49 protein-coding genes and 1 pseudogene (1 of these 50 only partly in view) are annotated in these 49,668 nt (G+C 63.5%); 21 read left to right on the top strand and 29 right to left on the bottom strand.

Annotation, left to right across the window (positions count from 1 at the left end):
* Positions 1-225 precede the first annotated feature (225 nt).
* Positions 226-561 carry an antibiotic biosynthesis monooxygenase gene (locus tag X757_RS141350; RefSeq protein ID WP_023685667.1) on the top strand — a complete coding sequence of 112 codons (336 nt, stop codon included), beginning with the start codon at positions 226-228 and terminating at the stop codon, positions 559-561.
* Here the strand turns inward: X757_RS141350 and X757_RS141355 are convergent.
* Complete coding sequence (locus X757_RS141355) at positions 540-1,430, bottom strand: SMP-30/gluconolactonase/LRE family protein (RefSeq protein WP_031251543.1); 891 nt, start codon at positions 1,428-1,430, stop codon at positions 540-542. The genes X757_RS141350 and X757_RS141355 overlap by 22 nt on opposite strands.
* 223 nt (positions 1,431-1,653) lie before the next feature.
* On the opposite strand from X757_RS141355, the gene X757_RS141360 reads away from it, so the two are divergent.
* Entirely contained in the window at positions 1,654-2,895 is a 1,242-nt protein-coding gene (locus X757_RS141360; RefSeq protein WP_023727364.1) for a DUF4375 domain-containing protein, read from the top strand.
* Positions 2,896-2,906: 11 nt separating this feature from the next.
* Here X757_RS141360 and X757_RS141365 read toward each other — a convergent pair whose 3' ends face one another.
* Entirely contained in the window at positions 2,907-3,584 is a 678-nt protein-coding gene (locus X757_RS141365; protein ID WP_198024428.1) for a lysozyme inhibitor LprI family protein, read from the bottom strand.
* 104 nt (positions 3,585-3,688) lie between these two features.
* Here X757_RS141365 and X757_RS141370 point away from each other — a divergent pair, with 104 nt between their 5' ends.
* The gene (locus tag X757_RS141370) at positions 3,689-4,549 is read left to right on the top strand and encodes a phosphatidylserine decarboxylase (RefSeq protein ID WP_306413637.1); all 861 of its coding nucleotides are present in this window, start codon (positions 3,689-3,691) and stop codon (positions 4,547-4,549) included.
* 3 nt (positions 4,550-4,552) lie between these two features.
* A complete protein-coding gene (gene pssA / locus X757_RS141375) occupies positions 4,553-5,368 on the top strand; it encodes a CDP-diacylglycerol--serine O-phosphatidyltransferase (protein WP_023672701.1) in 816 nt (271 codons plus the stop codon).
* A 160-nt stretch (positions 5,369-5,528) separates the two neighbouring features.
* Here pssA and X757_RS141380 read toward each other — a convergent pair whose 3' ends face one another.
* The gene (locus X757_RS141380) at positions 5,529-7,751 is read right to left on the bottom strand and encodes an AMP-binding protein (protein WP_023727361.1); all 2,223 of its coding nucleotides are present in this window, start codon (positions 7,749-7,751) and stop codon (positions 5,529-5,531) included.
* A gap of 200 nt (positions 7,752-7,951) precedes the next feature.
* On the opposite strand from X757_RS141380, the gene X757_RS141385 reads away from it, so the two are divergent.
* Both X757_RS141385 and X757_RS141390 read left to right on the top strand, forming a co-directional pair.
* Entirely contained in the window at positions 7,952-8,440 is a 489-nt protein-coding gene (locus X757_RS141385) for an antitoxin Xre/MbcA/ParS toxin-binding domain-containing protein (protein ID WP_023727360.1), read from the top strand.
* Entirely contained in the window at positions 8,437-8,943 is a 507-nt protein-coding gene (locus X757_RS141390; RefSeq protein WP_023689127.1) for an RES family NAD+ phosphorylase, read from the top strand. Before X757_RS141385 ends, X757_RS141390 begins: the two co-directional genes overlap by 4 nt.
* A 3-nt stretch (positions 8,944-8,946) precedes the next feature.
* On the opposite strand, the gene X757_RS141395 is transcribed toward X757_RS141390, so the two are convergent.
* The gene (locus X757_RS141395; protein WP_023693979.1) at positions 8,947-9,357 is read right to left on the bottom strand and encodes a 4-oxalocrotonate tautomerase family protein; all 411 of its coding nucleotides are present in this window, start codon (positions 9,355-9,357) and stop codon (positions 8,947-8,949) included.
* A 112-nt stretch (positions 9,358-9,469) separates the two neighbouring features.
* Between X757_RS141395 and X757_RS141400 the strand changes: the two genes are divergently transcribed.
* The gene (locus tag X757_RS141400) at positions 9,470-10,333 is read left to right on the top strand and encodes a LysR substrate-binding domain-containing protein (RefSeq protein WP_023727359.1); all 864 of its coding nucleotides are present in this window, start codon (positions 9,470-9,472) and stop codon (positions 10,331-10,333) included.
* A gap of 135 nt (positions 10,334-10,468) precedes the next feature.
* Here the strand turns inward: X757_RS141400 and X757_RS141405 are convergent, their stop codons facing one another.
* The 3 genes and pseudogenes from X757_RS141405 to X757_RS0134830 form a co-directional block, all read right to left on the bottom strand.
* Positions 10,469-11,377, bottom strand: coding sequence for a DMT family transporter (locus tag X757_RS141405; protein WP_023727358.1), 909 nt, complete (start codon positions 11,375-11,377; stop codon positions 10,469-10,471).
* A 51-nt stretch (positions 11,378-11,428) separates the two neighbouring features.
* Entirely contained in the window at positions 11,429-12,316 is an 888-nt protein-coding gene (locus X757_RS141410; protein WP_023689123.1) for a DMT family transporter, read from the bottom strand.
* A gap of 149 nt (positions 12,317-12,465) precedes the next feature.
* A pseudogene (locus X757_RS0134830) lies at positions 12,466-13,846 on the bottom strand (S10 family peptidase).
* Between the two features lie 289 nt (positions 13,847-14,135).
* On the opposite strand from X757_RS0134830, the gene X757_RS141415 reads away from it, so the two are divergent.
* The gene (locus X757_RS141415) at positions 14,136-14,642 is read left to right on the top strand and encodes an OsmC family protein (RefSeq protein WP_023727357.1); all 507 of its coding nucleotides are present in this window, start codon (positions 14,136-14,138) and stop codon (positions 14,640-14,642) included.
* Between the two features lie 164 nt (positions 14,643-14,806).
* Here X757_RS141415 and X757_RS141420 read toward each other — a convergent pair whose 3' ends face one another.
* The 13 genes from X757_RS141420 to X757_RS141480 all read right to left on the bottom strand — a co-directional run bounded on the left by X757_RS141420 (position 14,807) and on the right by X757_RS141480 (position 28,826).
* The gene (locus X757_RS141420) at positions 14,807-15,028 is read right to left on the bottom strand and encodes a hypothetical protein (protein ID WP_023689120.1); all 222 of its coding nucleotides are present in this window, start codon (positions 15,026-15,028) and stop codon (positions 14,807-14,809) included.
* A gap of 138 nt (positions 15,029-15,166) precedes the next feature.
* Entirely contained in the window at positions 15,167-15,796 is a 630-nt protein-coding gene (locus tag X757_RS141425) for a hypothetical protein (protein ID WP_023727356.1), read from the bottom strand.
* 65 nt (positions 15,797-15,861) lie between these two features.
* The gene (locus X757_RS141430) at positions 15,862-16,629 is read right to left on the bottom strand and encodes an SDR family NAD(P)-dependent oxidoreductase (protein ID WP_023727355.1); all 768 of its coding nucleotides are present in this window, start codon (positions 16,627-16,629) and stop codon (positions 15,862-15,864) included.
* A gap of 30 nt (positions 16,630-16,659) precedes the next feature.
* Positions 16,660-18,141, bottom strand: a complete 1,482-nt coding sequence (gene purF / locus X757_RS141435; RefSeq protein ID WP_023672714.1) for an amidophosphoribosyltransferase — start codon at positions 18,139-18,141, stop codon at positions 16,660-16,662.
* A gap of 107 nt (positions 18,142-18,248) precedes the next feature.
* A complete protein-coding gene (locus tag X757_RS141440; protein WP_023711951.1) occupies positions 18,249-18,914 on the bottom strand; it encodes a CvpA family protein in 666 nt (221 codons plus the stop codon).
* Positions 18,915-18,962: 48 nt separating this feature from the next.
* Positions 18,963-20,366: a DNA repair protein RadA gene (gene radA, locus X757_RS141445; RefSeq protein ID WP_023672716.1), complete on the bottom strand. Its 1,404-nt coding sequence runs from the start codon at positions 20,364-20,366 to the stop codon at positions 18,963-18,965.
* 230 nt (positions 20,367-20,596) lie between these two features.
* On the bottom strand, positions 20,597-22,090 hold the full coding sequence (locus X757_RS141450) for a replicative DNA helicase (protein ID WP_023672717.1): 1,494 nt from the start codon (positions 22,088-22,090) through the stop codon (positions 20,597-20,599).
* A gap of 220 nt (positions 22,091-22,310) precedes the next feature.
* The gene (locus tag X757_RS141455) at positions 22,311-23,288 is read right to left on the bottom strand and encodes a small ribosomal subunit Rsm22 family protein (protein WP_023727354.1); all 978 of its coding nucleotides are present in this window, start codon (positions 23,286-23,288) and stop codon (positions 22,311-22,313) included.
* A gap of 157 nt (positions 23,289-23,445) precedes the next feature.
* Complete coding sequence (locus X757_RS141460; RefSeq protein WP_023727353.1) at positions 23,446-24,795, bottom strand: cyclopropane-fatty-acyl-phospholipid synthase family protein; 1,350 nt, start codon at positions 24,793-24,795, stop codon at positions 23,446-23,448.
* 186 nt (positions 24,796-24,981) lie between these two features.
* On the bottom strand, positions 24,982-25,569 hold the full coding sequence (gene rplI / locus X757_RS141465) for a 50S ribosomal protein L9 (protein ID WP_023727352.1): 588 nt from the start codon (positions 25,567-25,569) through the stop codon (positions 24,982-24,984).
* A 267-nt stretch (positions 25,570-25,836) separates the two neighbouring features.
* The gene (gene rpsR / locus X757_RS141470; protein WP_006203718.1) at positions 25,837-26,085 is read right to left on the bottom strand and encodes a 30S ribosomal protein S18; all 249 of its coding nucleotides are present in this window, start codon (positions 26,083-26,085) and stop codon (positions 25,837-25,839) included.
* Complete coding sequence (gene rpsF / locus X757_RS141475) at positions 26,085-26,585, bottom strand: 30S ribosomal protein S6 (protein WP_023672722.1); 501 nt, start codon at positions 26,583-26,585, stop codon at positions 26,085-26,087. Before rpsF ends, rpsR begins: the two co-directional genes overlap by 1 nt.
* Positions 26,586-26,897: 312 nt before the next feature.
* The gene (locus X757_RS141480) at positions 26,898-28,826 is read right to left on the bottom strand and encodes an LTA synthase family protein (RefSeq protein WP_023695600.1); all 1,929 of its coding nucleotides are present in this window, start codon (positions 28,824-28,826) and stop codon (positions 26,898-26,900) included.
* Between the two features lie 277 nt (positions 28,827-29,103).
* Between X757_RS141480 and fabD the strand changes: the two genes are divergently transcribed.
* The 7 genes from fabD to gmk all read left to right on the top strand — a co-directional run bounded on the left by fabD (position 29,104) and on the right by gmk (position 36,005).
* Complete coding sequence (fabD, locus tag X757_RS141485; RefSeq protein WP_023695599.1) at positions 29,104-30,051, top strand: ACP S-malonyltransferase; 948 nt, start codon at positions 29,104-29,106, stop codon at positions 30,049-30,051.
* A gap of 60 nt (positions 30,052-30,111) precedes the next feature.
* Positions 30,112-30,849 carry a 3-oxoacyl-[acyl-carrier-protein] reductase gene (gene fabG / locus X757_RS141490; RefSeq protein WP_023685686.1) on the top strand — a complete coding sequence of 246 codons (738 nt, stop codon included), beginning with the start codon at positions 30,112-30,114 and terminating at the stop codon, positions 30,847-30,849.
* 221 nt (positions 30,850-31,070) lie between these two features.
* The gene (locus tag X757_RS141495; RefSeq protein ID WP_006203723.1) at positions 31,071-31,307 is read left to right on the top strand and encodes an acyl carrier protein; all 237 of its coding nucleotides are present in this window, start codon (positions 31,071-31,073) and stop codon (positions 31,305-31,307) included.
* A gap of 34 nt (positions 31,308-31,341) precedes the next feature.
* Entirely contained in the window at positions 31,342-32,604 is a 1,263-nt protein-coding gene (gene fabF / locus X757_RS141500) for a beta-ketoacyl-ACP synthase II (protein WP_023702951.1), read from the top strand.
* Positions 32,605-32,806: 202 nt separating this feature from the next.
* Positions 32,807-34,063 (top strand): endolytic transglycosylase MltG, encoded by a 1,257-nt coding sequence (gene mltG / locus X757_RS141505; RefSeq protein ID WP_023715070.1) that lies wholly within the window; start codon positions 32,807-32,809, stop codon positions 34,061-34,063.
* A gap of 262 nt (positions 34,064-34,325) precedes the next feature.
* Positions 34,326-35,324 carry a YicC/YloC family endoribonuclease gene (locus tag X757_RS141510; protein ID WP_023727351.1) on the top strand — a complete coding sequence of 333 codons (999 nt, stop codon included), beginning with the start codon at positions 34,326-34,328 and terminating at the stop codon, positions 35,322-35,324.
* A 24-nt stretch (positions 35,325-35,348) separates the two neighbouring features.
* Complete coding sequence (gene gmk / locus X757_RS141515; protein WP_023689111.1) at positions 35,349-36,005, top strand: guanylate kinase; 657 nt, start codon at positions 35,349-35,351, stop codon at positions 36,003-36,005.
* 33 nt (positions 36,006-36,038) lie between these two features.
* On the opposite strand, the gene X757_RS141520 is transcribed toward gmk, so the two are convergent.
* The 8 genes from X757_RS141520 to lptF all read right to left on the bottom strand — a co-directional run bounded on the left by X757_RS141520 (position 36,039) and on the right by lptF (position 44,355).
* Positions 36,039-36,332 carry a type II toxin-antitoxin system RelE/ParE family toxin gene (locus X757_RS141520; RefSeq protein WP_023672730.1) on the bottom strand — a complete coding sequence of 98 codons (294 nt, stop codon included), beginning with the start codon at positions 36,330-36,332 and terminating at the stop codon, positions 36,039-36,041.
* A complete protein-coding gene (locus tag X757_RS141525) occupies positions 36,329-36,634 on the bottom strand; it encodes a type II toxin-antitoxin system RelB/DinJ family antitoxin (RefSeq protein WP_023672731.1) in 306 nt (101 codons plus the stop codon). Before X757_RS141525 ends, X757_RS141520 begins: the two co-directional genes overlap by 4 nt.
* A 68-nt stretch (positions 36,635-36,702) precedes the next feature.
* Positions 36,703-37,539, bottom strand: a complete 837-nt coding sequence (gene rsmA / locus X757_RS141530; protein ID WP_023727350.1) for a 16S rRNA (adenine(1518)-N(6)/adenine(1519)-N(6))-dimethyltransferase RsmA — start codon at positions 37,537-37,539, stop codon at positions 36,703-36,705.
* 38 nt (positions 37,540-37,577) lie between these two features.
* The gene (pdxA, locus tag X757_RS141535; protein WP_031251538.1) at positions 37,578-38,606 is read right to left on the bottom strand and encodes a 4-hydroxythreonine-4-phosphate dehydrogenase PdxA; all 1,029 of its coding nucleotides are present in this window, start codon (positions 38,604-38,606) and stop codon (positions 37,578-37,580) included.
* A gap of 12 nt (positions 38,607-38,618) precedes the next feature.
* Positions 38,619-39,548, bottom strand: coding sequence for a peptidylprolyl isomerase (locus tag X757_RS141540; protein ID WP_023695593.1), 930 nt, complete (start codon positions 39,546-39,548; stop codon positions 38,619-38,621).
* A 90-nt stretch (positions 39,549-39,638) separates the two neighbouring features.
* Positions 39,639-42,071: an LPS-assembly protein LptD gene (locus X757_RS141545; protein ID WP_023727348.1), complete on the bottom strand. Its 2,433-nt coding sequence runs from the start codon at positions 42,069-42,071 to the stop codon at positions 39,639-39,641.
* Entirely contained in the window at positions 42,071-43,153 is a 1,083-nt protein-coding gene (gene lptG / locus X757_RS141550) for an LPS export ABC transporter permease LptG (protein WP_023695591.1), read from the bottom strand. The genes X757_RS141545 and lptG overlap by 1 nt, the downstream gene beginning before the upstream one ends.
* A 2-nt stretch (positions 43,154-43,155) precedes the next feature.
* Positions 43,156-44,355 (bottom strand): LPS export ABC transporter permease LptF, encoded by a 1,200-nt coding sequence (gene lptF / locus X757_RS141555; protein WP_023672737.1) that lies wholly within the window; start codon positions 44,353-44,355, stop codon positions 43,156-43,158.
* Between the two features lie 32 nt (positions 44,356-44,387).
* Here lptF and X757_RS1000000168175 point away from each other — a divergent pair, with 32 nt between their 5' ends.
* The 3 genes from X757_RS1000000168175 to X757_RS141565 are packed head-to-tail and all read left to right on the top strand — an operon-like array spanning position 44,388 to position 46,679.
* Complete coding sequence (locus X757_RS1000000168175) at positions 44,388-44,681, top strand: hypothetical protein (RefSeq protein WP_155923279.1); 294 nt, start codon at positions 44,388-44,390, stop codon at positions 44,679-44,681.
* A gap of 49 nt (positions 44,682-44,730) precedes the next feature.
* Positions 44,731-46,221, top strand: coding sequence for a leucyl aminopeptidase (locus X757_RS141560; protein ID WP_023727347.1), 1,491 nt, complete (start codon positions 44,731-44,733; stop codon positions 46,219-46,221).
* Positions 46,222-46,229: 8 nt separating this feature from the next.
* Complete coding sequence (locus tag X757_RS141565) at positions 46,230-46,679, top strand: DNA polymerase III subunit chi (RefSeq protein ID WP_023672739.1); 450 nt, start codon at positions 46,230-46,232, stop codon at positions 46,677-46,679.
* Between the two features lie 6 nt (positions 46,680-46,685).
* Here the strand turns inward: X757_RS141565 and X757_RS141570 are convergent, their stop codons facing one another.
* Positions 46,686-47,282 carry a T6SS immunity protein Tdi1 domain-containing protein gene (locus tag X757_RS141570; protein WP_023693959.1) on the bottom strand — a complete coding sequence of 199 codons (597 nt, stop codon included), beginning with the start codon at positions 47,280-47,282 and terminating at the stop codon, positions 46,686-46,688.
* A 201-nt stretch (positions 47,283-47,483) separates the two neighbouring features.
* On the opposite strand from X757_RS141570, the gene X757_RS141575 reads away from it, so the two are divergent.
* The 3 genes in view from X757_RS141575 to X757_RS06145 are tightly spaced (each overlapping or abutting the next) and all read left to right on the top strand, a layout consistent with a single transcriptional unit that may run on beyond the window.
* Positions 47,484-48,425 (top strand): 3-oxoacyl-[acyl-carrier-protein] synthase III C-terminal domain-containing protein, encoded by a 942-nt coding sequence (locus X757_RS141575; protein WP_245275105.1) that lies wholly within the window; start codon positions 47,484-47,486, stop codon positions 48,423-48,425.
* The gene (locus X757_RS141580; RefSeq protein ID WP_031251537.1) at positions 48,422-49,426 is read left to right on the top strand and encodes an NAD(P)-dependent oxidoreductase; all 1,005 of its coding nucleotides are present in this window, start codon (positions 48,422-48,424) and stop codon (positions 49,424-49,426) included. The genes X757_RS141575 and X757_RS141580 overlap by 4 nt, the downstream gene beginning before the upstream one ends.
* Positions 49,423-49,668, top strand: partial view of an MBL fold metallo-hydrolase gene (locus X757_RS06145; protein ID WP_023727343.1) — the 5' end (the start) only. Its footprint extends 579 nt past the window's final position; only the first 246 of its 825 coding nucleotides appear in the window; it begins with the start codon at positions 49,423-49,425; its stop codon lies off the right edge, out of view. The genes X757_RS141580 and X757_RS06145 overlap by 4 nt, the downstream gene beginning before the upstream one ends.

The following is a 49,668-nucleotide window of genomic DNA, read 5'->3' as shown; positions in this document are numbered from 1 at the left end:
GGTCCTCCGGCGGACAAGAAAACTGTCACCCATGCTATCGGTCCATTCTGTTACCTATCTATCCGGTTCGGACACCGGCACCTTCTCCCCTCAAGGGGGGAGATATGCATCGTCGTCGCCATCATCACCACCGAAAATTTCCCCTTGACCTCAACCTAAGTTGAGATCGCAAACCCGTTCCTGAGCCACCGAACCCAAGTCGTTCAAGAACGGAGACAGATTCAAATGGATAAACTTGCCGAGGCAGCCGTGTTCAGGGTCGACAAATTCGTCGTTCCTGCCGAGGCCCGTGAAGAAATCCTTCGCAAGGTCAGGGCAACGCATGAACTGCTGCGCCTGCAGCAAGGCTTCGTCCAGGATTTCGTGCTCGAGCAATTTTCGGGTCCGGGTGAGTTCAACCTGGTCACCATTGTCGAATGGGAAAACCAGGCGGCCGTCGACAATGTCGTGCCGATCGTCAAGGCGGCCCACGAGCGGGCGGGCTTCAACCCGCAGGAGACCATTGCCCGGCTGGGTGTGAAGGCCGATATCGCCAACTATCAGCGTCTGCCTGAGATGTAGGAGGGCCAGCCCGTGCCAGGTGCTGGCGCCTCGACGCTCAGCACCTGGCCGGTGCGGGCATCGCTGATCATGTTCTCGAAACCACGCCATTCGGCGGCGACGATGAACAGTGTCGTGCCATCCGGCCCGCCCAGCATGCAGGCAAAGCAGCCGCGATCGGCATCGACTGTCTGCAACACCTCGCCACCTTCGCGCACCCGCACACAGCGTTTGTTGGGAACATCCGCATACCAGGCAGTTCCTTCGGCATCGAGGCAGACGCCGTCGGGAAAGCCATCGAGATCGGCCCAGACCCGGCGGTTGGAAAGCCCGCCATCCTCCGCGATATCGAAGGCGGTCAGCCGGTTGGCATGCGACTCCGCCACGATCAGTGTCCTGTTGTCCGGCGTCACCGCCATGCCGTTGGCGAAAGCGATGTTCTCGGCCACTTGTCGAACCGAGCCGTCCGGCGTGATCAGCACGATGGTGCCGGGCCCGAAATGCTCGCCCGGTGCAGGCGCCGACCCGCCGCCATTGACATAGATGTTGCCGCGCCCGTCGACGACGATCTCGTTCCACGGGCTGTTTGACAGCGACCGAAGATCGGCATGGGTGGCCAGCGTTCCATCCGCCTCCTGCCGCAGCAACAAGCCATCCCGACCCGAGACGATCAGCAATCGGCCATCCGGCAACCAGTCGATCGAATAGGGCAGGATGGCCGGCACGGTGAGCATCACCTGGTTCCCGCCGTCCTCATCCACCGCGACGATCTCTCCGGTTCCCCAGTTGCAGAGCCACAGGCGTCCGTCGTGCCAGCGGGGAGACTCTCCGAAAGCGAGGCCTTCTGTAATGACCTTGGCGTTCAGGGCGACTGATTTCGAGGATGGCATCTCTGACCCTGGTTTGTCGACTCGCCGCAATTCGGCATTGTCGCGAAGCGCTTTCCTGCCAAGGACGTATGAATCTGTGGCGCCCCGACACCGTCGACAATTTCGGCAAACCATCGTGCGGATGCCTCTGGATCAGAGTGCCTTTAATCCTTGAGGGCAGCTGATATTGTCGCGTCGGAAATAACCCGTTCGCGCAAGTTTTGCGACCAAGAGAGTATTTTCGATGTTCGGTTTCTTTTCCCGCAAATCCAAGAAAACGCCCGAGAAGTCGGCATCAGATTCTGGAAAGCAGTTGGAATTCGGCCTGCCGTTGCCGGTCGTCGTACTGCGTTCGAACGTCGAGGATCCTGATGAAGAGCCGTTTTTTCTCGTCTTCGCTGTCATGCAATTCGTCACAGCGATGGTTTCCAAAGGACTCTATCGTTATCCCGAAATCGACACCAAGGCGATGCAGGTCCTTCATGCCGACTCGTACTCTTCGGAGGTAAAGAACGGCGGCCATAGTCAATTCATCCACAATGCCGGGCAGGAAATCGGCGCCATGATTGCCAACGCAAGAGCTGGACTCACTGCTTGTGGCGCAAAGGGCCAGCTTGCGACTTTGGAAAAGATGTCCAGCTGGATTGCAGACCATCCCAACGAAGCCGCCCAGCAGACGGGCTTCGAGGGCGGGCGGGATGATTTTCTCGATACACTTGATCATGCGTTCTACGTTGCGGATGAGGCCGCGCCCATGGAAAACCTTTTGGCGCGCTGGATCGCGTCATGGCCTGATCTGCAAGTTGTCGATAGTGACGATTACGACGACGTCATACACCGGCTGGTGATGGCCAATCCGAAGCGCGAAGGCAGGCTTCTTCATAAGTCCGTTGGCAACTTGGCAGGCCAGATGATCTTCAGCTGGCGCGATGTCGGGGCCGGCCTTGCCTGCGCCAAGATCGCGCCGCCCGAGATCAAAATCGCGTTCGGCATGGCAAGGATGCTGAACATAGAAGGAGAGAAACAGCTGGTTTTTCAACTTCAGACCAGCGCGAAGAAGACCCGACTATGCAGTGCGACGGAGACACACGTCACGGTCTACGAGTACATCGCTCCAGAAGAGTTGCTTGTCATACCGCCAGGCGAGAGCCCGAAAGTTGGCGCCAAGCTTGGCATTGCTGAAGAGACCGAGATCACAGCGGTCATTGAGCTGGCGGAACAATACCATGCTCCCGCCGCCGTCGACCTCCTGCTCCGCAAGGCAGGCTTCGACCCGACGGATGCCATCGTTTCTGCGAATTCGGTGGTGCAGAAGGAGGAAGGAGCAATCGTGAATTGGGTGGTGCTGGCATCAGGCCAAGTCTTCCTTTTCCAATCGTTGCGGAACGGCGGTGTGCTCTTGCGCGGCAAGGATGATGAAAGCCTCGCTGAGGCCGCTATGGCCGAGCTCAATGCCCACTTTGATCGCTCCGCTGCGGCGGGTTAGCGACAGCAAGCCTACTTTTTCTCCGTCAGGAAGAACGTGCCATCGGCATGGCCGTTGGCACCGCATGACGGTGGCTCGGATCTGTCGTCCTTGCCGGTGCCGCTCTGCTCGACGGCAAGCGCATCGCCGTCGCGGCGAAAGGTGAAGACGAATCCAGTCGGTTTGTCGTTGTCGTCGGTGTCCTCAAGTCGAAGCGTATTGCGCTCCTCGACCGTGCCGTCGATCTCGCATGACCCACTTCCCGAGACTGGATTGGAAACGACATCTTCCGAGATTTCGACCTTGCCTCCGCCAACAGCCTTGATGTCGACGCTGCCGCGCACGTTGCTCCATGTGCCGATCAAACCTGCATCGGGGGGCTTGCGTATGCCGGACAGGAAGGTTGCGCGGTCGCGCAGGAATTCGCCGAGATCGAAAGTCTGTTGGTTCTTGGGCGAACTTTCGTTGAAACCGGCGATCTGATCGCGATAGGCGATGAAATCGCTTTGGTCGTCCCGCAGCGCCTTCCCGGCATGAGCATCGAGCCTCTTCAGCAGCGCGGTATAATTCTTCGCGACGTCGGCATCGGCTTGCGCCAGGACCGGATCGGCGCAAATGGCCTTTTCCGCCAAGCTGGCGGCCTTGGCGCAGTCGAAGGATGGCTTGCCTTGCGCAACTGCGTGGTCGCTCGCTGCCACAAGTACGGTCAAAACGGCACCCACGGCTGCCAATCGTATGGCAACAAGGTACGCTTTGCCTGTGTTTGGCATCATGGGCGGTCGGCCTTTTCGCCGCGCACTGAGCCAGCGGCGGTATGAACTCTGGCGGCAAAGCCGCCGGCAGGCAAGCACGTGACCGTTCCTGCCGGCTGCGGCCGATGCGGCCTTGCCCAATGTTGCGTTGCGGCCGCGGAGCCTTTCCGGTATTGAGGCCGGACCTGAAACAGGGACCGCCCCCAGCCCATGAGCTCCAGCCAATGAGCCTCGTCGACTCGATCAAGAATGCCTTCGTTCCGATCCATCGCGAGGGCTATCCGTTCATTGCCGCCTTCGGCGCGGGCACGCTGTTCCTCGGCTATTTCTCCTCGGTGCTGTTCTGGATCGGCCTGATCCTGACCGCCTGGTGCGTCTATTTCTTCCGTGACCCCGAGCGTGTCACCCCGGTCGATGACAGCCTGGTGGTCAGTCCCGCCGACGGCGTCATCTCGGCGGTCGGCCCGGCCGTGCCGCCGCGCGAGCTTGGCCTCGGCAACACCGAGATGACCCGCATCTCGGTGTTCATGAACGTCTTTTCCTGCCATGTGAACCGCGCTCCGGTGCGCGGCCGCATCACCAAAATCGAGCACCGGCCGGGCAAGTTCCTCAATGCCGAACTCGACAAGGCAAGCTCGGAGAACGAGCGCAACGGGCTGGTCATAGACAGTCCCAACGGCATCGTTGTCGCCGTGCAGATTGCCGGCCTGGTGGCGCGCCGCATCGTCTGCTGGGCCGAGACCGGCGGTTCGATCGCCATCGGCGAACGCTTTGGCCTGATCCGCTTCGGCTCGCGCGTCGATGTCTTCCTGCCGTCGACCGCGGTGCCGCGCGTCGCCGTCGGCCAGACGGCGGTCGGCGGCGAAACCGTGCTCGCCGAATTCGGCGGCGTCGCCGCAACCCCGCTCGTCAGGATTTCGTAAGCGGTGGGCGCGCCGTTCAAAAAGTTCGAGGCCCATGGCAGCGGCGGCCCGCGCATCCGCGAAATTCCGATGCGCATGGTGCTGCCTAATCTGGTCACCGTGCTTGCCATCTGCGCCGGCCTGTCCGGCATCCGCTTCGGCTTCGAGGGCCGTTTCGAGCCGGCCGTGGTGATGGTGCTGCTCGCCGCCTTCCTGGACGGCATAGACGGGCGCCTGGCGCGCATGTTGAAGGCGACATCCAAATTCGGCGCGCAGATGGATTCGCTGGCCGACATCGTCAATTTCGGCGTCGCGCCGGCACTGGTGCTCTACGCCTTCCTGCTCGACCGCGCCGGCTCCTTCGGCTGGATCGCAGCTCTTCTGTTCACCATCGCCTGTGGCCTGCGGCTGGCGCGCTTCAACGTGCTCGACGAAGACCATGACCGGCCGATCTGGCAGAGCGAATACTTCGTCGGCGTGCCGGCACCGGCCGGCGCCGTGCTGGTTATGCTGCCGCTCTATCTGTCCTTCCTGCGGCTCGGTCTCGAGCCGGACCGCCTGACGGCATTCGTCGCCACCGGCTTCACTGTGCTGGTCGCTTTCCTGCTGGTCAGCCGGCTGCCGGTCTATTCCGGCAAAAGCCTGAAAGTGCCGGGCGACAAGGTGCTGCCGATCATCCTGGCGGTCGTTCTCTACGTCCTGCTGTTGATGACCTATCCCTGGTACACGCTGACCGCCTCTGTCGCAGGCTATCTCATCTTCCTGCCTTTCAGCGTGCGGGCGTATTCGAAGCGCGCCAAGCGCGAGGGCGAAAAAGTGCCGCCGTCGGATATTGGGTAGTTGTTATCTCCCCCCTTGAGGGGGAGATGTCGCCGAAGGCGACAGAGGGGGTCGGTACGCCCCGGACGCGACCTCGTTTGAGCGAAGAGGACGTCGGCGCTTCACGCGAGGCGACCCCCTCTGGCCTGCCGGCCATCTCCCCCTCAAGGAGGAAGATACGCTAAGCCGCCAGGCCCAGCCCCAGCTTCTCGATCGCCAGGTTCCGCGTCGAGACATAATCCGTCTTGCCGGAACCCAGCACCGGGATTTCCCCGACCTTGACGATGTCGTTGGGCACCATCAGTTCGGCCGCACCTGCCTTCTTGCCGAAGGCGCGCAGTTCTTCCGGATCGGCGTCGTCGGCGGTGGTGACCAGCACGATGCGCTCGCCCCGCCTCTGGTCCGGCACCGCCACCGCGGCGTGGCGCTCTTCCGGCCACAGCGACTGCACCAGCATCTCGACGGCGCCCAACGACACCATCTCGCCAGCGATCTTGGCGAAGCGTTTTGCCCGGCCGCGAATGGTGATGAAGCCTTCGCGGTCGACCGAGACGATGTCGCCGGTGTCGTGCCAGCCGTCCAGCGGCTGCAATTCGCCGGGCCGGTCAGCGGTCATGTAGCCCATCATCAAATTCGGCCCGTCGAGCCACAGGCGGCCGGCACCCTCGATACCCTCGACCGGTTCGAGCTTCATGCGCATCGCCGGCAACAGCCGTCCGACCGTGCCGTCGCGACCATGGATGGCGGTGTTGACGGCGACGACGGGAGCGGCCTCCGTCAGCCCGAACCCCTCGATGATCGAGGCATCGAAGCGCTCGCGATAAACGCGCCGCGTCTCCGGCTTCACCGCTTCCGCGCCGGCGACGACGAAGCGCAGGCTGGAGAAATCGCCATCCTTGGCGGTGCGGGCATAGTTGGCGAGGAAAGTGTCGGTGCCGAACATGATGGTCGGCTTCACCTTGCGGGCGATCTCCGGGATGATCTTGTAGTGCAGCGGTGACGGGTAGAGGAACAGTTTCACCCCGGTCACCAGCGGCAGGATGGTACCGCCGGTCAGGCCGAAAGAGTGAAAAACCGGCAGCACGTTGAGCAGGATGTCGGACGGCGAAATGGTAATGCGCGCCTCGGCCTGCATGGCGTTGGCGTGGAGATTGCGGTGCGACAGCACCACGGCCTTGGGCGTGCCTTCCGAGCCTGAGGTGAACAGGATTGCGGCGGGCTTGGCCGCATCCTGCCGCTGCAGCGGGAACCGCCACAGCACCGCTGCTGCGAGCTTTTCCAGCGTCGTGACGCTTGCGCGCACATCCTCCAGCCACAGCATTTTGGCGCCGCCGGCCTCGATCGCGGCGATGATGTCGGCAAGCGCCGCCTTCTCGACGAACGCGCGCGAGGAAACCACCGTTCGGATGACTGCCGCGCGCACCGCGGCGGTTACGCTGGCCGGCCCTGCCGTGTAGTTGATCATCGCCGCTACCCGGCCGGCCGAGAGCAGGCCGACGAAGGACAGCACCACGCCATTGGCGTTGGGCAGCAAAACCCCGACCGCTTCGCCGGGCGCCGCCACCGCCTGGAAACGGCGGCCGAGCACGCGCGCGCCGATGAACATTTTTCGATAGCTGAGCGAGCCGCTGATCACATCCTCGATGATCGGATGCGAGGCGCCGGTGCGATCCGCGGCATCGCGCATGGCCAGGAACAGGCCGCGATCGAGGTTGCTGCCATAAAGCCGCGCCTCGGCGATGCGGTCGAACAACGCATTGGTGTTGGAAGCCTGGTCGGGGTTGCGCGCCACCAGTTCGGCAATCGTCATTGGCTCCAGCACGCTGATCGAGAGTTTTGGGAACCAGTGGCGCGGCGCCCGGTTCTTTGGCGTCAAGGAAACCGGCAGGTCGCGCGAGCCGGTGACGAAGATCGGCACGATGCGGGCGTCGGCCTGCATGGCGATGCGGGTGACGGCGCGGAACAGGCGAAACGTCTTCACATCGGGCTCGACGTCATCGGGCAGATAGACGGCAAGCCGGCCTTTACCCTTCAGCACCCTGACCAGCCGCCGGCTGACGAAGAGATGCTCGGCGTTGAAGGCGATGGTGCGGCCAAGCTCGCGCCAAGGCTCCATCCAGGGCGAGCGCGCCGAGGCCTCGTCGAGAATGTGCAGCGTGTCGTCGGGCAGCAGCGACAGCATCAGCGCCGGCTCGAAGCGTGACTGGTGCGAGACCACATAGATCACCGGCGTCGGCGCGTTGCGGGCAATGCGGATGCGCCGGTCATCGATCCGGTAGGCGAGCTTGAACGGCACATAGAGTAGCGCCTGGGTAAAGCGCAGGTCGAGACGAAACGTCTCGATAGCGCCAATCAGCAGCCAGGCCAGCACGAGGCCTGCAAGCAGCGCCAGTGTCAGGATCATGCCGCGTCTCTCCCAACGGTCCGGTATGCGGCTCTTCGTCCGCTTCGAGAGCAGAGGGTAGCGCAATGGGGAGCAAGGTCAATGCGCGGGTGCGAGGGAGCGGTGTTCCACCTGACCTCACCAGGCAATGACCCAAACGCAGGCCTTGAAATGTTGCGACACGTGTCGTAAATAAAAGCGACACGTGACGGAGAGGTAATATGGCCAGTTCCCCGCTGGGTTTTGCCGAGGCACCACATATGGAGCCGGAGTTCGAACGAATGGTCGACCTGTTTGGTGGACGGAAGGTTCTTGGATTCTCGGTAGCCAGTCCTCTTGAGGCACATGAAATGATCCTGCATGGAATTCCGGGCCAGGCGCTCGAAAGCCTCGTCAGGCATCTGATGGTCATTGATCCCGCCGATGCGTTTGAGACCGCATTCGGCATGAGCGAGCGGACATTTCAGCGGCACAAATCGGATCACTCCAAGACCCTCAGTCGGGAGCAAGGTTCCAGAACCTGGAACTTCGCCAAGCTCCTGACAAAGGCCACGTCCGTGCTCGGGACTCAGGAAGACGCGGAAAAATGGATGATCGAGTCTGCCATGGGTTTGGACAATCGCCGGCCGATCGATCTGCTGGCCACGGCGGCGGGCACTGCGCTTGTGCAGGAGTTTCTTGAGCGGCTCGACTATGGTGTCTACGCGTGACGCCTTTGCCGGGCTCCCTCGGAACAGGGCAGTTGTTGGGCTGGAGGCTTGATCACAGACGCTTCAAGGCGAGCTGGGACAGTGGCGAAGGAGCCTTCAAGCTTGGGGGAAGGTGGAACAGCAAAGGGATCAGAGCCGTATATGCGTCCATCGACCCATCGACCGCCATCTTGGAGGTGGCGGTCCACAAGGGGTTTCGCACGCTGGATACTGTCCCTCACGTGCTGACGGCATTCGACATCGTCGATCCATCAGAGATTTATGTGGTCCAAACCGACGATATTCCGAACGCGAACTGGCTGCGTCCCGGCATCCCGGGCGCGGGACAGCAGCAGTTCGGCGATGGTCTGCTGGCAAAGCATCCGTTCTTTCTGATCCCCAGCGCGGTATCCCAGCACAGCTGGAACCTGGTGTTCGATCCCAACCGGGCGGCAGGCCTTTATAGCTTGCATCTCCGGGAGGATTTCGCGCTTGATACAAGGCTTCATCCTCCCGCTGGGTAGCAATCAGGCCGTGGCCTTCAGCCGCCCACTGATGAACCGGAACTCCTGGCTCTTGCCGCCATAGCCATAAGCTGCGGCCGGAACCTCGTGCACGAAGGCATAGCTCTCCTCATGCACGCCACCGAGCAACTTACCGAAGGCCTCAAAGATCGCCTTCAGATAGGCTTCCAGCTCCAGCTTGGTGTTGGTGCCGTCGACCACCTTGATGTCGAGCCAGAAAGTATTGGCGCCATGCTCTGCCAGCGACTTGCCGCCGGCGAACCAGTGCTGCGGGTCGATATAGGTGACAGCGACGGCGGTGATCGTCGGGTCCTTGCGCAGATGGGTTGCGGTCAGGCCGGTGATTTCCTTGGCGATTGTGGCGGACAGCTTGGCGTCGGGCTTACCGGTGACGCTGATGTTGATGATGGGCATTTTTCTCTCCTTCGTTTGAGCGGCGTCTGTTTGCCGTTGGAGAGACAATGCCATCATCTTGGAATCAAAAAAATCGAATTGTTTCGAACAAAAGGTTCTGTATTATCGAATTATGCAGGCGCTCGATCCCGATCTGCTCAAAACCTTCCTTGCCTTTGTCGATGGCGGCTCGCTGGCTCAGGCTGCGTCTGCTGTCGGCCGCTCGCCCTCGGCGGTGACCGCGCAGATGCAGCGTCTGGAGGAGATCGTCGGCGAACCGCTGCTGGTGGCGCAGGGGCGCGGGCGCGGGCTGACGCCGGCCGGCGAGGATCTTGTCGGTCATGCCCGCCGCATTCTTGCCGTGCACAGCGAGGCCTGGCTGGCGCTCAAGGGCGCGCGTGCCGCTGGTCGCGTCGCCATCGGCACGACACAGGATTTCGCCGATAGCGGCCTGCCGGAGCTGCTGCGCGCCTTCGCGACCAGCCATCCGCGCGTCAGGGTCGAACTCCGCGTTGGCCGTTCGGCCGAGCTTGGCGAGGCGCTGCAGGCCGGGCAGCTCGATCTGGCCATTGTCATGCGCAAGACGCCGGCCAATGACGAAGTCGGGCTGTTCAGTGAGCCGATGCTGTGGCTGTGCTCGCAAAAAGGGCTTGCCGTGCGGGAAGAGGAATTGCCGCTGGCGCTGCTCGACCCCTATTGCGGCTTTCGCGAAGCAGCACTCGCGGCCCTCGATGCTGCCGGCCGCCGCTACCGCATTGCCGCCGGCAGCGCCAGCCTTGCCGGCTTGCGCACGGCGGTCAATGCCGGCATCGCGCTGACCTTGCGCACCGCCCGCTTTGCCCATTCAGGCATTGCCGAAGCACCGCGCGAATTCGCCCTGCCGCCGGTGCCGACAGCGCAATTCGCGATAAAACTCGGCCAGGGCGCCGAGCGGCCGGCGCGCGATCTTGCCATCCTGCTCAGCGACAACCTCGCCTTGCCCGGCTTTGCCGGCTGATGTCCAAAGAAAAAGCCGACCTTTACGGTCGGCTTTGAGGAGGACGGGTCGAGGGGTTTGGGGGGACTTGGGGGGTGACCCGTCGCACCATAAAACTGCCTGATCCGCATGATGGTTCCATGACTTGGAAAATAATTATTGGGTTGCCGCACTTTTTCTCGCGGCCAGCCAGTCGCGCCCCGCATGGGCGAAAACCGCGCACAGTACTATGGCGCCGCCGATCAGGCTGGCGGCCGGCGCGATCTCGCCGAGGAACAGGAAGGCGAACAGGATCGCAAACGGCACTTCGGCGGCACCGAGAAGGCCGGACTCGGGCGCAGGGATCAGCCGCGAGCCTTCCGTCCACAGGATCGACGCCGCCGCAAACGATCCTCCGAAGGCGACGAGCAGCACGGCGTCGCGAGCAGAAATCGCCAGGGGGTCGGTGACGAACCAGCCGAGCACGAACAGCAGAAGCGCCGAGACTGCGCCCGCCCACACCACCGGCGTGTCGCGGAAGGCGCGCACCATGATCATGTAGAGCGCGCTGCCGGCGGTCATCAGCAGCGCGAGCCCATCGCCAAACAGATGACCGCTGCCGAAGCCGGAGCCGACCATCATCGCCACGCCGCACAGCGAAACGGCGGCGGCGGCAAGCGTCTGCGCCCGGAACGGCTCGCGCACCAGCACGAAGGCGAGCAGCGCGGTGATGAAGGGCGCGGTGGCGTAGATGACCGCGACATTGGCGACATAGGTGAATTTGAACGCCGAGATGAAGGCGATGCTGGCCGCGGCGCCCTCGAGGGCCAGCAACCAGCCGCGCCAGCCAAGCCGCAAGCTTTCCCGCCCGCCGGAGCGGCGCCGGCGCCACAGCACATAGAAGGTGATCAGGATCGCGCCGACAAAGCCGCGCCAGCAAGTGATGGTCAGCGGGTCGGCGTGGATCGATTTGGTCAGCACGCCGGTCAGGGCGAAGAAAGCCGCCGAGGCCGCCACCAGCATGATGCCGAGCGTACGATCGGCAGCGGTATCTGTGGTGCCTGGGCCGTCGAGCGCTTCCGTCATCTCAGCAGCCTATCCGTCTTCTCCTGCCACCATGCTGTCAGCACGGGGTACTCATAGCCGCTTGCGGAAATGCTCGTTGCCGATGATCAGCAGGCCGGCGCCGACGATCAACGCCGCCCCCAGAAACACCTCGCGACGCGGCACGTCGCCCCAGATCGCAAAGCCGAGCCCGAAGGCCCAGACCAATGAGGTGTATTCGAACGGCGCCACGATCGACACCGGCGCCCGCTTCATGCCTTCGAACAGCATAAATTGCGCCACGCCGCCGAGCGCGCCGACGCTGATCAAAAGCAGCAACTGGCGCCAGTCCGGCATCTGCCAGACCAACAGCGCCGGCACCGTGGAAAACACCAGGAAGTAGAAATTGTTGAGCACAAGCTGGATCAGCGTGCGCTCGGCCAGCGCCGTCTTGCGCAACAGCACCACGGCAATGCCCCACAGCACTGCCGCAGCCAGTACCAAGAGCATCGGCACGGACAAGCCGAGACGAGTGGGATCACAGGCGATGAAGACGCCGACGAAGCCGATGAACACCGCCAGCCAGCGCAACAGCGGCACCTTTTCGCCAAGCATCACCACCGACAGCACGGTGACGATGATCGGGGCGGCGTAATAGATGGTGGTGAGTTCGGCCAGCTGCAGGGAGCGGGCCGCGTTGTAGTAGCAGAGCCAGGCGCCGAGCGTGAAGGCGCTGCGCACCAGCATCGGCCGCACGATGGGCGAGCGCATTGTGTCGGCAAAGATGGGCGGTCCGCCGATTGCAGCACAGCCGATAAGCACAGCGATCGAGCGGAAGAACATGATCTGCCAGACGCTGATGCCGACGACCAGAAGCTTGATCGCGGCGTCCTGCGTCGAAAACAGGAAATAGGCGCAGCCGGTGAACAGGATGCCGGCAAGCACCCTTTCGCGGGTTTCCAGAATGGCAATATCGGCCATGCGGCGTGTCCGGCGCTGTCAAGAGGACGAAGAAGAAGCCTGCCCCAATCAGGCTCCCATTGCAGGCTACACGGGCGAAAGCCTGCGGGGCGCTACGCCAGTGGCAAGCTTGCGTTGGCGCAGCCTGGCCGACAGCGTGGGCACGCCGTTCACTGTGTTGCCTGGTAGAGCTCCGAAGCGGCCTCCTTCAGGGCGCGCCGGCCGCCCGGCCTGAGATACATCATGTGGCCGCCCTCGATGACGTCGAGAAGATCGGAAGAGCACACGTCTGNCCCCGGCATAGCCTTGCCGCGAGCCGCCATAGTCCCAGGCGTGGGTCACATCGCCATTGAGCAACCTGTAGCTGACATCGGTGCGAAAATTCAGCTCGTCGCGCGCATAACCGACAAAGGCCGAGGTCAGCGCCGGCACGCTGCGGTCGAGCACCGGATCTGGGCCGGCGCTGCGGGCGCTCTCCGGGGCGATGTCGCTGGTGGCGATGGTGCCGTCATACGGGCTGAGCACTTTGCCACTGGGGCGCTGGAATTCGCGCGCGAACAGGGCGGTCGGGATGCGGGCGAAATTGCGTTGCACGAGGTCGAGCGGCAGGCCGGTGATCTCGGCCACGCGCTGGCTGGCCAGCCGCCCACCCTGTTCCAGCCCGCCGGCCAGAGCGGTGAGGTAGTCACCCATAGCATAGTGTTCGACCTCGGCGAGCTTTTCGCGCAGCGCCTCGCCGCTGAGGCCTTCGCTGCGCAGGCGCACCGCCGCCAGCGAGGGCAGTTCCAGCGCCCAATGCAGTGGCTGGAATTCGTCGGGCAGCACCAGCGTGAACTCCAGTGCAGGCGAGATCAGCACGATGCCGTTGGGGCTCAGGCCGACATCTTCCTGCAGGGTCCTGGCGAGAAGTGCCGCGCGGAACCCGCCATAGCTTTCGCCGGCAAGGAAGAGCGGCGATCCGGTGCGGCCGTTCTGGGCGAGATAGAGCCGGATGAAAGCGCCGATCGAACTGGCGTCCTGGCTGACGCCCCAAAAATCTTTTGTGTCCTGGCCGGGGGCCTCGCGGCTGTAGCCGGTGCCGACCGGATCGACGAAGACGAGGTCGGTCATGTCGAGCCAGCTGTCGGGATTGTCGATCAGCTTTTGCGGCGGCGGCAGGAATTGGCCATCGGCGCCGGTCGCGACGACACGCGGGCCGAGTGCGCCGAGATGCAGATAGGCGGATGCCGCGCCCGGGCCGCCATTGAAGACGAAGGTGATGGGGCGAGCCTTCTCCGCGCCCGCCAGTGGCGGCAGCGTATAGGCGACATAGAAGATTTCCGCGGTGACCTCGCCCTTGCCGGATAGCAGTGACAGCGTGCCGGCCTTAGCCTGATAGTCCAGCTTGCGCCCGGCAATGGTGATTGAATGGCTGGTCGTCTGCGGTGCCGGCAGCAGCGACAGCACGCCGCCTGCCGGTGCGGGGCGCTCGGGCGTTTCGGCGAGGACTGGCTGCGCGAAGGCTGCAAGCACCAACAGGGTAAGCGAGATCAGTTTCAGCTTGAACGGCATGATGTCTCCGCGGGAATGACTCTGCTTAGGTATGGCCGGGGCGGTCGAAGTCAAAGTAACTCTTCGTGAGGTAGCATTCCTTCAGCCCCCTCTGTCCTGCCGGACATCTCCCCCCACAGGGGTGGAGATTGGATGTCGCGACCGCCTTCGCTAATCGCCGGCGTAGAAAGCGCCATCGGCGAAGCTGCAGATCTCCCCCCTGTGGGGAGGTGGCCGGGCCAGAGGGGGGCGCTGTCTCGCTGGCATATCAGTGCTATCAAAGCGCGACGGACTCGAAAAGGAATGCAACATGGACGCCACCGCACTCAAGGCCATGCAGGCACCGATCAAGGAGGCTTATCGCGACGATTCCTCGCGAGCGCTGATCACGCTTCGCGCCAAAGGCTCCGTCGACGACCAGTCGATTGCCTGCAAGGTCGAGACGGGCAGGGCGCTGGCGGTCGCCGGCCTGCATCCGGCGACCGGCGGTTCCGGGCTCGAATTGTGTTCGGGCGACATGCTGCTCGAGGCGCTGGTGGCGTGCGCCGGGGTGACGCTGAAGGCGGTGGCCACCGCACTAGAGTTCAAACTCGGCGCAGCCACCGTCGAGGCCGAAGGCGATCTCGACTTTCGCGGCACGCTGGGCGTGGCCAAGGACGCCCCCGTAGGCTTTCGCGCCATCCGGTTGAATTTCAACCTCGACACGGATGAGCCGCAGGATCGCATCGACGCGCTGATCAAGCTGACGGAACGCTATTGCGTGGTCTTCCAGACCATCAACAGCAAGCCGGAGCTGACGGTGAAGGCGCGCGCCTGATCTCCCCCCCACAAGGGCCCTTGAGGGGGAGATGTCGCCGAAGGCGACAGAGGGGGTCGGGCCGACTGGACGCGACGCCCTTTGTGCGGAAGGAGGTTGGCACTCTACGCGAGGCGACCCCCTCTGGCCTGCCGGCCATCTCCCCCTCGAGGGGGGAGATCACGCTACTGCGCCGCAGGCTCTTCCGCGTCGCCCTCATCGGTAAACGGGGAGGCGCTCGGCACGCAGTTGACCGCCCAGCCGGCCGGCGTCGGCTGCTTCTGATATTCGGTAATCGCGTTTGTGCACTGTTCGCGGGTGTCGAAGGTGCTGGGCAGCACCACCATGCCGCCTTGCGGGCCGGCGATCACCAGGTACCAGACCAATGCTACGCTGGGAGCAGCCATGGGAATTCCTCGCTTTGCTGGGTGTCGGAGTCGGGCCGACCCTAGCAACTCCCGGCTGATGGCGAAAGCAGGGCGAGGGGGGAGGGGGCCTGCCGGATCATCACAGACCCGTGAACGAACCGCTCCCCCAGACTTCTCTCAGTTCGCGGCAAAGCAGTAGAACAGGCCGTCGCCGCCGGTGCCTTTCAGCGCCTCCTGGCTGCAGCCGCCGCGCGAGGCATGCGAGGAGTTCCAGGATTTCGCCGCCGCCGACTCATCAAGGCCGGTGCGGTCGTGATGGCCCATCATCGCCGCGCCCTCCGCCCCGCTCAAGGTCCAGTCGCCGCAGGTCTGGTCGGCGATCTTGGTGCCGTCAGGCTTCGAGCCGGTCAATATGTCGTGCCGGTTCGGCTTGTCGCCGCGGCCGTTGACCACTTGGCCCTTCTCGGTCAGCGCCGACTGCTTGGTGATGGCGTTGGCGTCGCTGTGCAGCGAGGCGACGTCATCGGCGATCTTCTCGCCCTTGGCGTTGACCCAGGGACCCTTGCCGATACGGTCGCGCGCATCGACATTGGCGCTCGAGAGATAGGCGTGCCATTCCTTGCCGGTAACCCCAGCCGCTTCCGCCAGCGAGGCGCAATGCGCGTCGGCACCCTTGAGACCGCCGAGATCGGCGCCCTTGCCGGAACCGACGCTGGTGACGAAGAAACTCATCTTGGCGTCTTGCGCCAGCGCCACGCCGGCTGTGGCGGCAATCGCGGCGGCGGCAACGAGAAGAAGTCTACGCATGTCGGTCCTCCGGTTTCGAATGTCCTACATTCGAAGAAACGTAACTGGAGGCCTGTTTAATCCCGCTACAACCCGGTTTGTTCCGGCTGCCGGTAGGCGACGAAGCGGTTGTTCTTGACCTGGAAGATCAGCCCCGTCTCTTTCAGCTCGGGGCTCGCCAGCGGCACGATGCGTTTTGCCACCTCTGAGGGATGCGGCAGCGTTTCCGGATCCTCGCCGGGCGCGGCCTGTGCACGCATGGCGGTGCGGGTGGCGCCGGGGTCGACGGCATTGATGCGGAGCGCCAGGCTCTGCGTCTCATGCGCCCAGGAACGCGTCATGGCTTCCACCGCCGCCTTCGACGCCGCATAGGGCGCCCAGAAGGCGCGCGCCGAATGCGCGGAGCTGGAGGACATGAGAATGGCGCGGCCGGCGTCGGACAGCCTGAGCAGCGGGTCGACCGAGCGGATCAGCCGCCAGGTCGAGGTGACATTGATGGTCATTACCTTCTCGAAGGTTTTGGCCTCGACATGGCCGATCGGCGAGATGACGCCGAGCACGCCGGCATTGGCCACCAGAATGTCGAGCTTGCCCCAACGCTGGTGAATGGCCCCGCCCAGCCGGTCGATGCCGGCCATGTCTGAGAGGTCGAGTGGCACCAGCGTCGCTTCGCCCTTGCCGGTTTTCGCGCGCTCGGCCTTGATCTGGTCGTCGAGTTCTTCCAGCCCGCCGACGGTCCGGGCAACCGCAATGACATGCGCGCCGGCGGCGGCAAGTTCCCTGGCGATGAAGTAGCCGATGCCGCGCGAGGCGCCGGTAACGACCGCGACGCGGCCGGAGAGGTCGAGGGTCATGCGAGCGCTTTCAAGGATAGCAGTTGGGCTTTACGCCCCGTTGTTCGCCAGCAGCGACAGCGTGCGCACATTGTCGTGGCCTTCGAAGTCGAGCAGGCGGGTCGGGTACTGGCCGGTGAAACAGGCGTCGCAGAATTGCGGCTGCTCATTGTCGCGGCTGGCTTCGCCGACGGCGCGGTAGAGCCCGTCAATGGTGAGGAAGCCGAGCGAATCGACACGGATGAACTCGGCCATTTCCTCGATCGACATGCGCGATGCCAAAAGCTTCGACTTCTCCGGCGTGTCGACGCCGTAGAAGCACGACGCGCTGGTCGGCGGCGAGGCGATGCGCATATGCACTTCCTTGGCGCCGGCGTCGCGCACCATCTGCACGATTTTCTGGCTGGTGGTGCCGCGCACGATCGAATCGTCGACCAACACCACGCGCTTGCCCTCGATCATCCGGCGGTTGGCGTTGTGCTTGAGCTTGACCCCCATATGGCGGATCGAATCGCCGGGCTGGATGAAGGTTCGGCCAACATAGTGGTTGCGGATGATACCGAGTTCGAAGGGGATGCCTGCCGCCTGGGAGAAGCCGATTGCCGCCGGCGTGCCGGAATCCGGCACCGGCACGACGATATCGGCCTCGACCGGGCTTTCCTGCGCCAATTCGGCGCCGATACGCTTGCGCACTTCGTAGACATTGCGGCCTTCGACCGAGGAGTCCGGGCGGGCGAAATAGACATATTCGAAGATGCAGAAGCGGGTCTTCTGCGGCTCGAAGGGGAACAGGCTCTCGATGCCCTTCGAGGTCACCACGACCATTTCGCCGGGCTTCAGGTCGCGCACGAAGCGGGCGCCGATAATGTCGAGCGCGCAGGTTTCGGAGGCCAGGATCCAGGCGCCGTCGAGGTCGCCGAGCACCAGCGGGCGGATGCCGAGCGGATCGCGGCAGCCGATCATCTTCTTGGAGGTCATCGCGACCAGCGAGAAAGCGCCTTCGACCTGACGCACGGCGTCAATGAAGCGCGAATTCAAATCGCGTTCCTTGCTGGTGGCAACGAGATGCAGCAGCGTCTCGGTGTCGGAGGTCGACGAGAAGATCGCGCCCTGTTTCTGCAGCGCGCGCTGCACGGTCATGGCGTTGGTGAGATTGCCGTTATGGGCGACGGCGAAGCCGCCATCGGCGAGTTCGGCGAAGAAAGGCTGGATGTTGCGCATGCCGGCGCCGCCGGTCGTGGCATAGCGCGTGTGGCCGATGGCACGGTTGCCTTGCAGGCTGTCGATGACGTGCTGCTTGGTGAAGGTGTCGCCGATCAGGCCGACATGGCGTTCGACATGGAACTGCGTGCCGTCATAGGAGACGATGCCGGCCGCTTCCTGGCCGCGATGCTGCAGCGCATGCAGGCCTAGCGTGACGATGGCCGCAGCGTCCTGCCGGCCGAAAATGCCGAACACGCCGCATTCGTCGTGAAAATGATCGTCTGCTTCGGCGGAAAGCACGTCGTCCGCGTCTGCCTTCGAAACTGCCATGGGGTCAAGCTCCGCTAAAATGGCCATATAGTGCGATAGCACCGCGAAAGCAACGTAGTCAGGCCGGAACTGCCGGGATGGCGCCTGTCCGGCACCATCCGTCCGTATCAGTTTGCCGGCGCGGCTGGGGCCGGAGCCGGAGCAGCGGGTGCGTTATCGGCCGGAGCGTCGGTCTCGTCGTCGGGCGCCGGCGTATCGTCACCGGTTGCCGGAGCATCCGCCGCCGGTGCATCGGCCGCCGGAGGCGTCTCGGCTGCCGGCTGATTCGGATTGAGCTTCTTCAGGATGGCGTTTTCCGGATCTTCGGGCAGCAGGCTTTCCAGCTTGGCGCCGATGGTCTCGAGCAGCGGCTTCGACTTGGCGTTGGCGATCCAGGCAGGGGCCTTGGCGCCGGCCAGCCAGTTGAAGAACAGCAGCGCCACGGCGACGACGAGGACGCCGCGCGCGGCGCCATAGAGGAAGCCCAGCGTACGGTCGAGCGCGCCGATCCTGGAATCGATGATCCAGTCGGCAAGCTTCATGGTGATGACGGAAACGACGATCAGCGCGATGAGGAAGACGATGCCGGCGGATGCCGCCATGGCGATCTTGTCGCTTTCGACATAGGGCTGAACGTAAGGCAGCACCGGCTTGTAGAAGAAGAATGCCGCCGCGGCGGCAGCCGCCCAGGAGACGACGGACAGGATTTCGCGTGACAGGCCGCGAACCATGGCGAGCATCGCCGAGACCAGGGTGAAGCCGACGAGAATTCCGTCCAGCAGCGTAATCGGCATGTCTTTCGCCCCACTCAGATTGTCTTTTCACGGCTCGGGCGAGCCGCGTCAATCTTCCACGTCGACACGGCTGCGCCGTGAGCCGGCTATGCGTGCGACGAGATCGGCAAGTTCGGTCGGCTGGAAAGCGCCGGCCCCGATCCCCCCGACAACCTCCTCGCTGCCCAAGGGCAGAACCGCACTTCCAAAACCCAGCTTTTCGGCCTCTTTAAGGCGCTGCTGCGCATGCGCAACCGGCCTCACTGCGCCCGACAGGCTGATTTCGCCGAAATAGACGCAATCGGCGGGAAGGGCAAGACCGGTGAGCGACGAAACCAGTGCAGCGGCAACCGCCAGATCGGCCGCCGGCTCGGAAATCCGGTAGCCGCCGGCGACGTTGAGGTAGACATCGTGGGTGCCGAAGCGCACGCCGCAATGGGCTTCGAGCACGGCAAGGATCATCGACAGCCGTGCGCCGTCCCAGCCGACGACGGCACGGCGCGGCGTGCCCAATGTGGACGGCGCCACCAGTGCCTGGATCTCGACCAGCACCGGACGTGTCCCTTCCATGCCGGCAAATACCGCGGCACCCGGCGATTTTGCGTGGCGTTCGCCGAGGAACAGCTCCGACGGATTGGCGACCTCGCGCAAGCCCTTGTCCGACATCTCGAAGACGCCGATCTCGTCGGTCGGCCCAAAACGGTTCTTCACCGTGCGCAGGATGCGGTAGTGATGGCCGCCTTCGCCTTCGAAATAGAGAACGGCGTCGACCATGTGCTCGACGACGCGCGGACCGGCGATCTGGCCTTCCTTGGTGACATGGCCGACCAGCACGATGGCAGCACCGGTGGATTTGGCGTAGCGGATCATCGCTTGCGCCGAGGCGCGCACCTGGGTGACGGTGCCGGGCGCCGAGTCGGCCATGTCGGTCCACAGCGTCTGGATGGAATCGAGGATGACGAGGTCCGGCCTTCTGCCGTCGGCTATTGTTGCCAGGATATCCTCGACATTGGTCTCGGCGGCAAGTTCGACCGGCGTGTCGGCGACGCCAAGCCGCTGCGCCCGCAGCCGGATCTGTGCGACCGCCTCCTCGCCCGAGACATAGACGATGCGGTGGCCTTTTGACGCCAATGCTGCTGCGGCCTGGGTAAGCAGCGTCGACTTGCCGATGCCGGGATCGCCGCCGACCAGCAGCGCCGAGCCGCGCACGAAACCGCCGCCGGTGGCGCGGTCGAGTTCGCCAATGCCGGAGATGATCCGCGGCGCATCCTCGATGTCACCGGACAGGCTGGTCAGCACCACGGCGCGGCCCTTGCGCGCATTTCGCGTGTTGGCCGGTCCCGAGCCGATGCCGCCGGACGTGCCTTCCTCGACGAGTGTGTTCCACTCGCCGCAGGCATCGCATTTGCCGGCCCAGCGCTGATGCACCGACCCGCAATTCTGGCAGATGAACTGGACGCGCGATTTAGCCATGGAGTGATGCTGCCTGCAAATGACCGAAGGAGGGTGATCTTGCACACCCCCCTCTGTCCTGCCGGACATCTCCCCCGCTAGGGGGGAGATTGGCTATCGTCGCTGCTTTCGCCAATCCCCAACGTCGCAAGATGAGCGCCATTCGCAAAGCTGCTGATCTCCCCCCTTGCGGGGGAGATGGCCGGCAGGCCAGAGGGGGGTGTGGCGGAGCGCTGCGGTAGGCCAAAAAGCTACTCGAACCTCTCCGCAATATGATGCTCTTCGGCGAGGTCGGAAAACCGTGTGAACTCGCCATGGAAGGCGAGGCTCACCGAACCTGTCGGGCCGTGGCGCTGCTTGGCGACGATGACTTCGGCCTTGCCGCGCATCTCGTTCATCTCGTGTTCCCACTTGATGTATTCGTCGGTGCCGGGCTTCGGTTCGCGGTTCTTCAGATAATATTCCTCGCGGTAGACGAACATCACCACGTCGGCGTCCTGCTCGATCGAGCCGGATTCGCGAAGATCGGACAGCTGAGGGCGTTTGTCTTCGCGGCTTTCGACCTGACGCGACAGCTGCGACAGCGCGATGATCGGAACGGAGAGTTCCTTGGCCAGCGCCTTGAGGCCGGTGGTGATCTCGGTGATTTCCTGCACCCGGTTCTGCGACGATTTCGCGCTCGACCCCTGCATCAGCTGGATATAGTCGATGACGATGAGGTCGAGGCCGCGCTGACGCTTCAGCCGCCGCGCCCGCGCCGACAGCTGCGCGATCGAGATACCGCCGGTCTGGTCGATGAACAGCGGGATCTTCTGCATGGTCTGCGAGCAGGCGACCAGCTTTTCGAAATCCATCTCTGAAATCTCGCCGCGGCGGATTTTTGACGACGAAATTTCCGTCTGTTCGGAAATGATGCGGGTGGCGAGCTGCTCGGACGACATTTCCAGTGAGAAGAAGCCGACGACGCCGCCATTGGCTGCCTTGAACGAGCCGTCGGCCTGTTGCGCCGGCTCATACATCTCGGCGATGTTGAAGGCGATGTTGGTGGCCAGCGATGTCTTGCCCATGCCCGGACGGCCGGCAATGATGATCAGATCCGACGCCTGCAGGCCACCCATGCGGCGGTCGAGATCGCGCATGCCGGTGGCGAGGCCCGACAAATGGCCGTCGCGCATATAGGCGGCGTTGGCCATGTCGACGGCGGTCTTGACCGCGTCGGTGAAGCTCTCGAAGCCGCCATCGTAACGGCCGGTTTCGGCCAGTTCGAACAGCCGCCGCTCGGCATCCTCGATCTGTTCGGACGGCGCCATGTCGACCGGCGCGTCATAGGCGATGTTGACCATGTCCTCGCCGACGGTGATCAGCGCCCGGCGCGTGGCCAGATCGTAGATGGCGCGGCCATAATCGGTGGCATTGACGACGGTGACGGCTTCGACCGCCAGACGAACCACATATTGCGCCACCGTCATGTCGCCGACCTTCTCGTCGGCCGGCAGGAAGGTTTTCAGCGTGATCGGCGTCGCCACCTTGCCCATGCGGATGAGCTCGGCCGCGACCTCGAAGATTTTCCGGTGCAGCGGCTCGTAGAAATGGCCGGCCTTGAGGAAGTCGGAGACGCGGTAGAAGGCATCGTTGTTGACGAGGATGGCGCCGAGCAGCGCCTGTTCGGCCTCGATGTTGTTCGGCGCTTCACGATAAAGCGGTTGCTGCTCCGCCACGCCGAATTTTCGCGCTGCCTCTGCCATGATGTCCCCGATTTTGATCCCGGCTTCTCGATATCAGAACGAGATAAATCGGTGCTGACCTTTCTGCATCACCGCACGACCAATCAACCTCGATGCCCGTTGTTCACAGGGGCGGCAAACCGTCCACAGAAGAGTGTTTCCGCGCCCCGATTCCGGTTGACTCAGAAAGGCGCTGACTTTTATCCGAGTCGTTGGAACAGAGCAAGAACAATCTCGGTGATCATCCGCTTCTTCCGTCCAGTGTATCGCCCCAGTCCAGCCGCCGCGCTGCCTTGAACAGCTCGCCCTCGCGCTTGGTGAAAAGTGTCTCGCCGGCGCCGCCATCCGGCTGGCACAGTTTGAGCAGCACCTTGCCGGAGCCCGATTTCGGCGGCGCAATCACGCGCGGCTGACGTACAGGCGCGGGTTGCCGCGACGCCGCGACGTAGATGAATTTCTCGTCCTCCCACGGCACGTCCGCGTCCTTGGCCAGGCGATGAAGGCGCGAGCGGGCGACGCGGCGCGAAAAATGACACCAGTCGGGGGGCTCAAGCGGGCAGGGCGCCTCATGCGGACAAGGCGCCAGCACATGCGCCCCGGCCTCCAGCAATTGCCTGCGCACTGCCAGGATGCGCTGCCAGCCGGCCGGTGTGCCGGGCTCGACGATCAGCAGTGTGTCGCCGGTCAACTGCCAGAGCCGGCCGACAAGCTTCGGCAGCGATGCCGGCGCGATCTCGTCCAGCACATAGGCGCAGGTGACCAGATCGGCAGGCTTGAGATCGGCAAGGTCGATGGTCACGTCGCCGGCGCGCCAGTCCATCCTGGTGGCGATGGTATCAAGGGCGAGCGACTGGCCAACCTTGCGCACCGCGGCGCTTGCTTCAACCAGAACCGCCTCTTCTAAGTCGGGCCACAGGTCTGTAGTGGCCCAAAGCACCGTGCCAGGACCGGCGCCGACATCGAGCAAGCTCGTTGGCTGGAAATCGGGCCGCGCATAGGCGAGTTCGTCGAGACCGGCCCGTACCGCCGCGTAGGTCGCCGGCAGCCGCGTCGCCAGATAGGCTTTTACCGCCATCTCTTCGGCCATGTGCAGGCGGCCGTCGCGCAATTCGGCGCGGTAGCGGTCAGACAGCGTCTTCGCCGCCTGGCGCAGCACCGCCAGCGGTAACGTTTCGAGCAGGCGCTCGACGCCTTGTCGCAGCGAGGCGGGGAGTTCCACGCTCAGGCTCCGCGTGCCGCGAGCACCGAGGCGCGGGCGAACTCGACAAGGGTGGTGGCGATGGTGGGCAGGCAGGTCATTAAAAAAGGTCTCGAGAGAACTAGACCTTTTTCAGTGTCAGAGCCGTCAATGGCAAGCGGCAATCGCAATCGAGGCGTTATTCGCGATCCGCCACCTTGCGACGGCGCGCTGGCTTGGCCGCAACGGACCTGACAGCAACGGACCTGGCAGGCACAGACCTGGCGACAGCAGGCTCGGCGGCCGCCGCCTCCTGACGATGCCCCATTTCGCGCATTTCGAGCGCCTTTTCACATTTGGCCATGTAGTCGCGCGTCATCGGCAGCGTGTCGTTCTTCTTGGCGATCTGGATCTGGAAGATCACCAGATCCTGCCAGCGGAACGCGGCTTCCGAAGCCGCCAGATAGAACTCCCACATCCTGCAGAAGCGCTCGTCGTAGATGGCTTTGGCCTTGTCGCGGTTGGCGGCAAAGCGCTGGCCCCAATGCTTCAGCGTATCGGCATAGTGCAGCCGCAGAATCTCGATGTCGGTGACCACAAGCCCCGACTTCTCGATCGCCGGCATCACCTCCGACAGCGAGGGAATGTAGCCGCCCGGAAAAATGTACTTGCGGATAAAGGCGCTGGTCGCCCACGGCACGCCGGAGCGGCCGATCGTGTGCAAGAGCATGACGCCGTCGGGCTTCAACAGCGTCGCCGACTTGTCGAAGAAGGTGCGGAAGTGGTTGACGCCGACATGCTCGAACATGCCGACCGAGACGATGCGGTCGAAGCGTTCGTTGAGTTCGCGGTAGTCCTTGAGATCGAAATGCACGCGGTCCTGCAAGCCTTGCGCATGCGCCCGGTCGGTGGCGACGCCGTGCTGCTCGGTCGACAGCGTCACGCCTTGCACGTCGACATCGAAAGCCTTGGCGAGATAGAGGCCGAGTCCACCCCAGCCGGAGCCGATATCGAGCACGGTCTGGCCGGCCTTCAGCCTGAGCTTGGCGGCGATATGGCGTTTCTTGGCCATCTGCGCCTCGTCGAGCGTCATGTCCGGCTGTTCGAAATAGGCGCAGGAATACTGCATGTCGTCGTCGAGGAAGAGCCGGTAGAGGTCACCCGACAAATCATAGTGGCGCTGCACGTTGCGGCGCGCCCGTGATGCGGTGTTGATCTGCTGCAGGCGGCGAAAGGCGTGGCGCAGACCCTCGATGGCCTTCGACCAGGTGGCGTCGATACCGCCGCTGCCCATGTTCTGGAAGGCGATGCGCATCATACCCAGGACGCCGCCCTCGATGATGTCGAGTTCGCCGTCCATATAGGCTTCCGGCACCGCCAGCATCGGGTCGAAGGAGATGGCCCGCTCGGCGTGCCTGGTCTTGATGTGCATATGCACCGGCTCGCCGCTGCCGTCGCCGAAAACCACTGTGGAGCCCTTCGGCCCGGTGACTTTCAGATTGCCCGTACGCACCAGGCGGTCGAGAACGCGCTTCAACAGAATATTCATCACCAAATGTCCCCTCACGGTCAGACTGGCGGACCAATTCTGCAACAATATATAGGGGTTCGAAAAGTTCCATTTGGCACAAAAATGCCCGGGCGAGAGGCCCGGGCATTGGTCCAGAAAGGCTGGATGACGAGGAAGTGATTGGAGCGCTGCTCCCCTCGCTTCCCGATCGGGCCCCGTGCGGGATCAGGCGTTGTCTTCTTCGCCGCCTTCGAACTCGGTGTTCGGGTCGAAGAAGTTCTCCGGCCGTGCGTTGTCGTTGATGTCGTCGCCATAGATGGCTTCGGCGGTGGTCAGCGTCTCGCCCTTGGCCTGGCGCTCGGCTTCGTCGGCCGTGCGGGCGATGTTGAGGCTGATGGTGACCTCGACTTCCGGATGCAGCGCAATCGCCACATTGGTGACGCCGATAGTCTTGATCGGCTGGTTGAGCTGGATCTGGTTGCGGTTGACCGAGAACCCTTCGGCGGTCAGCAGGTCGGCGATGTCGCGGGTCGACACCGAACCGTAGAGCTGGCCTGTCTCGCCGGCCGAACGCACGGCGATGAAGCTCTTGCCGTCGAGCTTTTCGGCAACCTGGCTGGCTTCCGACTTGCGCTCGAGGTTGCGCGCTTCGAGCTGCGCGCGCTGCCCTTCGAACTTCTTCTTGTTGGCTTCGTTGGCGCGCAGCGCCTTGCCCTTCGGCAAGAGAAAGTTGCGGGCAAAGCCGTCCTTGACCTTGACGGTATCACCCATCTGGCCGAGGCGGGAAACGCGTTCGAGAAGAATCACTTGCATGGTTTTGTTCCTTCGTCTGGGCACCGACCGCGGGATCGGCGCCGAATTGAATGGAACAGGTCAGGAAGCTCTGAGCGCCTTGGCGCCGGTGTCGCTGTCCTGCCTGTCGCGGCAGTTAGAGGCTTTTCACCTCAACTCGGGATTTCAATGCACGTCGCCAAGAGTGGGCCCGGTTTTGGGACAACGACATGCATCATCAAATTACCCCTGCGGCGCCCGTCGCCGTGGGAGAAGGAAGCAGGCGGCGAACCGCCTGCTTCGGAGATCTTAGCGAACCACGTAGGGCAGCAGGCCGAGGAAGCGGGCGCGCTTGATCGCCTTGGCGAGTTCGCGCTGCTTCTTCTGGCTGACGGCGGTGATGCGCGACGGCACGATCTTGCCGCGCTCGGAAATGTAGCGCTGCAGAAGACGCACGTCCTTGTAGTCGATCTTGGGCGCATTGGCGCCAGAGAACGGGCAGGTCTTGCGGCGGCGATGGAACGGGCGCCGGGTCGGGATCTGATTGATGTCGACCATTATTCTGCACCTCCTTCAACGCCTTCGCGCGGACGGCGCGGACCACGATCGCCACCGGCATCGCCAAATGAGCGCGGCGGACGATCGCCACGGTCGCCGCGATCACGGTCGCCGAACGAGCGCGGACCACGATCGCCACGGTCGCGGTCGCCGAAGCCGCCGCGTTCCGAGCGCTCTTCGCGCTTCTGCATCATGGCCGACGGGCCTTCCTCATGCGCCTCGACCTTGACGGTCAGGAAACGCAGCACGTCCTCGGACAGGCCCATCTGGCGCTCCATCTCGTTGAGCGCTGCCGGCGGGCAGTTGAGGTCCATAAGCGTGTAGTAAGCCTTCCGGTTCTTGTTGACCCGGTAGGTGAGGGACTTCAGTCCCCAGTTCTCGACCCGGCCGACGGACCCGCCATTTGCGGAGATGACGCCCTTGTACTGTTCGACAAGCGCATCGACCTGCTGCTGCGAGAGGTCCTGCCGGGCAAGGAACACATGTTCGTATAGAGCCATAGTGGTTCAGTGCCTTTCTTCGTTTCTCTCCCGGATCCTCGCGGCAAAAGCCTCTGCAACTTCTCTGACCCGCTGATCCCGAGGGGGCGGGGAAGAAAGGAGCATTTCGAGACGGTCGAGAGCGGAGACACGGGAGGCGGAAGCGCTTCTGGCTTCACACGAAGGTTTTGGGTAAAACCTCCGGCCCTCCGTTCAGCCCCCAGCAAGGACCGGCAGATTGCGGGCGTCTATAAAGCAAATTGGCTGGAAGGCAAGGGTAACGCATGCTCCGGACAGCGTCCTGGCGTCGCAGGGTTGGAAAAATACCAGGCATCAACTCGTATGCGGGGTACCACCGTTGATCGTTTCGGGGAAGAAGTCCGGAGCCGCCTTACGCTTGCCGAACATCATGTCGTATTGCAGCAGGCGGAAGTCGTTGATCGCCGGATCAACGTCCTTCTGCCGCGCCCAGTCCGGCGTGGCCTCACCTGACGGTGTCAAAAGCAGATTGCGGTCGACGACGCGATAGCGTTCGCGCAGCGCGCCCAGGAAGCCGGTGTAGTAGGGGTGCGTGATCCCGGCCGTTGTCAGGATGTGGTAGGGCAGGAAGGCCGGGCTCACCGCGCCCATATCCTGCGCCGGACCGGTGCGGTTAGACCAGATGACCAGCGGCGTCTGATGATGCTCCAGTGCCGCCTCCGGCGTCGGTTCCTTGCGCGGCGCGACATTGTCCTTCAGGTAACCGGTTTCGACATAGACGGGGCCGAGCGGCGGCAGATGGTCGCCGAAGAAGGCGATGACCGTCGGCCGCTCGCGCTTCTTCGCCCATTCGATCAATCGTTCGAGGCCACGGTCGGCATCGGCGGAGCCTTCGGCGTAGCTGAGCAGCGATTCCCGCGCCCATGTGCTGATCGGTGCCGCGACCTTGTGGGTCGGATTGTAATAGCGGTACGGCTCGTAGGGACCGTGGTTCTGCAGGCTGACGGCGAAGAAGAACACCGGCCGCTCGCTGGCGTCGGCCTCTGCGATGATCTCGTCGGTCATCGACGCATCGGAAGCCAGCGGCCCGCGCTTTTCCAGTGGCGGCAGCGTCTCTTCCGAGCGGAAATCGTTGAAGCCGAAATCGGCATAGACGGCGCCCCTGTTCCAGAACCAGTTGGTGCCCGGATGGATGGCGCGCGCCCGGTATCCCTCGCTTTTCAGGAAGGTCGCCAGCGACGGCGTCGGTGTGCGCACATATTGCTGGTAGGGGATCGAGCCCGCCGGCAGGAAGGCATTGGAAAAGCCGGTCAGCGCCTCGAATTCGATGTTGGCGGTCATGCCGCCGAATTCCGGCGAAAACATATAGCCGGAACGCAGCGCCCGCACATTGGGGATCGGGTCAGGCGTGATTGTGACGCCGGGCAGCTTGGTCGGATCCCAGAAAGATTCGCTCATCACCACGATGATGTCGGGTTTCTCATCCGGTACCGAGGCCGCCACAGCAGGCCTGTCGATCGCGTCGATCGCCTTGTCGGAATAGCCCGCCGGCGCCGAGACATGCGCCATCGGCACGTTGAGCGCGAAGGCCAGCGCAAACCCGTTGGAGGCGTAGTTCTCCTTCTGGTCCCACATGATCGGGATGATCTGCAGCCGGTCGCGGGTCCACGAGAAGGTGGCGTAGTCCATGATTGAGACGAAGAAGGCGAGCAGCGGCACTGCCAGCGTCAGCCGCGCCAGCCGCCCTTTGCGGCTGAGGATCGGAACCTTGCGGCGCCACAACCGCCAGCCATAGATCAGCAGCGACAGGCCGGCGACGATGCCGACCGCCATGGCGAGCGCCGTCCAAGGCCGTTCGCGCACCAGGAGCGGCATCAGTGCCATGATCTGGCGCGAATAAAGAAAATCGGTTGGGTAGAGCGGATCGCCGAGATAATGCGACTTCTGATGCCCGACAAAGGCCAGCGCCAGCGTCAGCGGCGCCACGATCATCAGGCTCTGGTGACTGCGGCCAAGCACGGCGTCCAGTCCCATCAGCACCAATGCAAAGACAATGATGGTGGTCCAGCCCGGCTTGAATGGCTGCAGGAAGAAGTCGACCGTGCCGAAGAAGTCGCCGCGCACGATCCATTCGATGGCGAACACCAGGATGGCGGAGGCAAGCAGCGTGACCAGACCGTAGCGGATGACCGGCCATCTGCGCCCCGGCAGGTAGCCGGTGGACGGATCGTCTTCCAAGAACTGTGGCGCGGGTACGGCCGCGCCCTTCCTGATCCTAGCCACGTCTCTTCCCCCGGCCCAAGCAACGCGTATTTCCACTCGCGCCACCGTTCTGTCATAGAACTGTCATGCAAAAGCTAGCGCCTGTGGCGAAAATAAGAAGAGCCAGCAAACGATTCGTGAGCGGTTTTCATCAGGTGTGATCGGCAAAAAGCCTTTGGGAACAGGGACTCGGGGTCAGCTCCGGTTCAAGCGAGAGCCGAAATACCCCCTCCGGGCTTGACTTGGCGGTCCGCCTTGCGTCACAGGCAGTAAAAATCAGCCGCTGGAGAGCGCCCAAATGGCCGTCGCATTCACCTTTCCGGGACAGGGCAGCCAGGCTGTCGGCATGGGCAAGGACCTCGCCGACGCCTTCCCCGAGGCACGCAGGGTGTTCGAGGAAGTCGATGATGCGCTGGGCGAAAAGCTGTCGAAACTGATCTGGGAAGGCCCGGAAGAGGCGCTGACCCTGACTGCCAATGCCCAGCCGGCGCTGATGGCGGTCTCGCTGGCGGGAATCCGCTCGCTGGAAGCGCGCGGCTTTTCGCTGAAGGACAAGGTTGCCTACGTTGCCGGTCATTCGCTCGGCGAATATTCCGCCCTTGCCGCGGCCGGTTTCGTTTCGGTCGCCGATGCTGCCCGGCTGCTGCGCATCCGCGGCAACGCCATGCAGGCGGCGGTGCCGGCCGGCGAGGGCGCCATGGCGGCGATCATCGGACTGGAACAGCCCGACGTCGAAGCCGCTTGCACCGAGGCCGCAACGGGATCCGGCAAGGTCTGCCAGATCGCCAACGACAATGGCGGCGGCCAGCTGGTGATCTCCGGCGCCAGGGCGGCGGTGGAACTCGCCGCGAAACTGTGCACCGAAAAGGGCGCCAAGCGGGCGCTGATGCTGCAGGTCTCCGCACCCTTCCATTCGGCGCTGATGGCGCCGGCGGCCGATGTCATGCGCGAGGCGCTGGCCGGCGTGACCAAGAATGCACCGGTCGTGCCCGTCGTCTCCAACGTCACTGTAGCCCCGACCAGCGACCCCGACGAGATCGCGCGCCGCCTGGTCGAGCAGATCACCGGGCGCGTGCGCTGGCGCGAAACGGTGGAGTGGTTCGGCGCCAATGGCGTCGCCACGCTCTATGAGATCGGCGCCGGCAAGGTGCTTTCCGGCCTGGCGCGGCGGATCAACCGCGACATCGCCACATCGGCCGTCGGCACGCCGGCCGAAGTCGAGGCGGCGCTGGCCGCGCTTGCATAATCCACTGGCGATTCAACCCCTCCCGTGGGAAGGGTGTTCTCTTAAGATCAGGAGACGAAAATGTTCGAACTGACCGGCCGCAAGGCGCTCGTCACCGGCGCATCGGGCGGCATTGGCGAGGCGATTGCCCGGGTGCTGCATGCGCAAGGCGCCATTGTCGGCCTGCACGGCACCCGCATCGAGAAACTGGAGACCCTGGCCGGCGAACTCGGCGACCGGGTAAAGCTGTTCCCGGCCAATCTTGCCGACCGTGACGAGGTCAAGGCGCTTGGCCAGAAGGCCGAAGCCGAACTCGAAGGCGTCGACATACTGGTCAACAATGCCGGCATCACCAAGGACGGCCTGTTCGTGCGCATGGCGGACGCGGATTGGGACAGCGTGCTGGAGGTGAACCTCACCGCCGTGTTCCGGCTGACCCGCGAGCTGACCCATCCGATGATGCGCCGCCGCCATGGCCGCATCATCAACATCACCTCGGTGGTCGGCGTCACCGGCAATCCTGGCCAGACCAATTATTGCGCCTCCAAGGCCGGCATGATCGGCTTTTCCAAGTCGCTGGCGCAGGAGATCGCCACCCGCAACATCACCGTCAACTGCGTCGCCCCGGGCTTTATCGAATCGGCCATGACCGACAAGCTCAACGACAAGCAGAAAGACGCGATAATGGCCGCGATCCCGACGCGCCGCATGGGCACGAGTGTTGAAGTGGCGTCGGCCGTCGCCTATCTCGCCTCCAACGAGGCAGCCTACGTCACCGGCCAGACCATCCATGTCAACGGTGGCATGGCCATGATCTGACAGGATATTGCCGGGTGATAAGAAGACATGGCCGGCTTGTGAAAAGAGACCATTTCGCCTTGGACCTCAGCCATTTTTCGTGTAATGCGGCCCGCAACCCGGCGGTTCGGGCAAAAACCGGTCCGGCATCGTTGCGTTTCCGGCAGGACCATCTTTCAGCTTGATTAGCGGCATTCTGCCCGCTAACGAAGACAGACAAACAAAAGACGAGGATGCCCCAAATGAGTGACACCGCAGAGCGCGTCAAGAAGATCGTCATCGAACATCTTGGCGTCGATGCCGACAAGGTGACGGAGCAGGCGAGCTTCATCGATGATCTGGGCGCGGACAGCCTCGACACGGTCGAACTCGTCATGGCCTTCGAAGAAGAGTTCGGCGTCGAGATTCCGGACGATGCGGCCGAGACCATCCTGACCGTCGGCGATGCCGTGAAGTACATCGACAAGGCTTCAGCCTGACACTATCCGCAGTCATCACCGGGGAGGACCTGCGATGAGGCGTGTCGTCGTCACGGGCCTTGGCCTGGTTTCGCCGTTCGGCATGGGCTTCGAGCACAGCTGGAAGGAACTTCTGACCGGCCGCAGCGCCGCCAAGCGCGTCACCGAGTTCGAAGTGGGAGATCTTGCCTGCAAGATCGCCCACGTCATTCCGCGCGGTGACGGCACCAACGGCACGCTCAATCCCGAAGCCGTGCTCGAGCCCAAGGAACTGCGCAAGATCGGCGACTTCATCCTTTACGGGATTGCGGCCGCCGACGAAGCGCTGAAGGATTCCGGCTGGGAGCCCAGCACCGAAGCCGAGCGCTGCGCCACCGGCGTCATGATCGGCTCCGGCATTGGCGGCCTCGAGGGCATCGCCGAGAACGCTATCATCCTGAAAGAGCGCGGACCGCGCCGTATCAGTCCATTCTTCATTCCCGGCAACATTATCAACCTGGTATCTGGCCAGGTATCGATCCGGCATGGGCTGAAAGGCCCCAACCACGCCGTCGTCACCGCCTGCTCGACCGGCGCGCACGCCATTGGCGATGCCGCCCGGCTGATCATCTTCGGCGATGCCGACGTGATGCTGGCCGGCGGCGCGGAATCGCCGGTGACCAGACTATCGCTTGCCGGCTTCGCTGCTTGCCGGGCACTGTCCACCGACCGCAATGACACGCCTGAGAAGGCCTCGCGTCCCTATGACCGCGACCGTGACGGCTTCGTCATGGGCGAGGGCGCCGGGGTCGTCGTGCTGGAAGAACTCGAACACGCCAAGGCGCGCGGCGCCAAGATCTATGCCGAGGTCACCGGCTACGGCCTGACCGGCGATGCCTATCACATCACTGCACCGGCCGAAGACGGCGACGGCGCCTTCCGATGCATGACGGCGGCGCTGAACCGGGCCAAGCTGACGCCCGCCGACGTCGACTACATCAACGCGCACGGCACCTCGACCATGGCCGACACGATCGAACTCGGCGCCGTCGAGCGGCTGGTCGGCAACGCCGCCTCGAAAATCTCGATGTCGTCGACCAAGTCGTCGATCGGCCATCTCCTGGGTGCGGCGGGTGCCGCCGAGGCGATCTTTTCGATCCTCGCTATCAGAGACAACATCGCGCCAGCCACCATCAATCTTGACAACCCGGAACGCGAAACCGCGATCGATCTTGTTCCGAACACGCCACGGCATCGCCAGGTCGACGTGGCGCTGTCCAACTCCTTCGGCTTCGGCGGCACCAACGCTTCGCTGGTATTCCAGCGTTATACAGGCTGATTGCGGTATCGACCGGCGCGCCAGCGGTCTGTCGTCAATTTTGCCATATTCAAGCCTACTCTGCCGCTGGGGATTCGTCGCATCGGCCTGAAACCGAAGGCGCTTTTTTTAAAAGCACGATGCGTAGGCTTGAAATGTTAGGGCACGCTGTGCGTCCAATCGGGCGCATGGTCGCTCTAAGAGATCAGATGGTAGGGCGCTAATGAACACCAATCCGGGCGGCAGCGGACAATTCGGACAAAACCAGCAGACCGGCCCGATCGTGCCGAAGACCGCGGCCGAAGCTTTGCGCCCGGAAGCCGGCACACCACCACCAAAGCGCTCGCGCGCCTCGCGCAGCCAAGTCGTGGTGTTCATGAACTTCGTCATCTCCGCGGTGATGTTGATGATCCTCGCCGCCGGCGTTTCGCTCTATTTCGGCAAGCAGGCATTCAACGAACCGGGCCCGTCGGTGGCCGGCGACACCTTCCTGGTCAAGCCGAGCACCGGCGTCCAGGATATTGCCGACCAGCTCGAACGGCGTGGGCTGATCAGCGATGCCCGCATCTTCCGCATCGCCGTGCGGGTCTATGGCAATGATTCAGCGCTGAAGGCAGGCGAATACGAGATAAAGCCGCGCGCCTCCATGCGCGACATCATGGAGCTTCTGAAGAGCGGCAAATCGGTGATGTATTCGCTGACCATTCCCGAGGGCCTGACGGTCGAGCAGGCGCTGCAGCGCATCGCCGAGCAGGATGCGCTGACCGGCGACATGCCGGCCGCCAAGCCGGCTGAGGGCAGCCTCGCCACCGACACGCTGCGCTTTACCCGCGGCGCCACGCGCCAACAGATGGTCGACAAGCTGCTCGCCGACCAGAAGAAGCTGGTCGACGAGGTCTGGCAGCGGCGCGCGCCCGACCTGCCTCTGGCCAATGTCGACGACTTCGTCACCTTGGCCTCGATCGTCGAAAAGGAAACCGGCCGGGGCGACGAGCGCTCGCGCGTTGCCGCCGTCTTCCTCAACCGTCTGGCCAAGGGCATGCGGCTGCAATCCGATCCGACCATCATTTACGGCCTGTTCGGCGGCAAGGGCAAACCCGCCGACCGGCCGATTTATCAATCTGACATCCAGAAACAGACGCCTTACAACACCTATCTGATCAATGGCCTGCCGCCGACGCCGATCGCCAATCCCGGCCGCGCCGCGCTCGAAGCCGTCGCCAACCCGTCGAAGACCGATGATCTCTATTTCGTCGCCGACGGCACCGGCGGCCACGTCTTTGCCACCACGCTTGCCGAGCACAATGAGAACGTTGCCCGCTACCGGGCACTGCAGAAGAAGCAGGCTGAAGACGCCGCCAAGGGCGCCAAGACTCCGGGCCAGACCGATGCGCCGGCGGATGGCGACGACAACGGTGACGCAAGTGGCGATGCCGCCGGTGACAGCGGTGATGCCGGCGATACGGGTGCCGCCCAGTAGCAGGCCGGCGCTTTCAGAGGGATCGACCTTAAGCGACGCGGACAGAGGCGGACGCGCTGCTGCTTTGAACGAACAGCGGGGTTCGAAGCGTTTTCGGTCTTGCTCGGGTGCCTCTGAATCTCGATTTCAGCCCTGCGAGATCGAAACGACAGCGGCAATCAACATCTTGCCGGTATTGCGATTCTGACATTCGCGCTGCCCGTGATATCGAACGCATGCGCAATTGTTAGAATCGGACCATCAGGGAGACACGAGCCGCATCATGAATTTGCAGAGCATGACCGGATTTGCACGCACTGTTGCCGAACATGACGGCGCCTCGATCGCCTGGGAGGTCAAGTCGGTCAACGGCAAGAGCGTCGAGGTCAGGTTGCGGTTGCCGCAAGGTTTCGAGCGGCTCGAACCGACTGTGCGGCAGACGCTGCAGAAGCGCTTTTCGCGTGGCAATTTCCAAGCGACGCTGACCGTCGGCCGCGCCGCCGGCCAGCAGGCGCAGCCGGTGGTCAACGANCCGACTGTGCGGCAGACGCTGCAGAAGCGCTTTTCGCGTGGCAATTTCCAAGCGACGCTGACCGTCGGCCGCGCCGCCGGCCAGCAGGCGCAGCCGGTGGTCAACGAAGCCTTCCTCAGGGATCTGGCGGGCATGGCCAAGCGGCTGCAGGACCAGTTCGGTGTTGGTCCGGCAACTGCCGACGGTCTGCTTTCCCTGCGCGGCGTGCTCGATATCCCTGAAACCAGCGAAACCGAGGAGGTGCGGGCAGCACTCGACGCGTCAATCCTGTCCGCGCTGGAAACGGCGCTTACAGGTCTCGAGCAGGCACGCCAGAACGAGGGCGAAGCGCTGCGTTCGCTGCTTTCCGGCCATATCGACGCCATTGAGGCGCTGACGCTTCAAGCCGAGGCCGACCCGTCGCGCGAACCGGCGGCGATCCGCGAGCGGATCGCCGAACAGGTGCGGCTGCTGATGGATGCGTCGGCCAATCTCGATGCCGGCCGGCTGCACATGGAAGCGGCGTTCCTGGCCACCAAGGCCGATATCCGTGAAGAGATCGATCGGCTGAAGACGCATGTGGCGTCGGGCAGAGCGCTGCTGGCAAATGGCGGCGCCATCGGCCGCAAGCTCGATTTTCTGGCGCAGGAATTCAACCGCGAATCGAATACGCTGTGTTCCAAGTCGAACGCCGCCACTGTCACCGCCATCGGGCTGGAACTGAAGGCGGTGGTCGACCAGTTTCGCGAACAGGTCCAGAATCTGGAGTAAACCCGAATGGGTGGCAAGGAGCCGATGGTTGCCAGGGATCTCGGATCCCGCATTCGCCGCCGCGGGCTGATGCTGGTCCTGTCGTCGCCGTCGGGCGCCGGCAAGTCGACGATCGCGCGCAACCTGCTGGAAAGCGACGGCAGCCTGGAATTATCGGTCTCGGTCACCACCAGGCCACGCCGCGGCTCGGAGATCGAGGGCGTCCACTATCACTTCCGCACCACGCGCGAGTTCGAGCGGCTGCGCGATTCCGACGCGTTGCTCGAATGGGCCGAGGTGCACGGCAATTGCTACGCGACGCCGCGCGAGCCGGCCGAACTGGCGCTGGCGCAGGGCCGTGACATGCTCTTCGACATCGACTGGCAAGGCGCCCAGCAGCTCAAGGAGAAGATGCGCGCCGACATCGTCTCGATCTTCATCCTGCCGCCGTCGATGAAGGAATTGAAGTCGCGCCTCAAGCGCCGCGCCGAGGACCAGGAGCACGTGATCGAGACCAGGCTGAAGAACGCCCGCAACGAGATCGAGCACTGGAAGGAATATGACTTTGTCATCGTCAACGACGATCTCGACCGCGCCTTCGCCGAAGTGCGTGGCATCGTGACGGCGGAAAGGCTGCGGCGCGACCGCCGGCCCGGGCTGTTCGATTTCGTCTCGGGGTTGCTGGACGAGAAGACGGAATAGCTCGTCCACCGCTGGCAATCTAAATTAGCGGCATCAGCTGCCTGGCAGATCGTCCGGCCAACGCTGCGCTCCGTGAAGCACGCGCAGGATTCGAATCGTGCTGTTGGTCAGCTGATAGGCCGCGACATATGGCGTGCCGACGATGACGATCTCTCGTGTCCCTGCAAGCCTGCCGATCCGGCCGCTTTGGGGAAGGTCCCGAAGACGGTTGATTGCGGCGACGATCCGCTCATCGGTGGCGATCGCGGCCGCAGGATTGTCGGCCTCGATATGCGCGAAGATGCCGTCGCGATCTGAAAGCGCAAATGGCGACCAGACGATCTTCAAGATTTAGGTTCACCCGAACGCCGCGCCGCGGCGCGTCTCTCGGCAAAATGCGCCTCGACTTGATCATCAGGAATGTCTTGTCGGGTGTCGTCGAGCGCTTCGCGAACCTTGGCGCGAAACCATAAATCATACGCCTCGTTGTTTGTGACGAGATCGATGGGCAGCGCACCCTCGTTGGCGGTTCGGGTGAGCAATATCCGCACCGCATCCGAGACCGTCAGCCCCATGCTTTCGAGCACCGCCGAAGCTCGATCCCGGATGTCGGCGTCGATACGCGTCTGGACCAGTGCATTTGCTGGCATGGCAATCTCCTTCGACGTCAATGTAATGCGTTTGAATGACGATTGCTAGGCGGCGCTAGCGCCGCCGGTCAAACCGCGTTTGTCAGCCGCACGAATTCCTCGACGCTGAGCGTCTCCGCACGCCGGGTCGGATCGATGCCGGCGCGCGTCAGCAGTGCCTCGCCACCCAGGCTCTTCACGCTCTGCCGCAGCATTTTCCGGCGCTGGCCGAAAGCGGCTTCGGTGACGCGACCGAGTTTTTTCACGTCGGTTGACAAAGGGCTGGCGCGCGGCACCAGATGCACCACCGAGGACGTTACCTTGGGTGGCGGCGTGAACGCTTGCGGCGGCACGTCGAAGGCGATCCTCGCCTCGGTCCGCCAGCCCGCCAGCACGCCGAGCCGGCCATAAGCATCGCTGCCGAAACCGGCGACAATGCGCTCGGCCACCTCGCGCTGGAACATCAGCGTCATCGATTGATAGAAGGGTGGCCAGTCCGCCACAGTCAGCCAACGGATCAACAGCTCGGTGCCGATATTGTAGGGCAGGTTGGCGGCAATCCTCACCGGGCTGCCTTGTGACGCGGTCTTGGCAAGAGCGGCAAAATCCGTCTTCAGCGCATCGCCGCTGATCACCTCGAGCCGGCCCGGATAGTGGTTGGAGACCTCGGCCAAGGCCGCAAGGCAGCGTTCGTCGCGCTCGATGGCGACGACGCGGCGGGCACCGGCAGCGAGCAGCGCCCTGGTCAGCCCGCCGGGGCCGGGGCCGACCTCGATTACCGTACTGTCGCTAAGGTCCCCGGCGACGCGCGCGATCTTGCCGGTCAAATTGAGGTCGAGCAGGAAATTCTGGCCAAGCGCCTTCTTTGCCTGCAGTCCATGGCGCTCGATCACCTCGCGCAGCGGCGGCAGCCCGTCAATGCTCATGAATTTTGGGCTCATGATTTGGGCTCATGATTTTTGGCTCATGCAACTGCGGGCTTTGCGCCGGTATCGGCCAGCCGGCGGGCCAGCTTTAGCGCCGCGATCAGGCTGTCGGGACGTGCGATGCCCTTGCCGGCGATGTCGAAGGCTGTGCCGTGATCGGGCGAGGTGCGGATGAACGGCAGGCCAAGCGTGACGTTGACGGCCTGGTCGAAGGCCAGCGCCTTGGCCGGGATCAACGCCTGGTCATGATACATGCAGACCGCCACGTCGTAGCCGGCGCGGGCGCGCGCATGAAACATCGTATCGGCCGGCAGCGGTCCGAAGGCATCGATGCCTTGCGCCCGCAACATGTCGACCGCAGGACGAATGATGTGCTCGTCCTCTGTCCCCATGGCGCCGCTTTCGCCGGCATGCGGATTGAGGCCGGCAAGCGCGAGCCTCGGCCTGGCGATGCCGAAACGGCGTGCAAGATCGCCGGCGGTGATGCGCGCGATGGCAACGATCAGCTCCGTCGTCAGCGTCTTCGGCACCTCGGCCAGCGCGATGTGGATGGTGACAGGAACGGTGCGCAATTCGGGGCCGGCGATCAGCATCACCGGCGTCACCGTGCCGCCGGTGTGGAGCGAGGCCAGATGCGCCAGATACTCGGTGTGGCCGGGAAAGCCGAAGCCGGCATCGTAGAGCGGCTTCTTCGCGATCGGACAGGTGACGACCGCGGCCGCGTGACCGGCAAGGCAGTCGGCGACGGCGCGATCGATGGCCTCGATGATGCCGGCGGCATTGGCCGGGTCGGGCCGGCCGGGATCGTCGGTGAAGTGGGCCGCCAGCGGCACCACGGGCAAGGCGTGTTGAAAGACACCAGCTGCTTGGGCCGGCACCGTCTCGGCGATTGCCACCGCCGCGCCGAGCCGGCGCGCCCGCGCGGCAATCAGCGCCGGATCGGCGAGAAGGTAGAAGGGCGCGGCACCGGAACCGCGGGCGCTCTGCCACGCGGCAATGGCGATTTCCGGACCGACGCCGGATGGATCGCCGACGCTCAGCGCCAGCGGAAGCTCTGTCTCACGCACGGCTGGGCCGGTTCAGCGCGTAACGATCTTGGCTTTCGCCTTCAGCTCTTCGACATATTTGGCCGAGAGCTCGTCGGCGTTCTTGTCGCCGCTGCCTTCGCTCTGGAACACCATCTGGGCCGCCTTGTCGTCGGAAACCTCTCGCGACGAGCAGATGCCGATGAATTCAATGCCGCGATCGGTCTCGCGCACGGCCGTGGCGCCGCCCAGCTTGGTGGCCTTGATCTGCTCGGCCCAGTCCGGCGGCAGTTGCGGCGCCAGCAATCGGGGGAGGTCGCGAACGGTGACGTCGATCAGGCCCTTGGCGAATTCACGCGTGGTGTTGCAGCCATTGAAGCGGGCGCGCATGGCTTCAGCCTCGCGCTTGCGTTTGGCGAGTGTGGCACTGCGCTCGGCCTTCGGCACCACGAAGATCACCTGCTGCAGCATGTACTCGGTGGCGCTTGGCTTGGCGCCGCCTTTTTCGAGCATGCGCTTGACCAGATCCTGTTCGCTCACCTCCCCGCCGCCGCCGCTGTAGCGTGCGCTCAGCGCCTGGTTCCACGCCATCTGGGAGCGGATGAATTCCTTGAAATGCTCCTTGGTCACGCCGGACTGCGCCATGACACCGTCGAGCTGCTTGAGCTGCATCTTGTTGCTCGAGGCAAAGCGCTGATAGGCAGCCTCTACCTGGGCGTCGGAGATGCGGATGCCGAGACGCCTGGCCTCCGCCATGCGCAGCGTCTGGTCGATCATTTCCTGACCCGCGTCACCCTTCTTGCGCTGCAGTTTCAGGAAGGCAGCCCGGTGCGCGATGTCGCCGGTGGTGATCGGCATGTTGTTGACGACATACTTGATTTCACTGGCGAACGCCGGCGGTACCATCATGGTGACAGAGACCGAGGTCGCCGCCAACAGGAGCGCGAATCCTGCCGAAAACAGGTATTTCCTCATCGAAAGCATCCCAATTCTACCCGGTTTTGGCCGATTCCAGCCCGATATTGGCGAAATCCGTGCCCGCTTTATGCGGCAAAACGATGTCGTCAGCCGGCTCTACTGGATGGAGTCGATCGAGCTTTGGGACGAGCCGAAATCGCCGAGCGTGCGGAACGACAGGTTGAAGCCGACATTCTGCGACACTTCCTTGGTGTTGATGTCGCGTGATTCCGAGTACGTCATCAGGTAGGTGAAGCAGGAATCATTGTAGGCAAAGCCGACGCCGTCCTTGACCAGCACGCTTTGTTGCAGGTCGTAGGTGCCGGTGCCGAAGACGCGCCAGTTTTCGGCCAGGTGTGTCGAGGCGCCGAGCGTGACTTCGTGGCGGTCGGTGGTGAAACCATAGAGCGGCTGCGCCTGGATGAAGGCGTATTTGGCGCTCAGCGAAACCGGCAGCCCGGAATAGGCGGCCTTCACCTCGGCACGGCGAACTTCGAAGGTCTGCTCGTCGAAGCGGCCGCTGAGCGAACCGGAGAAGCCGCTCGGGCTGCTGAAGCCGACAAGGCCGACATAGTCGGAGGTCGAAGTCTCCAAGCCGGAATCGGCGCCCGCATTGACCAGATCCGGTGAATCGAACGAGTTGCGCCCGCCCAACTGGTAGGATTGGCCGAAGATCGCGTTGGTGCCCCAGCCATTGTCGTAGGCGCCGGAATAGCGGAACCCGACATTGGCGCGGCTGCCGCCTTCGACGCGGTCGTAGCCGGAGAACTTGTCGCGCTCGAACAGCGTCGTGGCGTCGAAGACGAAGCTCTGTGCATCCTCGTTGGGAACGGCGAGCCCGCCGACATACTGCTCATTCGGGCGCATGAAGACCTGCGCCATCGGCTCGACGATATGGCTGGAGCCGGTCATCGAGAACAGCACCGGCCAGCGCATTTCAAGTCCGGCGGTCGCCATGTACCGGGCGAAGGAAGACCGCATGTCGTCGGCGGCACCGACATTCGTTGCCATCTGGTTTACCGCAGTCAGCGAAGCCGAAGAAGCGTTGAGATAGTCGACGTCGCCCTGCAGAGCCAGAAGGGGCGTCAACTGCAATCCGCCGTCCGTGGTGAAGGTACGCTTCCATTCGGCTTCGGCGGTGAGGCGACCGGATTCGCCCTCGATGCCGCGCACGCGCTGGACGCCTGAGCCCGGCACATAGGGGGTAAAATAGGCCTGATCGAGATCGTCGCGGCGAATGACTCGTGCATTGACGTTGAACGACAGCTGGCCGCCGGCCACCGACATGTCGGGGATGTAGGCATAGTCGAGCGACGGCAACACCCAGGGCTGCTTGTCGCTGCGCGATGCGACGTTGCCGTCCGGTGTGTTCTCCTGAACCTGGAAGCGCATGGCGCGCACATCGAAATAATTGCGGTCGTTTAGGCCGGTCAGGTAGACCGACGATTGATGCACGGCGTCGTTGTAGCCTTCGATCGTATAGGTACGCGAAAAATTCTTGTCGGTCTGAAGCAGGATATCCCAGCCGAAGTCCCAGCGCGGATTGATGGCGAACTGGCCCTTGGTGCCCATCATGCCGCGGAACTTGTTCGGATCGCCTGCTGGCCCCGAATTGACATTGTAGCCGCCGGGGAAAGCCGCGAAATCACGGAAAGCGCCAGGGTCCTGCTGGTTGATTCCGGCAAGCTTCAGCGTGTACTGGCCATTGTTGAAGCGCTGGCGCCACTCGGCCTCGCCGAGGAAACCCTGCTTGGTGTAGCCGCTGCCGGTAACGGTGAGGTCGTAGGTCGGCGACAAAGCGAAGTAGTAGGGGACTTTGACGCCGACGCCGAGACGATTGTTGTAGCCGATGCTGGGGATCAGGAAGCCACTTTTGCGCTTGACCGTCGGGTCGGCGATCTCGAACGCCGGCAGATAAGCCAGCGGGAAGCCGAAGAATTCGAAATTCGCATTCTCGAAGCGAACCGTCTTCTTTTCGCCGTTCCAGATGATCTTCCTGGCTTTGATCCGCCAGGTCGGCGCCTTGTCCGGCTTGTCTTCGCAAGGCTCGCAGGCCGTATAGACGCCGTTGTGGAACGTCGTCAGCACGCCGCCCATGCGCTCGGCGCTTTCGGCGGCGAAATAGGCTTTTTCGGGCGTTTCGACGCGCAGCGCATTGACGAAACCGTCAGCGAAATCGTCGGTAATATCGATATGCTGCGAGTTGATCTTGGTGCCGTCGCTGTTGACGATCTCGACATTGCCGCTGGCAACCAGCCGCTTGGTGTTTCGATCATAGACGACGCGCTGGGCGACGAGCTTGTTGCCGCCATAGTCGATCTGGACGCCGCCGATGGCGGTGACCGTCTGGTTGTCATTGTTATAGACGAGCGTGTCTGCCGCCAGCAGCATCTGGGAGCCGGAGGGAACCTTCGTTGCCACGTCGGTAACGTCCTGCGCCAGCGCAGGGGCCGTCAGCACGCCGCAGGCGAGCAGGCATGCCAAGGCGCTCGCCGAATAGAGGCGCGCCAAACCGGCCTGCCTATGGCTGCGCAAAGCCGCCTCCCTCACTAGCCGTCTTCCTTGTATAGCAGGAATGTCACCCCAAAGAACATAGCCACGACAACCGGAACCCATGCAGCCACGGCTGTGGGCACGAATCCCGCAACGCCGAATGCCTTGACCAATACCGAAACGACATAAAGCAGAAAGCCGGCGAGGACGCCACCCAGAATCATCGTTGCCGACTGCCCCATCCTCGCAAATCGCATTGAAACTGTTGCCGCAATCAGCGTCATGGCCACAAGCAGGAACGGTAACGCCACCAGCGAATCGAACTGCATGGCGAAGGCATTTGCCTTGAGGCCGAAGGAGCGGGCAACCTCAATCTTGCCGGGAAGGTCGTAAAACGGGATGGTTTCGGGGCGCGCCAGCCGTTCCTGCACGAATTCCGGCTTGAGGTTGGTCGGCAACTGGTCGGTCGTTTCGGAACGGATGTTGCCGTCCTTGAACACCTTGACGTCCTGCAATTCCCAATAGCCGTCGCGCAGAAAGGCCCGCGCCGCGTCCTTGCGCTCGACGATATTGCCCTGCGGATCGAGGACGAAGAACACGGTGTCGGCCATTTCCAGGCCCTGGTTCAGGATGGCGCGGGCGCCGATGATGGTGTCGCCGGAGTTGGTTTTCTGGCGGATCCACGGCGTGGCATCGGCCGCCACCGCGTTCGAATTGCCGGATCGCAGCTGGTTTTCCATCTGCTCCGACCATGAGAAGCCATGCGCGGCGATCGGATTGAGCACGCCGACCGACAAAATGCCGAATAACAGCGCACCGATGCAGCAGGGCAACAGAAACTGCCAGGCCGACACTCCGGCCGAGCGCGCAATCACCAGCTCGTATTTTCGGTTGAGCGAGACCAGCGTCGCCATCGCCGAGAACAGGCCGACGAACGGCACCGTCTGCAGCATGATCATCGGCATCCTCAGCGCCGAGATCGCGACCGCCGTGCCGTAGGTGAAGCCCGGCAGGCCGGTGATGCGGCCGGACAGCTCGGTGAAGTCGATCAGGAACACCAGCGCCAGAAGGCCGATGAAGAACCAGATCGTGATCGACACGTAGCGAAAGAAGAAGTAGCGGCCCAAGGTCCAGCCCATCGTCAGGCTCCCTGGCCGGATGTGTAGCGCCGATTGAGGCGCAGCTTGAGCGCCGTCCAGCCATCGCTGACGCGGCCGGCGAAATTCGTCATCCAGTCGGCCCAGCTGCCGGGCAGTTCCATGCTTCGCGAGGTGACGATGAACCAGATGGCGACCGCCGAGGCGATGACCGGCACGCCATAGACCATATAGGCGTATTGCGGGATCTTGTCGGCCTTGCCGGCGGCAAAGAAGCCCAGCCAGCGCACGAACAGCGCAATGGCGATGGCTGTGATCAGCGGGTGGATGCGCGCCTCGCGGTGTGAGCGCGCATCGCCTGCCACGGCCAGCGCGATCAGCGCGAACACCAGCGAATAGGACCATTCGGAAAAGCGCTGGTCGAGCTCGGCCTTGTAGGCGCCGGGCCTGCGCTGGAAGATCTTGTCGTTCGGATCCGGGTTGAGCAGGTATTGCGTCGTTCGGTCCTTGGGCAGGAGCATGATATCGTTCGCCGCCGACATGAAGGCGGAAAGGTCGAAGGCGTAGGACGTGAAGCGGATGACCGACAGATCGCCGGTCAGCGTCTTGCGATGAATGACGCCGTCATTCATCATCAGCACCTTCTCGTCACCCTTTTCGACGACGCTGCCGCTCTTGGCATAATAGATCAGATTGGCGCCTTCCTCACGCGAATCGGCCACGAAGATGCCGCCGAGCCGGTTGTCCGGCAGCCGCTCGCCTATCTGCAGGAACAGCCCGTCGTCGATCTTGCGGAACGTGCCTTCCTGGATGATCAGCGACAAGAGATCGGCGCGCGAGGACGCGATCAGCTGGCGGTTCTTCTGCCTGGCATAGGGTTCGACGCCATTGTCGACCGCGAAGGAAAAGACGCTGGCCGCCAGCGCGATCAGCAGGACCGGCCGCACAATCGTCCAGCGCGAGGCGCCGGCTGCGTTGATGACGGCCAATTCCGAATCGGAGTTCATGACGCTGAGCGTCTGGGCCACCGCCACCACCAGGGCGAATGGCACCACGATCGGGATGATGGTGGGGATGATGAGGCCCGCGACCTCGAAAAAAGTCAGCGCCGATTGGCCACTGTCGGTGACCAGGTCGATGCGGGCAAGCACCTGCGTCGTCCAGACAATGGCCAGCGTCCAGATCAGCGCAGCGAGAAACACCGCCAGTGCGCGACGCATGATGTAGCGTTCAACGACCTTCATGTAAGGCTTTTCTCGATTTGCCGAACGGCATCATGCCCGCGGACAAGGTAGTCGTCCGGCTGCGGCTGTACAACTGGGTGCGTTTGGCCATTTCTTTCAGGCGGTTCGATCCGATTCTCCGTCCCACATCGCCCGTCCCGCAGGCCGGAGTGTCGGCGGCAATGGATAAGAAAGGGAGAACATCGATGGTTAACAACAGGTTGCGGCAGGAAAGCGGGGCCGTGCCGCGACGAATCGTTATCGATTCCGCTGCGCATATGAGCCCTGATTCCGGCAAAGTCTTGCCAAATCAAGGAAAACGACCAAATGTCGCGCATCTTCCCTGAGAATGCATTTTTCCTGAAAATCTGAGCCGTTTCCCGAAAGCAGGACCTGATGACTTTGAGACCATTGATCGCCTTCGCCAAATTTGCCGCACCCAAAAAGGGCAGCATCTTCGTGCTGGCGGCCGACGATGGTGGCCTTGGCGAACCGGCAAAGGCCTGCGACCCCTCAGGAACGCTGGCGCGGGCGTTTCCGGTGGCGGAGTTTTCCGGAAAATTCGCCGGTGTCGTCGAAGTGTTGGCGCCGCAGGGAACATCGCTCGACCGACTGGTCGCGGTCGGCGCCGGCAAGGTCGCCGGCCTCGATGACTTTGCCTGGCTGAAGCTTGGCGGCACCATCGCCGCGTCCCTGCGCAAGGCAGCGGAGGTGGCCGTCATCCTCGATGTGCCGGGCGCAAAGATTGGCGGCAGGCAAGCGGCGAACCTTGCCGCCGGCATCATTCTGCGCAGCTACTCCTTCGACAAATACAAGACCAGGAAAGACAAGGACGATGCCGAGCCGAAGAAACCGGTCAAGGTGACCATCCACACCGCCGATCCTGCCGCGGCGAAAAAGGCCTTCGCCGACGAGGTTGCGGTCATCGACGGCGTGCTTCTGGCGCGCGACCTTGTCAACGAACCGGCCAATACGCTCGGCCCGATCGAATTCGCCGCCCGCGCCAAGGAACTGGAAGTGCTCGGCGTCGAGGTCGAGATCCTCACCGAGAAGGAAATGAAGAAGCTCGGCATGGGCTCGCTCCTCGGTGTCGCGCAGGGTTCGCCGCGCGGCGCCCGGATGGCTGTCATGCAATGGAAGGGCGGCAAGGCCAAGGACGCACCGGTCGCCTTCGTCGGCAAGGGCGTCACCTTCGACACCGGCGGCAATTCTATGAAGCCGGCCTCCGGCATGGAAGACATGAAGGGCGACATGGGCGGTGCCGCGGCCGTCATCGGGCTCATCCAGGCGCTGGCCGCGCGAAAGGCCAAGGCCAATGTCGTCGGCATCGTCGGGCTGGTGGAAAATGCCGTCGACGGCCATGCCCAGCGCCCCGGCGACATCGTCACCTCGATGTCGGGTCAGACCATCGAGGTGCTCAACACCGATGCCGAAGGACGCCTCGTTCTGGCCGACGCGCTGTGGTATTGCAACGACCGCTTCCAGCCGAAATTCATGGTCAATCTGGCGACGCTGACCGGCGCCATCATGGTCGCGCTCGGCCAGCATTATGCCGGCCTGTTCTCCAACAATGACGAACTTTCGGACAGGTTGACGGCGGCCGGCCAAGCGAGTCAGGAGCGGCTGTGGCGCATGCCGCTTGGGCCCGAATACGACAAGCTGATCGATTCCAAGAACGCCGACATGAAGAACATCGGCGGCCGCTATGGCGGGGCCATCATCGCCGCGCAGTTCCTGCAGCGCTTCGTCAAGGAAACGCCGTGGGCGCATCTCGACATCGCCGGCACCGCGATGGGCTCTCCGCCGAGCGAGATCAACCAGTCCTGGGGCTCGGGTTTCGGCGTCAGGCTGCTCGACCGGCTGGTGCGCGACAATTACGAGGGATAAGGCAGGGAATGGCCGATGTCCTGTTCTACCACCTGACCGAATCGACGCTGGAGGATGCGCTTCCCGGCCTGCTCGAGCGCAGCGTCGATCGCGGCTGGCGCGCCGTGGTGCAGACAGGGACCGAGGAGCGGCGCGATGCGCTCGACCTGCATCTGTGGACATTCAGGGACGATTCGTTCCTCGCGCACGCGACCGACCGTGAAGCCCATCCGGCCGAACAGCCAATCCTGCTCACCACGAGCGACGCCAACCCCAACCAGGCGCAGATACGCTTCCTCGTCGATGGCGCCGCACCCGCCGATCTCGCCGGCTACGAACGCGCCGTGTTCCTGTTCGACGGCCATGACGCGGCCCAGGTCGAAGGGGCGCGGACGCATTGGAAGGTGTTGAAAGAAGCGGGCCACGCTGTCACCTACTGGCAGCAGACGCCCGACCGTCGCTGGGAGCGCAAGGCGTAAGTCGCGTTATCGGTCGCTGATCGTAACCTTGTTTATCTTCGCGCCCTGCGGGAGATCTTTCACCTGCCGATGGATTTGGCCGGCGATATGCACCTTCACAACGAAAAACGTCGTTTCCATCTCTCGCAGACTCATTTCGCCGCCAAGCACCGGCGGCTTCTTGAAATCATAGCATTGGCCGGCTGCCGGAATCAGTCGGTTCTTTCGGGCGGCAACGACAAGGCCCGCCAGCAGCAACTCGTCGCGGCGCGCTTCATTCTGCAAGTCGGCCTGAAATTCCGCCCAATGACCCGCAATTCTGGTCAATTTCCCGTCGAGCATATCGAGATGACGAACCGACCCGTCGCCGGCACGGAAAAATATGTCGCCGAAAGCTGACACCGCAGCTGGTTCAAGGCCATCCAGTCCGATCCACTTCCAGCCGTCCAACGCTTCCGCGACTTCGTTCGCAGGTGGTTCGATAAAGAGGAACTGATAGTCATGGGGCCATTCGGCTCTGATCAAGCCCCCTGTATTGGCTCTGTTGGCCTCGGCTTTTCCTTCCTGTCTGGCGTCGGACGCGCCAAAAATTGAAGAAATAAAGCGGAAAAAAGATCTGGCCATAATCGCCCCCGTACGGGTCTTTATACTTGCGAGAGATTCTAGCCGCAATCCACTGAAGGCTCCATAGTTCCCACGCATTCGTCTTGATGATGGCCATCACATTGGATCCGTTTTATGGATTGACTGGATGCAGGCTCATTGGGCGGGCTGAGAATGCGGATCAGGATCATCGGAACCGGGCGGGCCGTGCCGGCTCGATGCGTGACGTCGCGCGCCCTCGATGCGCGGCTGGGGTTTGGCGATGGACATTTCGAGGCCGCGACCGGCGTCATCGAACGCTATGTCTGCGACGCCGAATCGCAGGTCGACCTTGCTTGTGCCGCAGCCCGTCTGGCGCTTGCCGATGCCGAACTTGAGACAGGCAGTGTCGATCTGGTCATCGGCGGTTGCGGCGTGCCTTACCAGCCGTTGCCGTCGACGGCGCCGCTGGTCATGCAGCGCCTCGGCCTTGCCGATGGGTCGGCGGCCGCTTTCGACGTCAACAGCACCTGCCTCGGCTTCCTCACAGCCTTCGAGACCGCGTCGCGCCTGATCGAGGCCGGGCAATGCCGGACGGCGCTGGTGTTCTCGTCTGAAATCGCCTCGCGCGCGCTGCCGTGGCGGGACCAGCCGGAAATTGCTGCCCTCTTCGGCGATGGCGCGGCGGCCGCCGTGCTGCAACAGGCAGCCCCTGCCGAGGGTCGAGTCGCGGCCAACCTGATGCGCACCTACCCTTCCGCCTATGAGGCCTGCAGCATCGGCTCCGGCGGCACCCGGTTCGACTTTCATCGTGAGCCTGAGGAATTTGCCCGCCACAGCCTGTTCCACATGGAGGGTAAGGAACTGTTTCGCGTCACGTCACGCCATTTCAACGGCTTTGTAGCGGAGTTGCTCGATCGCGCCGGCTGGCGGCACGACGATGTTGACCTCGTCGTGCCGCATCAGGCGAGCCCTTTGGCGCTCGCCCACATGGCGCGCCAGACCGGCTTCGCCAGGGAAAAGCTCGTCGACATCGCGGCGCGCTACGGCAATCAGATCGCCGCTTCCATCCCGTTTGCGCTCGATGTCGCACGCCGCGAACAACGCATTGGGCCGGGCGCCAAGGTGCTGTTCCTCGGCACCTCGGCCGGCGTGTCGTTCGGCGGCATGGCGCTGGAAGCATGACCGTGGGACGCGTCCTCGTCACCGGCGCCAGCGGCTTCCTCGGCGCGCATATCATGGCGCGGCTGGGGGCAGTGGGCACACCGGCGCTGGGTCTTGGCAGGGACGCCAAACGCTGCGCGGCGCTCGAAGCCGCTGGTCATCGGGTCGTTCGGCTCGATTTGTCTCAACCATTCGATGCAGCTGCCGCGCGCGCTCTCGACGGCGTCGATGCGATCATCCACTGCGCGGCACTTTCCGCGCCCTTCGGCAGGTTGGCGGATTTCCAGACGGCAAATGTCACAGCTACCCGCAACCTCAGCGATTTCGCGCGCGGGCAAGGCGTGCGCCGCTTCGTCCATATCTCCAGCCCGACGGTCTGTTTCGCCTATCGCGACCAGCTCGGAGTTTCCGAGAATGCGGCCTTGCCCCCTCCGGTCAACCACTATGCCCGCACCAAGCGGCAGGCCGAGGAGATCGTGCTGGCGGCGCCTGAGATCAGCCCGGTGGTGCTGCGGCCGCGCGGCCTCTACGGTCCCGGCGACCGCACGCTGCTGCCGCGCCTGCTGCAGGTGGCACGGCAGCGCCCGCTGCCGCTGTTTCGCGACGGCAAGGCGCGCATCGATCTCACTTATGTAGAGGATGTCGTCGATGCCGTGCTTGCCGCGCTCTCCGCCGGCAGCGCTGCCGAGGGACAGATATTCAACGTCTCCGGCGGCGAAGTGGTGCCGGTCCGCCGCATTGCCGAGGCGGCCTGCGCCCGCGCCGGCGTGCAGCCGCGCTGGCGCAGAATGCCGCTCTGGCCCGCCATGCTGGCGGCCGGGATAGCGGAGACGGTAGCGAATATATTGCCCGGCCGCCCGGAACCGCCGGTGACGCGCTACGGTCTTGGCCTGTTCGCCTATGCGCAGAGCCTCGATCTTTCCAAGGCAGGCCGCATCCTCGGCTGGGCGCCGAAAGTGTCGTTCGAGGAAGGGCTCGATCGCACATTCGGCAAGGCGACGGAAAGCAGGGAGGCTGCGTGAAGATCGTCTTCGCCAACAGCGCCTCTGTCAGCGCAGCCGAGCGCCTGATCCTGCGCGGCGGCAGCTGGGCGAAGGTCAGGCTACGTGTCCGCTACGGCCTGATCATGCATCCGCAGGCCGGCCCCGTACTGATCGATACCGGCTACACGCCGCATGTGACACAAGGCAGCGAGCGCAGCACGGCGCTGCGTCTTTACAGTGCGATCCTCCGGCCCCAGCTCAACGAAGCCGAGCAGCCGCTC

This window comes from Mesorhizobium sp. LSHC412B00, from assembly GCF_000503035.1.
Lineage (GTDB): Bacteria > Pseudomonadota > Alphaproteobacteria > Rhizobiales > Rhizobiaceae > Mesorhizobium.
The sequence above is the reverse complement of the archived record's forward strand: the minus strand, read 5'-3'. Positions and strand labels throughout refer to the sequence as shown.

Bases quoted from the DNA above. Each gene is read 5' to 3' on its own strand.
- X757_RS141395 (WP_023693979.1), bottom strand. From the start codon at position 9,357: ATGCCCATCATCAACATCAGCGTCACCGGTAAGCCCGACGCCAAGCTG.
- X757_RS141360 (WP_023727364.1), top strand. From the start codon at position 1,654: ATGTTCGGTTTCTTTTCCCGCAAATCCAAGAAAACGCCCGAGAAGTCG.
- X757_RS141540 (WP_023695593.1), bottom strand. From the start codon at position 39,548: ATGCTTTCGATGAGGAAATACCTGTTTTCGGCAGGATTCGCGCTCCTG.
- mltG (WP_023715070.1), top strand. From the start codon at position 32,807: ATGAACACCAATCCGGGCGGCAGCGGACAATTCGGACAAAACCAGCAG.
- X757_RS141440 (WP_023711951.1), bottom strand. From the start codon at position 18,914: ATGCCGATTACGCTGCTGGACGGAATTCTCGTCGGCTTCACCCTGGTC.
- purF (WP_023672714.1), bottom strand. From the start codon at position 18,141: ATGGCAGTTTCGAAGGCAGACGCGGACGACGTGCTTTCCGCCGAAGCA.
- X757_RS141450 (WP_023672717.1), bottom strand. From the start codon at position 22,090: ATGGCAGAGGCAGCGCGAAAATTCGGCGTGGCGGAGCAGCAACCGCTT.
- X757_RS141380 (WP_023727361.1), bottom strand. From the start codon at position 7,751: ATGATCCTGACACTGGCGCTGCTTGCAGGCCTCGTGCTGGCCTGGCTG.
- fabF (WP_023702951.1), top strand. From the start codon at position 31,342: ATGAGGCGTGTCGTCGTCACGGGCCTTGGCCTGGTTTCGCCGTTCGGC.
- fabD (WP_023695599.1), top strand. From the start codon at position 29,104: ATGGCCGTCGCATTCACCTTTCCGGGACAGGGCAGCCAGGCTGTCGGC.
- rpsF (WP_023672722.1), bottom strand. From the start codon at position 26,585: ATGGCTCTATACGAACATGTGTTCCTTGCCCGGCAGGACCTCTCGCAG.
- X757_RS141410 (WP_023689123.1), bottom strand. From the start codon at position 12,316: ATGGCCGATATTGCCATTCTGGAAACCCGCGAAAGGGTGCTTGCCGGC.
- X757_RS141420 (WP_023689120.1), bottom strand. From the start codon at position 15,028: ATGGCTGCTCCCAGCGTAGCATTGGTCTGGTACCTGGTGATCGCCGGC.
- X757_RS1000000168175 (WP_155923279.1), top strand. From the start codon at position 44,388: ATGCCCGCGGACAAGGTAGTCGTCCGGCTGCGGCTGTACAACTGGGTG.
- lptG (WP_023695591.1), bottom strand. From the start codon at position 43,153: ATGGGCTGGACCTTGGGCCGCTACTTCTTCTTTCGCTACGTGTCGATC.
- X757_RS141460 (WP_023727353.1), bottom strand. From the start codon at position 24,795: ATGAATATTCTGTTGAAGCGCGTTCTCGACCGCCTGGTGCGTACGGGC.
- X757_RS141565 (WP_023672739.1), top strand. From the start codon at position 46,230: ATGGCCGATGTCCTGTTCTACCACCTGACCGAATCGACGCTGGAGGAT.
- X757_RS141570 (WP_023693959.1), bottom strand. From the start codon at position 47,282: ATGGCCAGATCTTTTTTCCGCTTTATTTCTTCAATTTTTGGCGCGTCC.
- X757_RS141385 (WP_023727360.1), top strand. From the start codon at position 7,952: ATGGCCAGTTCCCCGCTGGGTTTTGCCGAGGCACCACATATGGAGCCG.
- rsmA (WP_023727350.1), bottom strand. From the start codon at position 37,539: ATGAGCATTGACGGGCTGCCGCCGCTGCGCGAGGTGATCGAGCGCCAT.
- X757_RS141370 (WP_306413637.1), top strand. From the start codon at position 3,689: ATGAACTCTGGCGGCAAAGCCGCCGGCAGGCAAGCACGTGACCGTTCC.
- X757_RS141350 (WP_023685667.1), top strand. From the start codon at position 226: ATGGATAAACTTGCCGAGGCAGCCGTGTTCAGGGTCGACAAATTCGTC.
- X757_RS141355 (WP_031251543.1), bottom strand. From the start codon at position 1,430: ATGCCATCCTCGAAATCAGTCGCCCTGAACGCCAAGGTCATTACAGAA.
- X757_RS141525 (WP_023672731.1), bottom strand. From the start codon at position 36,634: ATGCCAGCAAATGCACTGGTCCAGACGCGTATCGACGCCGACATCCGG.
- X757_RS141400 (WP_023727359.1), top strand. From the start codon at position 9,470: ATGCAGGCGCTCGATCCCGATCTGCTCAAAACCTTCCTTGCCTTTGTC.
- X757_RS141430 (WP_023727355.1), bottom strand. From the start codon at position 16,629: ATGACCCTCGACCTCTCCGGCCGCGTCGCGGTCGTTACCGGCGCCTCG.
- X757_RS141415 (WP_023727357.1), top strand. From the start codon at position 14,136: ATGGACGCCACCGCACTCAAGGCCATGCAGGCACCGATCAAGGAGGCT.
- rplI (WP_023727352.1), bottom strand. From the start codon at position 25,569: ATGCAAGTGATTCTTCTCGAACGCGTTTCCCGCCTCGGCCAGATGGGT.
- X757_RS141405 (WP_023727358.1), bottom strand. From the start codon at position 11,377: ATGACGGAAGCGCTCGACGGCCCAGGCACCACAGATACCGCTGCCGAT.
- X757_RS141560 (WP_023727347.1), top strand. From the start codon at position 44,731: ATGACTTTGAGACCATTGATCGCCTTCGCCAAATTTGCCGCACCCAAA.
- fabG (WP_023685686.1), top strand. From the start codon at position 30,112: ATGTTCGAACTGACCGGCCGCAAGGCGCTCGTCACCGGCGCATCGGGC.
- X757_RS141495 (WP_006203723.1), top strand. From the start codon at position 31,071: ATGAGTGACACCGCAGAGCGCGTCAAGAAGATCGTCATCGAACATCTT.
- X757_RS141425 (WP_023727356.1), bottom strand. From the start codon at position 15,796: ATGCGTAGACTTCTTCTCGTTGCCGCCGCCGCGATTGCCGCCACAGCC.
- gmk (WP_023689111.1), top strand. From the start codon at position 35,349: ATGGTTGCCAGGGATCTCGGATCCCGCATTCGCCGCCGCGGGCTGATG.
- lptF (WP_023672737.1), bottom strand. From the start codon at position 44,355: ATGAAGGTCGTTGAACGCTACATCATGCGTCGCGCACTGGCGGTGTTT.
- rpsR (WP_006203718.1), bottom strand. From the start codon at position 26,085: ATGGTCGACATCAATCAGATCCCGACCCGGCGCCCGTTCCATCGCCGC.
- radA (WP_023672716.1), bottom strand. From the start codon at position 20,366: ATGGCTAAATCGCGCGTCCAGTTCATCTGCCAGAATTGCGGGTCGGTG.
- X757_RS141580 (WP_031251537.1), top strand. From the start codon at position 48,422: ATGACCGTGGGACGCGTCCTCGTCACCGGCGCCAGCGGCTTCCTCGGC.